The sequence below is a fragment of the Ruminiclostridium hungatei genome (assembly GCF_002051585.1).
Lineage (GTDB): Bacteria > Bacillota > Clostridia > Acetivibrionales > DSM-1351 > Ruminiclostridium > Ruminiclostridium hungatei.
In genome coordinates, this window is sequence record NZ_MZGX01000032.1 from 1 (window position 1) to 57,671 (window position 57,671).

The 57,671-nt window shown below is 43.2% G+C and carries 57 protein-coding genes, 1 tRNA gene and 2 riboswitches (1 of these 60 running past the window's edge); of the genes, 50 read left to right on the forward strand and 8 right to left on the reverse strand.

The annotated features are described in order from the left end of the window. Window positions 1-235: 235 nt before the first annotated feature. Window positions 236-1,003: a response regulator transcription factor gene (locus CLHUN_RS19210; RefSeq protein WP_080066270.1), complete on the reverse strand. Its 768-nt coding sequence runs from the start codon at window positions 1,001-1,003 to the stop codon at window positions 236-238. Between the two features lie 170 nt (window positions 1,004-1,173). On the opposite strand from CLHUN_RS19210, the gene CLHUN_RS19215 reads away from it, so the two are divergent. The 5 genes from CLHUN_RS19215 (at window position 1,174) to CLHUN_RS19235 (ending at window position 4,096) form a co-directional block, all read left to right on the forward strand. Further along, the gene (locus CLHUN_RS19215) at window positions 1,174-1,524 is read left to right on the forward strand and encodes a hypothetical protein (RefSeq protein ID WP_080066272.1); all 351 of its coding nucleotides are present in this window, start codon (window positions 1,174-1,176) and stop codon (window positions 1,522-1,524) included. A 316-nt stretch (window positions 1,525-1,840) separates the two neighbouring features. After that, window positions 1,841-2,392, forward strand: a complete 552-nt coding sequence (locus CLHUN_RS19220; RefSeq protein WP_080066275.1) for a PadR family transcriptional regulator — start codon at window positions 1,841-1,843, stop codon at window positions 2,390-2,392. Between the two features lie 33 nt (window positions 2,393-2,425). Then, window positions 2,426-3,199 (forward strand): MBL fold metallo-hydrolase, encoded by a 774-nt coding sequence (locus tag CLHUN_RS19225; protein ID WP_242656564.1) that lies wholly within the window; start codon window positions 2,426-2,428, stop codon window positions 3,197-3,199. Window positions 3,200-3,303: 104 nt separating this feature from the next. Then, the gene (locus CLHUN_RS19230) at window positions 3,304-3,597 is read left to right on the forward strand and encodes a hypothetical protein (RefSeq protein ID WP_080066277.1); all 294 of its coding nucleotides are present in this window, start codon (window positions 3,304-3,306) and stop codon (window positions 3,595-3,597) included. Beyond that, complete coding sequence (locus CLHUN_RS19235) at window positions 3,584-4,096, forward strand: GAF domain-containing protein (protein ID WP_080066279.1); 513 nt, start codon at window positions 3,584-3,586, stop codon at window positions 4,094-4,096. Before CLHUN_RS19230 ends, CLHUN_RS19235 begins: the two co-directional genes overlap by 14 nt. A 152-nt stretch (window positions 4,097-4,248) precedes the next feature. Here the strand turns inward: CLHUN_RS19235 and CLHUN_RS19240 are convergent, their stop codons facing one another. Next, window positions 4,249-4,461 carry a hypothetical protein gene (locus CLHUN_RS19240; RefSeq protein WP_080066384.1) on the reverse strand — a complete coding sequence of 71 codons (213 nt, stop codon included), beginning with the start codon at window positions 4,459-4,461 and terminating at the stop codon, window positions 4,249-4,251. Between the two features lie 344 nt (window positions 4,462-4,805). Between CLHUN_RS19240 and CLHUN_RS19245 the strand changes: the two genes are divergently transcribed. The 4 genes from CLHUN_RS19245 to CLHUN_RS19255 all read left to right on the forward strand — a co-directional run bounded on the left by CLHUN_RS19245 (window position 4,806) and on the right by CLHUN_RS19255 (window position 8,027). Beyond that, the gene (locus tag CLHUN_RS19245) at window positions 4,806-5,057 is read left to right on the forward strand and encodes a hypothetical protein (protein ID WP_080066281.1); all 252 of its coding nucleotides are present in this window, start codon (window positions 4,806-4,808) and stop codon (window positions 5,055-5,057) included. 415 nt (window positions 5,058-5,472) lie between these two features. Then, window positions 5,473-5,610, forward strand: coding sequence for a hypothetical protein (locus tag CLHUN_RS22180; RefSeq protein WP_165755798.1), 138 nt, complete (start codon window positions 5,473-5,475; stop codon window positions 5,608-5,610). 175 nt (window positions 5,611-5,785) lie between these two features. After that, a complete protein-coding gene (locus CLHUN_RS19250; protein WP_080066282.1) occupies window positions 5,786-6,487 on the forward strand; it encodes an NfeD family protein in 702 nt (233 codons plus the stop codon). A 106-nt stretch (window positions 6,488-6,593) separates the two neighbouring features. Next, a complete protein-coding gene (locus CLHUN_RS19255) occupies window positions 6,594-8,027 on the forward strand; it encodes a flotillin family protein (protein WP_080066285.1) in 1,434 nt (477 codons plus the stop codon). A gap of 147 nt (window positions 8,028-8,174) precedes the next feature. On the opposite strand, the gene CLHUN_RS19260 is transcribed toward CLHUN_RS19255, so the two are convergent. After that, entirely contained in the window at window positions 8,175-8,525 is a 351-nt protein-coding gene (locus tag CLHUN_RS19260; protein WP_080066286.1) for an ArsR/SmtB family transcription factor, read from the reverse strand. Between the two features lies 1 nt (window position 8,526). Beyond that, window positions 8,527-8,769: a hypothetical protein gene (locus CLHUN_RS19265; protein ID WP_080066287.1), complete on the reverse strand. Its 243-nt coding sequence runs from the start codon at window positions 8,767-8,769 to the stop codon at window positions 8,527-8,529. Between the two features lie 220 nt (window positions 8,770-8,989). Here CLHUN_RS19265 and CLHUN_RS19270 point away from each other — a divergent pair, with 220 nt between their 5' ends. Beyond that, window positions 8,990-10,546, forward strand: a complete 1,557-nt coding sequence (locus CLHUN_RS19270) for an ABC-F family ATP-binding cassette domain-containing protein (protein WP_080066289.1) — start codon at window positions 8,990-8,992, stop codon at window positions 10,544-10,546. Between the two features lie 57 nt (window positions 10,547-10,603). Beyond that, window positions 10,604-11,338, forward strand: a complete 735-nt coding sequence (locus CLHUN_RS19275) for a class I SAM-dependent methyltransferase (RefSeq protein ID WP_080066291.1) — start codon at window positions 10,604-10,606, stop codon at window positions 11,336-11,338. Between the two features lie 103 nt (window positions 11,339-11,441). Here the strand turns inward: CLHUN_RS19275 and CLHUN_RS19280 are convergent, their stop codons facing one another. Beyond that, window positions 11,442-11,783 (reverse strand): P-II family nitrogen regulator, encoded by a 342-nt coding sequence (locus CLHUN_RS19280; RefSeq protein WP_080066293.1) that lies wholly within the window; start codon window positions 11,781-11,783, stop codon window positions 11,442-11,444. Window positions 11,784-12,039: 256 nt separating this feature from the next. Between CLHUN_RS19280 and iorA the strand changes: the two genes are divergently transcribed. The 12 genes from iorA (at window position 12,040) to CLHUN_RS19340 (ending at window position 26,427) form a co-directional block, all read left to right on the forward strand. Further along, the gene (iorA, locus tag CLHUN_RS19285) at window positions 12,040-13,827 is read left to right on the forward strand and encodes an indolepyruvate ferredoxin oxidoreductase subunit alpha (RefSeq protein WP_080066295.1); all 1,788 of its coding nucleotides are present in this window, start codon (window positions 12,040-12,042) and stop codon (window positions 13,825-13,827) included. Window positions 13,828-13,945: 118 nt separating this feature from the next. Then, a complete protein-coding gene (locus CLHUN_RS19290) occupies window positions 13,946-14,575 on the forward strand; it encodes an indolepyruvate oxidoreductase subunit beta (RefSeq protein WP_422785070.1) in 630 nt (209 codons plus the stop codon). A 95-nt stretch (window positions 14,576-14,670) separates the two neighbouring features. Continuing rightward, the gene (locus tag CLHUN_RS19295; protein ID WP_080066297.1) at window positions 14,671-15,132 is read left to right on the forward strand and encodes a methylglyoxal synthase; all 462 of its coding nucleotides are present in this window, start codon (window positions 14,671-14,673) and stop codon (window positions 15,130-15,132) included. Window positions 15,133-15,220: 88 nt separating this feature from the next. Continuing rightward, window positions 15,221-16,462: a phenylacetate--CoA ligase family protein gene (locus CLHUN_RS19300; protein WP_080066298.1), complete on the forward strand. Its 1,242-nt coding sequence runs from the start codon at window positions 15,221-15,223 to the stop codon at window positions 16,460-16,462. A gap of 192 nt (window positions 16,463-16,654) precedes the next feature. Beyond that, window positions 16,655-18,592, forward strand: a complete 1,938-nt coding sequence (locus CLHUN_RS19305; protein ID WP_080066300.1) for an efflux RND transporter periplasmic adaptor subunit — start codon at window positions 16,655-16,657, stop codon at window positions 18,590-18,592. A gap of 11 nt (window positions 18,593-18,603) precedes the next feature. Further along, the gene (locus CLHUN_RS19310; RefSeq protein WP_080066302.1) at window positions 18,604-19,281 is read left to right on the forward strand and encodes an ABC transporter ATP-binding protein; all 678 of its coding nucleotides are present in this window, start codon (window positions 18,604-18,606) and stop codon (window positions 19,279-19,281) included. Beyond that, on the forward strand, window positions 19,282-20,460 hold the full coding sequence (locus tag CLHUN_RS19315; protein WP_080066303.1) for an ABC transporter permease: 1,179 nt from the start codon (window positions 19,282-19,284) through the stop codon (window positions 20,458-20,460). Window positions 20,461-20,505: 45 nt separating this feature from the next. Continuing rightward, on the forward strand, window positions 20,506-22,482 hold the full coding sequence (locus tag CLHUN_RS19320; RefSeq protein WP_242656565.1) for an S-layer homology domain-containing protein: 1,977 nt from the start codon (window positions 20,506-20,508) through the stop codon (window positions 22,480-22,482). A gap of 142 nt (window positions 22,483-22,624) precedes the next feature. Continuing rightward, on the forward strand, window positions 22,625-22,876 hold the full coding sequence (locus CLHUN_RS21905; RefSeq protein WP_133051124.1) for a hypothetical protein: 252 nt from the start codon (window positions 22,625-22,627) through the stop codon (window positions 22,874-22,876). A 252-nt stretch (window positions 22,877-23,128) separates the two neighbouring features. Then, window positions 23,129-24,160, forward strand: coding sequence for a DUF1574 family protein (locus tag CLHUN_RS19330; RefSeq protein WP_080066307.1), 1,032 nt, complete (start codon window positions 23,129-23,131; stop codon window positions 24,158-24,160). A 121-nt stretch (window positions 24,161-24,281) separates the two neighbouring features. Beyond that, a riboswitch (THF riboswitch) is annotated at window positions 24,282-24,383 on the forward strand. A 155-nt stretch (window positions 24,384-24,538) separates the two neighbouring features. Beyond that, window positions 24,539-25,057, forward strand: a complete 519-nt coding sequence (locus CLHUN_RS19335; RefSeq protein WP_340148347.1) for a folate family ECF transporter S component — start codon at window positions 24,539-24,541, stop codon at window positions 25,055-25,057. A 431-nt stretch (window positions 25,058-25,488) separates the two neighbouring features. Then, entirely contained in the window at window positions 25,489-26,427 is a 939-nt protein-coding gene (locus CLHUN_RS19340) for a DUF4097 family beta strand repeat-containing protein (RefSeq protein ID WP_080066309.1), read from the forward strand. 140 nt (window positions 26,428-26,567) lie between these two features. Here CLHUN_RS19340 and CLHUN_RS19345 read toward each other — a convergent pair whose 3' ends face one another. Continuing rightward, a complete protein-coding gene (locus tag CLHUN_RS19345; RefSeq protein ID WP_080066310.1) occupies window positions 26,568-27,185 on the reverse strand; it encodes a hypothetical protein in 618 nt (205 codons plus the stop codon). A gap of 267 nt (window positions 27,186-27,452) precedes the next feature. On the opposite strand from CLHUN_RS19345, the gene CLHUN_RS19350 reads away from it, so the two are divergent. The 7 genes from CLHUN_RS19350 to CLHUN_RS19380 all read left to right on the forward strand — a co-directional run bounded on the left by CLHUN_RS19350 (window position 27,453) and on the right by CLHUN_RS19380 (window position 34,992). Beyond that, window positions 27,453-29,435: a DNA gyrase/topoisomerase IV subunit B gene (locus CLHUN_RS19350; RefSeq protein ID WP_080066311.1), complete on the forward strand. Its 1,983-nt coding sequence runs from the start codon at window positions 27,453-27,455 to the stop codon at window positions 29,433-29,435. A gap of 46 nt (window positions 29,436-29,481) precedes the next feature. Beyond that, a complete protein-coding gene (locus tag CLHUN_RS19355; protein ID WP_080066313.1) occupies window positions 29,482-31,671 on the forward strand; it encodes a DNA gyrase/topoisomerase IV subunit A in 2,190 nt (729 codons plus the stop codon). 132 nt (window positions 31,672-31,803) lie between these two features. Further along, window positions 31,804-32,433, forward strand: a complete 630-nt coding sequence (locus CLHUN_RS19360; RefSeq protein WP_080066315.1) for a histidine phosphatase family protein — start codon at window positions 31,804-31,806, stop codon at window positions 32,431-32,433. 181 nt (window positions 32,434-32,614) lie between these two features. After that, window positions 32,615-33,136: a peptidylprolyl isomerase gene (locus CLHUN_RS19365; protein ID WP_080066316.1), complete on the forward strand. Its 522-nt coding sequence runs from the start codon at window positions 32,615-32,617 to the stop codon at window positions 33,134-33,136. A gap of 122 nt (window positions 33,137-33,258) precedes the next feature. After that, window positions 33,259-33,963 carry an AzlC family ABC transporter permease gene (locus CLHUN_RS19370; protein WP_080066318.1) on the forward strand — a complete coding sequence of 235 codons (705 nt, stop codon included), beginning with the start codon at window positions 33,259-33,261 and terminating at the stop codon, window positions 33,961-33,963. Beyond that, complete coding sequence (locus tag CLHUN_RS19375) at window positions 33,960-34,304, forward strand: branched-chain amino acid transporter permease (RefSeq protein ID WP_080066319.1); 345 nt, start codon at window positions 33,960-33,962, stop codon at window positions 34,302-34,304. Before CLHUN_RS19370 ends, CLHUN_RS19375 begins: the two co-directional genes overlap by 4 nt. Before the next feature lie 232 nt (window positions 34,305-34,536). Next, the gene (locus CLHUN_RS19380) at window positions 34,537-34,992 is read left to right on the forward strand and encodes a hypothetical protein (RefSeq protein WP_080066320.1); all 456 of its coding nucleotides are present in this window, start codon (window positions 34,537-34,539) and stop codon (window positions 34,990-34,992) included. 173 nt (window positions 34,993-35,165) lie between these two features. Here the strand turns inward: CLHUN_RS19380 and CLHUN_RS19385 are convergent, their stop codons facing one another. Continuing rightward, on the reverse strand, window positions 35,166-36,551 hold the full coding sequence (locus tag CLHUN_RS19385) for an NAD(P)/FAD-dependent oxidoreductase (protein WP_207559188.1): 1,386 nt from the start codon (window positions 36,549-36,551) through the stop codon (window positions 35,166-35,168). Window positions 36,552-36,950: 399 nt separating this feature from the next. Here CLHUN_RS19385 and CLHUN_RS19390 point away from each other — a divergent pair, with 399 nt between their 5' ends. The 15 genes from CLHUN_RS19390 to CLHUN_RS19460 all read left to right on the forward strand — a co-directional run bounded on the left by CLHUN_RS19390 (window position 36,951) and on the right by CLHUN_RS19460 (window position 52,981). Continuing rightward, window positions 36,951-37,925 carry an MraY family glycosyltransferase gene (locus CLHUN_RS19390; RefSeq protein WP_080066324.1) on the forward strand — a complete coding sequence of 325 codons (975 nt, stop codon included), beginning with the start codon at window positions 36,951-36,953 and terminating at the stop codon, window positions 37,923-37,925. Window positions 37,926-38,249: 324 nt separating this feature from the next. Next, window positions 38,250-38,750 carry a QueT transporter family protein gene (locus tag CLHUN_RS19400; RefSeq protein WP_080066328.1) on the forward strand — a complete coding sequence of 167 codons (501 nt, stop codon included), beginning with the start codon at window positions 38,250-38,252 and terminating at the stop codon, window positions 38,748-38,750. 107 nt (window positions 38,751-38,857) lie between these two features. Next, window positions 38,858-38,959, forward strand: a riboswitch (purine riboswitch). Window positions 38,960-39,111: 152 nt separating this feature from the next. Then, a complete protein-coding gene (locus CLHUN_RS19405; RefSeq protein WP_080066329.1) occupies window positions 39,112-39,681 on the forward strand; it encodes a xanthine phosphoribosyltransferase in 570 nt (189 codons plus the stop codon). Window positions 39,682-39,807: 126 nt separating this feature from the next. Next, on the forward strand, window positions 39,808-40,926 hold the full coding sequence (locus CLHUN_RS19410; RefSeq protein WP_080066331.1) for a BMP family ABC transporter substrate-binding protein: 1,119 nt from the start codon (window positions 39,808-39,810) through the stop codon (window positions 40,924-40,926). A gap of 139 nt (window positions 40,927-41,065) precedes the next feature. Then, complete coding sequence (locus CLHUN_RS19415; RefSeq protein WP_080066333.1) at window positions 41,066-42,595, forward strand: ABC transporter ATP-binding protein; 1,530 nt, start codon at window positions 41,066-41,068, stop codon at window positions 42,593-42,595. Further along, window positions 42,595-43,674 carry an ABC transporter permease gene (locus tag CLHUN_RS19420; RefSeq protein ID WP_080066336.1) on the forward strand — a complete coding sequence of 360 codons (1,080 nt, stop codon included), beginning with the start codon at window positions 42,595-42,597 and terminating at the stop codon, window positions 43,672-43,674. The genes CLHUN_RS19415 and CLHUN_RS19420 overlap by 1 nt, the downstream gene beginning before the upstream one ends. Continuing rightward, window positions 43,674-44,618: an ABC transporter permease gene (locus CLHUN_RS19425; RefSeq protein WP_080066339.1), complete on the forward strand. Its 945-nt coding sequence runs from the start codon at window positions 43,674-43,676 to the stop codon at window positions 44,616-44,618. The genes CLHUN_RS19420 and CLHUN_RS19425 overlap by 1 nt, the downstream gene beginning before the upstream one ends. Window positions 44,619-44,772: 154 nt before the next feature. Further along, a complete protein-coding gene (locus CLHUN_RS22185) occupies window positions 44,773-44,946 on the forward strand; it encodes a hypothetical protein (RefSeq protein WP_165755799.1) in 174 nt (57 codons plus the stop codon). Between the two features lie 161 nt (window positions 44,947-45,107). Next, window positions 45,108-46,118: a tryptophan--tRNA ligase gene (trpS, locus tag CLHUN_RS19430; RefSeq protein WP_080066341.1), complete on the forward strand. Its 1,011-nt coding sequence runs from the start codon at window positions 45,108-45,110 to the stop codon at window positions 46,116-46,118. Window positions 46,119-46,345: 227 nt separating this feature from the next. After that, on the forward strand, window positions 46,346-46,912 hold the full coding sequence (locus tag CLHUN_RS19435; protein WP_080066343.1) for a manganese efflux pump MntP: 567 nt from the start codon (window positions 46,346-46,348) through the stop codon (window positions 46,910-46,912). Between the two features lie 199 nt (window positions 46,913-47,111). Then, window positions 47,112-49,100: an excinuclease ABC subunit UvrB gene (uvrB, locus tag CLHUN_RS19440; protein ID WP_080066345.1), complete on the forward strand. Its 1,989-nt coding sequence runs from the start codon at window positions 47,112-47,114 to the stop codon at window positions 49,098-49,100. Window positions 49,101-49,194: 94 nt separating this feature from the next. Beyond that, window positions 49,195-49,545, forward strand: coding sequence for a CidA/LrgA family protein (locus tag CLHUN_RS19445; RefSeq protein ID WP_080066348.1), 351 nt, complete (start codon window positions 49,195-49,197; stop codon window positions 49,543-49,545). Then, a complete protein-coding gene (locus CLHUN_RS19450) occupies window positions 49,542-50,237 on the forward strand; it encodes an LrgB family protein (RefSeq protein WP_080066351.1) in 696 nt (231 codons plus the stop codon). Before CLHUN_RS19445 ends, CLHUN_RS19450 begins: the two co-directional genes overlap by 4 nt. A 111-nt stretch (window positions 50,238-50,348) precedes the next feature. Further along, window positions 50,349-51,026, forward strand: a complete 678-nt coding sequence (locus CLHUN_RS19455) for a hypothetical protein (protein WP_080066353.1) — start codon at window positions 50,349-50,351, stop codon at window positions 51,024-51,026. A gap of 224 nt (window positions 51,027-51,250) precedes the next feature. Beyond that, the gene (locus CLHUN_RS19460; RefSeq protein WP_080066355.1) at window positions 51,251-52,981 is read left to right on the forward strand and encodes a phospho-sugar mutase; all 1,731 of its coding nucleotides are present in this window, start codon (window positions 51,251-51,253) and stop codon (window positions 52,979-52,981) included. Window positions 52,982-53,424: 443 nt separating this feature from the next. On the opposite strand, the gene CLHUN_RS19465 is transcribed toward CLHUN_RS19460, so the two are convergent. Beyond that, on the reverse strand, window positions 53,425-54,288 hold the full coding sequence (locus CLHUN_RS19465) for a metallophosphoesterase (protein ID WP_080066358.1): 864 nt from the start codon (window positions 54,286-54,288) through the stop codon (window positions 53,425-53,427). Window positions 54,289-54,532: 244 nt separating this feature from the next. On the opposite strand from CLHUN_RS19465, the gene CLHUN_RS19470 reads away from it, so the two are divergent. The 5 genes from CLHUN_RS19470 to CLHUN_RS19490 form a co-directional block, all read left to right on the forward strand. Then, window positions 54,533-55,600, forward strand: a complete 1,068-nt coding sequence (locus tag CLHUN_RS19470; RefSeq protein ID WP_080066360.1) for an HD-GYP domain-containing protein — start codon at window positions 54,533-54,535, stop codon at window positions 55,598-55,600. A gap of 146 nt (window positions 55,601-55,746) precedes the next feature. After that, a tRNA-Leu gene (locus CLHUN_RS19475) sits at window positions 55,747-55,829 on the forward strand. Between the two features lie 495 nt (window positions 55,830-56,324). Further along, window positions 56,325-56,525, forward strand: coding sequence for a helix-turn-helix domain-containing protein (locus CLHUN_RS19480; RefSeq protein ID WP_165755800.1), 201 nt, complete (start codon window positions 56,325-56,327; stop codon window positions 56,523-56,525). A gap of 50 nt (window positions 56,526-56,575) precedes the next feature. Beyond that, window positions 56,576-56,743, forward strand: a complete 168-nt coding sequence (locus CLHUN_RS22190) for a hypothetical protein (RefSeq protein WP_165755801.1) — start codon at window positions 56,576-56,578, stop codon at window positions 56,741-56,743. Between the two features lie 39 nt (window positions 56,744-56,782). Beyond that, window positions 56,783-57,671, forward strand: the start of a protein-coding gene (locus tag CLHUN_RS19490) for an McrB family protein (protein ID WP_080066366.1). 1,196 nt of this gene lie beyond the right edge of the window; the window shows 889 of its 2,085 coding nt (coding positions 1-889); the start codon lies at window positions 56,783-56,785; the stop codon falls past the right edge of the window.

Here is a 57,671-nt window from a genome sequence, read left to right on the forward strand (position 1 = left end):
TCATCGGTCATGTCAGCAAGAAAATGACGGCGGTTATATTCGCTGTACTTAGGGACAACAAAACCTATGAGCCTGTCCTTCAGACAGCAAAATCTGCTTGACAAATACATAGCCGGTCTGCACAGTTCTCGCTCCCATGGTTCACCCTTATATGAAGGGGATGAAGACATGTTCCAGGATGTACCCAAAATATACGCTTCCAGCCCCTGGTAATTGACTTGCCCGGCGGCTTTTTTTACTCAATCAGTGCCAGAATATCCGATAAAACCGCGTTAACAGCCACGTGAGTCCTGTTTTTGCAGGACAGTTTATCAAGTATAACCTTTATATGGGATTTGGTGGTATTCTCAGATATGTGAAGGCATCTGGAGATTTCCTTATTGGAATACCCCAGTTTCATCAGATTTAAAACATTCCTTTCACATTGACTCAGACAGGAAATATTAAAGTCGGGCTGCATGATCTTATATGTAAAATCGGATGCTCCTATTTTGTTCACATACAATTTTAAGTTCATAGCCAGGTATTCGGTAAAAAGTAAGAAATGGTCAAAGGAAACCTTATCCATTCTTGACCCCAGAAAAAAGGCAGAAATATAGCAGTGAGTGCTGCCTGCGGAAACAGGAACGGTACAGTTTGTAAAGCTGCTGAAAACAGGATTTCTTGACTCATGGCAGTACTGTATGCTGACGGCTTTGCTTTTCTGTGCTTTAGAAATGGAGGTTTCTCCAAACCTTTCTTCTCCAAGGCAGGCACCTGTATGGAAGTTAACCCTGCTCAGCATTTTTTCACTGTTTAGGTGCCAGGAGACCAGTCTGAAATCTTCATCCAGCAGCAGGATGAAATTATAAAAAAGTAACGTGTTAAAAAGAAAATCGCAATTTGTTTTTACCAGCAGCTTTAATATGTCCGCCGGAAGACGGTTGGGCGGCATATATGGGTGGATGGCGTTTATGGAACCGCCAGGCCGGGCCTGTAGTGCTTTTGAGTCAATAGTATCCATGATTTGTACCTCTCATATAAAATTTCATTTTACTGTAATTGCAGTTCATAATGATAATGAAAGACTTCAGGACTAAATCATACAAAAGGGTGTGTTAAATTTAACTGTCATACTTTAAAATATAACATAAATTATTATATTTTACAAATTAATACATAATAATCAAAACAATGACAAGAAAAGGAAGAAGTATAAATAGAGCAGAACTTTCGACACTTAATTTTTTCAGGACTTCTGAAGGTGAAATTGATGAAGCCGCCATGGCGCTTAACTGTTTTGAAGTTTCCGTCTACAACATCTTAAAAAACAGCGGCCAATTGTCAAAGGAAAAGGTTATTCCCATGTTCCTGAGAGATATCAACCCCGTACTTTGGTACAACGACGAGACAGGCATATTCAGGATTCATAACCAGAGCCGCAATGTATTCCCTCTGTGGGGGAAATATGTCAGGCTGAACAGAATCGAAACCCATAAGTTTACGGAGCAAGGCTGCTCCTTCTGGAATATTACAAAAAAATAAACGAAGACTTTGAAGCTTATACCAGGCTGCTCCAGAGAGCCATAATACAATGGAGGATTCTGGGCAACATTTTTCTCAGGCATATTTACGCAGGAGGAAGCAGCCTTTCGCCTAAAATGGCGGACACTGTAAGAAAGTTGCTTGCCATTGAAAACCAACTGAATTTTCAGATGAAAGAAATATTTGTCAAGGTGCTGACATGATAATAAGGCTTGTTAACCGACCTGAATTTGCACTGGAGTTCGGAAGTGCTTGACAATATATATCAGGGTGATATAATTTAATATATCACTCTGATATATGTTGGGAGGTGCATATGAAAAATAAAACCATGTATGCAGTACTTGGAGTACTGAGCCTTTTGGGACCAATGTCAGGCTATGATATCAAGAAATTCTGCGACAAAAGCATATCCTACTTTTGGAACGAAAACTTCGGACATCTGTATCCTGTGCTGGCCAGATTGGAGGCTGACGGACTTATAGAAAGGGACACGGAAGCTGAGGACTCAAGGAAAAAAAACTATAAAATAACCCCAAAAGGTGTGGAGGTGCTGAAGGATTGGCTCACGCTGCCTGTGGAATACCAGCCTGAAAGATCCGAGCTGTTATTAAAGCTGTCCTTCGGAACCAAAATGGAGCTTGAAGCCACACTGTCAATGCTGGAGGCTGCCAGAGAGAGAAATGAACTTAAGTATAAACAATTGAGCAGCATACACTCCTATTACCTTGGCAATGAGGAGGCAAAAAGCAAGCCCCAATATCCATATTGGCTGGTAACCCTGAGATACGGGATAAATTCTCTTGAGGCATCACTAAAATGGTTTGGCGAAACAATGGAATTCTTACGGAGCTATGAAAGCAAATAAATCTGAAATAACAGAAAGGGGTGAAGGGCGTTTATGCCCGAATTGATGAAACTGGACGAAGGAATGTCAGTACTTGAACTGGAACCCAATGTTCCGAATGTGGGCGGGAGGATGTATCCTGTATTGCTATGGGATGAAAACGACACAGTGTTGATTGATGCAGGTTTGCCCGGGCAAGCCAAGACTATATGCGGCCTGATTGAAAAGGAAGGAATCCCGTTAGAGGCCTTGACAAAAATATTCATAACCCATCATGATATGGATCACATAGGAGGCCTGGCGCAGTTGACGGCGGCTGCAGAAAGCATTGGGCAAGGACACGGGGGAATCCAGGTGTATGCACACCCGCTTGAAAAACCGTATATTCAGGGAGAATTGCTCCCTATTAAATTCAGCAAGGAAACCCTGGATAAAATAAAAAGGGATCTGGAGCAATTACCTCCGGAAAAAAGAAAAGAATACCAGGAACTGTATACAACAGGCAAACCCAAGGTCACCCATACGGTGGACCACCAACAGGAGGTTTCCTGCTGCGGGGGAATAAAGATACTTCACATGCCGGGACACACGCCGGGGCATATTGGCTTATATCTTGAGAAGTACAGAACCCTCATTGCCGGAGATGCACTTAACATCCATAACGGTGAGCTGGCGGGTCCTGAGCCCAGGCATACCCACGATATTGAAAAAGCAAGAAAATCATTAGCTGTTCTGCTGGATTATGAGATTGACAGGATTGTGTGTTACCACGGGGGAGTATTAAGCGGGGACTTCAGGGAAAGAATCAAAGAACTTGCCAAGGGCTGACGGCTTGAAAAACTTGTATCCTGTTTTAAAATCCACTGTTTACATGGAAAAAATATGTTATAATAGTCCTTATATTGATAACAGATACAGGAGGATTAACATATATGGATTGGGATTTACTTATTCCCATAACGGCCTTGGTTTTAATATTCGGGCCGAAAATGTTCCGCGAGGTAAAGGATTATCTGTTGAAAAAGCAGCAGTTAAAAGCTGAAATTGAGCTGAAGGCTGAGGCGCTCAGGCTTAAGAACAGCCTTGAGCTTGAGAAATTCATAAATTCCGAAAACATTTTCAATGCCCGGAATGACAGTGAACAGGACAGTCAGAAGCAAAGCAGCGATAATGACAACGATGACAGCTTAAATCAAAAAAGGAATTCCAACTATGAAAGATATTAATGTCCAATACTCTGAAGACAGAGTACAAAGCTACAGCCTGCTTCTTTCTCAAATGAAAGCCCTGCTTGAGGGTGAAGGGGATGTAACTGCAAACCTGTCCAACGCATCTGCACTGCTTAAGGAAGCTCTGGACCACATAAACTGGGTTGGCTTTTATCTTATGAAAAACGGCAAATTGCTACTGGGACCTTTTCAGGGAAAGGTGGCATGTGTTCACATTGAAGTCGGGAAAGGGGTTTGCGGGACAGCCGTACTTGAAAACAGAACCCAGCTTGTCACGGATGTTCACCTGTTTCCGGGACATATAGCCTGTGACAGTGCCTCCAGCTCGGAACTTGTAATTCCCTTGAGAAGCAGGGACCGGGTGGTTGGTGTTCTGGACATTGACAGCCCGCTCATTGGAAGATTTGATTCTGTGGATGCTTCGGAAATTGAGAAAATTGCAAGGGTTATAGAGGAGGCATGTGACTGGCAGGGAGAATTACCTGCCGGCAGGTAATTCGGAATGTAATTTAATAATGCTTTAAAAAAATTTGGTGGCTCATCATAGGTGATTTTAACAATCCTGCACAATATTGGCTTTAGTGATACAAAGCTGTCAGGGGCGGAAATCAACAAATGGTGAGCCATTATGGTTTTGGCCGTATAGCTTTATTTCACCTTCCAGGAACCGTCCTCGCAGCATACCGATTGTGTGCCGTCCTCATTGACAATTATGGAACCTACTGCATGTCGCTTGTGGTCATAAACACAAAAGGGCTCCTTGCCTGCGTTTCCCGCGGGCTGCTGTGAAATTGGCCTGACTTCATTCTGCTCACTGATAAGATTTACCGAAATACTGTCCTGCTTTTTATGATTCTGCATTATATCAATCCTTTCAGATGCTTGTATTATTCTTCCGGCGGCCGGTAACATTATAAACTTATAATAGCCGTCGGAAATGTGGATTTAGATGTTACAGACCACTATTATAAATATGCCTAATTTTATTGAAATCATTCAAATTTAAAATTCCATAAATTCTATTATCAGGCTTTGCACCGGATGTCAAAATTTTTCATGGCAAATTGTCCGCAGGATTACCGGTGAGAAGCTGTGAAAAGTAATAAAATCTTCATATTATCTACATAACATATTAATATTTATCAAGTATAATGTTTATGTAGTGTGCTATGTTGGTATTATGTCTTTGAAAGGAGTGTGCGGCTTTGTTGGATTCAAGGAAATGTTTGGAAATATATGAGTTTTGCCAGCAGCAATATAAAAAGCTGGAAAAGAAAAATGGACATTACAGCCCCAAACATGACAAAATTGTCATGGAGCTTGCTGCCAAAGAGTTTCAGATGAGCGATGTTGTAATAAACAAAGCATTTGATTTGGCCGCACAGACACTGAGCAAAAATAGCAGGGCGACCTCTGAGAAAATCATCAGAAACAAGCTGATAGGCAAAATGATATAAAAATTATATATATATTAAAATAGTAAAGGAGCTGCCGTTTTTTGAAATAAATGGCAGCTCCTTTACGTCAGGCAGGCTAAAATCATTTTTTTTAATATAATATCAAAAGAATGCTTCCAGCCTGCCAATAAATCTGGTAAAATAGATATATCAAGTATCAAATATGTCCGGCGCCGGTACGCGGCACTGGCAGTTCCGGAATAACCCGTCACAAAAAATCAAAATCGCTTGAATTTAATTAAATATATTTTTTCTGCTGCTATTATTTAAAGATAGGGTAAAAAGACAGAAACAAATCAAACTAATCCTGAAATTAATGTATTTTCCGCTGTACAGGCTGAAATAAGTCCCAGGAGCCAATATATCCTTTTTGAAGCGCAAGTAAATCCTTTGCAGAAATTACAGAGTTACCGCAGTGGTATTACAGAAGAAAATCAAAGAAGAAACTTCAGAAGAAATTACAGCAGAAATTACAGATGAATTTGATAGGGAGGTGAGGGAAAATCACGACTTTTATGAAAAACGGAGAAAACAGAAGATTGAGAGACATTGAGCGAGATTGGATATTAACTGTGATTTAGAATTCACAAGGTAACTCAAATAGAAGGGTTTTAATCCAAACCCATATATAAGTCTATTTGATAAATATCCGGCGACTAGCTATAATGTATCTATATTCTTCGAAGGAAAATTATTGAAATATATGCTAATAGTTGTGAGGTGAAAACATGTATTCTTTTTATTTGGTAGTTTTTTTCACGGGAGTTTTATACACCCTTGTATCCTTGATTATCAGCGGTATTTCGGGAGGTTTTCATTCGGGAACCGATACCGGAGGGGCTGACGGACATTTTGCCCAGCACGGACATGATTCAGGTCATGTGCATGCTGGATTGGACAATGCCGATGCTGTTCATCCTGGACATGTGCATGTGGGACACCCTGGTGGCGATGTGCAGGGAAATCATACCCAGCAGGGTGATTCGGGAGGACACGGTATTTTTTCCTGGTTAACGATTTTAATAAATCCTCTGGTGGCAGTATCTTTTCTGACAGTATTCGGCGGCCTTGGAATCATGGGGACCAAAATTACTGCCTGGGATTCAATTATTGTGTTTTTCGGGGCATTGGCAGCAGGTATTGCCGTAGCGGCTCTTTTGTATAATTTTGTTGCAAAGCCGATTTACCGGAGCGAGAACAGTTCGGATGTATCCAGGGAAAAGTTGGTGGGCACACCTGCGGAGGTGACCACGGACATTCTGGAAAACGGCTATGGAACCATAAAATATACCGTTAATTCCATAAGGTATACAGCGCCTGCAAAGCACATAGATGAAAGAGCCGTAAAGCAGGGACAGAAAGTAGTTATCTGCAGGATTGAAAATAATACATTTTATGTAAGTGAGTTGTCTGAGATACTAAACACGTAAACTTCTTTTACACCGTTGAAGAGTTTTCCGCTTACCGGTATTGAATTGTACAAAGCGGCTATGTATTGGTGTGGAAGTTGAATATAAAATAAAAAGGAGAGTTAGAATGGAATATTCAGTATATTTTGTACCTGTGGCAATTGTGGCGGTTATAGTTATTTTGCTTTTTATGTTCGTTTCAATGTACAAAAAGGTTCCGCAGGACAAGGCACTCGTAGTTACAGGATTCAGAGGCAGAAGAGTTATTACCGGTGGAGGTGGCGTCGTAATTCCCATGTTGGAAAGAACGGATGTCATTTCACTGGAAAATATGCAGATAGACATCAGAATTGATGGGGCACTGACTTCACAAGGGGTTGGTATTGTTGCAGACGGTGTGGCTGTTGTTAAGGTCAAATCCGATAAGGATTCCATTCTTTCTGCGGCGGAGCAGTTCAATACATCAAAGGGACTGGATTATATGCTGAGCGTTATAGCCAAGACTACTCAGCAGGTGCTTGAAGGAAAGCTGCGTGAAATCGTATCAAGAATGACTGTTGAGGAAATTTACAAGGACAGGGAGACCTTTGCATCCCATGTTCAGGGCGTAGCAGCCACAGAATTGCAGAATATGGGTCTTGAACTAAAGGTTTTGACCATAAAGGACATTTCGGATAAGAACGGCTACCTTGAAGCTCTCGGAAAGCCGAGAATCGCCGAAGTAAAAAGGGATGCGCAGATAGCCGAGGCAAATGCTACAATGGAAACAAAGATAAAGACTGCTGAAGCCAACAGAGAAGGTGAAGCAGCCAGAATCCAGGCAGAAACACAGATTGCCGAGGCAAACAAGGACAAGGAACTGAAGGTTCAGTCCTACAACAAGGACCAGCAGACAGCCAAGGCTGATGCCGACCTGGCATATGATATCAAATCAAATATTGTGAAAAAGGAAGTTGCCGAAACTGCCATGCAGGTTGAAATTGTCAAGAAGCAGAAGGAAATAGAGCTTGCAGAGCAGGAAGCGCTGAGAAGGGAAAAGGAACTTGAAGCAACCGTAAAGAAGCAGGCGGATGCCGAAAACTACCAGGCTGCCAAGGTGGCTGATGCCAGCAAGTACAGAGAGGTGACGGCTGCCGAGGCAAGATCCAAGGCTATTGAGATGGAAGGTGAAGCCAAAGCCAAGGCCAAGAGAGCGGAAGGTATGGCAGAGGTGGAAATCATCAGAGCCAAGGGAGAAGCTGAGGCTGCTGCAATGGCAAAGAAGGCCGAGGCCTTCAAAATGTATAATGATGCTGCCGTTACCCAGATGATAATTGAAAAGTTGCCTGATATTGCACAGGCAATTGCAAGTCCTCTTGCAAAAACAGAGAAGATTGTTATCGTGGACAATGGCAATGGAGGCGAAGCCAAAGGTGCTGCCAAGGTTTCCGGTTACGTTACGGATATAATATCGCAGCTCCCAGAGACCGTTGAAGCATTGACCGGCATGAATGTGCTGGATTTGCTCAAGAAAAATCCTGCAATAGCACAGGAAATCAAACAGACGGACAACAACGCCTGATATACCCAGGGTTTCAATTAACGCTGTTTTTAAAGGCTGTGGAAAAAGCAGGCTGATTCAGTAACTCATATGCTCCCCTTATGCTTAACAGTTTGTATTATAAGACTGTTAAACCTAAGGGGAGCATTTTATTTGAACCGACCTGCCTTATTTCTCATTATCCTGCTTTTCAGTTATACTCTTGGACAGCCTGCACAGTATTTCAGGGGTAATCTGCAAATCAAATTTCAGAATTTCATAATATTTCATAACTTTGCCGTCTGACGATATCTCGTGATTTCCCTTGATAAGCTCTGCCGCTTCCAACTTTCGCAGGTGCATGTAAAGCAGAGGCCTGCTGATGTTGACGGTTCTGGCAAGCTCACTTACGTACTGTCTGTTTTCAAATAAAATTCCCAGGATTTTAAGACGTAAAGGATGGGAAAGAGAGTCAGCCAGCCTGAGCAGATTATCTCCGGTTTTGCAGAAGCCGGTCTCATAATCGTTGATATTTGACATTCTATTCAACTTCCTTAAGTAATCTTTCTATGGCATCCATTTTCATTCTTAACTCTGCAAACTCTTCCTTCACTTCCATATTTGACAATGCCACATTATTGGCAATGGCCTTTATGGTATTTAACTGCTCCAGGTGGTTTTTGGATTTTGACCTTGTAAGCAATACAAATATAACGATTGCTGCAATTATCAGCCCAGCCAGAATTATGGCGGCAAAAAAGAGAATGAATATCAAACTATTCATACAGGTACCTCCTACTAAAATTTTATATGTTAATATGTATCTTACACATGTAATAATTTTATTACATGTGTAATTTATTGTCAATGTAAACCTTGAACAGTATGCACTTTTTCTTTTGACTTCCATACGGCGTTTCGGTTATACTAATTTTCGTCAGTGTATAAAAAAATAAGCTTTTGTTGGGAATAAATCTGTAAAGTGTATTTTGGAGGCAATCAAAATGAGCATATTGACAGTTGAAAATGTAAGCCATGGTTTTGGAGCCAGAAAAATTCTGGAAGATGCCTCATTCAGGCTTTTAAAAGGAGAACATGTTGGTCTGGTGGGAGCAAATGGAGAAGGTAAATCAACCTTTTTAAATATCATAACAGGAAAACTCATGCCTGATGAGGGCAAGGTGGAGTGGTGCAACAGAATAACCACCGGCTATCTGGACCAGCATACGGTGCTGACGCCGGGAAAGACAATACGGGAGGCATTGAGAGAGGCATTTCAATACATGTTTGATCTTGAAAAGGAAATGCTGGAGCTGTATGAAAAAATGGCAGAGGTCTCTGAAAACGAAATTAATGCAATGCTGGAGGATGTGGGAGATATCCAGAATGTGCTTGAACACAATGGCTTCTACATTTTGGATTCCAAGATAGAAGAGGTGGCCAACGGGCTGGGCCTTGGAGACATCGGACTTGAAACGGATGTGGGAAATCTCAGCGGGGGCCAGAGGGCAAAGGTTTTGCTGACAAAGCTTCTATTGCAGAATCCAATGATTCTGATTCTGGACGAGCCTACCAACTTTCTGGATGAAAATCATATCAACTGGCTGAAGAACTATCTGAAGGAATATGAGAACGCATTTATTCTGGTATCCCATGATATCCCTTTCCTCAATGATGTGGTAAATGTAATATATCATGTTGAAAATGCCGTGCTTACCAGGTATTCAGGAAACTATGAGGAATTTCAGAGAATGCACCAGTTGGCCAGGCAGCAGACCATGCAGGCCTATGAAAAACAGCAGAAGGAGATTGAAAAGCTGGAGGATTTCATAGCCAGAAACAAGGCCAGGGTTGCCACCACCAATATGGCAAAGAGCAGGCAGAAGAAGCTTGACAAAATGGATATTATAGAAAAGGTAAAAGTGAAGGTTAAGCCGATTTTCAAATTCAGAGAGGCCAGAGCCCCCGGCCGTTATATTTTTCAGACCCATAATCTTGTCCTAGGCTATGATTCGGCTTTGACAGGTACTTTGAACATAGCGTTGGAGCGCGGTCAAAAGGTTGCAATAAAAGGTGTCAACGGTCTTGGAAAATCCACCCTTCTGAAAACCCTGCTGGGGCTTCAGGAGCCGTTCGGGGGAGAGGTAAAGCTGGATGATTATCTGTATCCCGGCTACTTTGAGCAGGAATCACAGCGTTATAACACCAATACTGCACTGGAAGAGGTGTGGAATGACTATCCCGGCATGTCAAATGCTGAAGTAAGAGGTGCTCTGGCCAAATGCGGCCTTACAACCGAACACATTACCAGTCAGATGATGGTACTCAGTGGCGGTGAAAACGCCAAGGTGAGGCTTTGCAAGCTTATGCTCAAGGATGTGAACTGGCTGATTCTGGATGAACCTACAAATCATCTGGACGTGGAAGCCAAGGAGGAGCTCAGAAGGGCTTTGAAAGAATTCAAGGGGACAATACTGCTGGTATGCCATGAGCCTGAGTTTTACCAGGACTGGGTGACTGAGGTATGGAATGTTGAAAACTGGACTACTAAAATAGTATAATATACCTGATTGATATAAAATCCAAATTGTCCTGAAAACAAAGTCCAGAGGTGAAAAATGCGACAAAACAAGTATGACGAAAGTGTGTTTTTTGAAAAGTACAGCAGCATGAACCGGTCAAAAAAAGGTCTTGAGGGAGCAGGGGAATGGCATGAGCTTGAAAAAATGCTGCCTGATTTCAGGGATAAAAGAGTTCTGGATCTGGGCTGCGGTTTTGGCTGGCATTGCAGGTATGCGGTTGAAAAAGGTGCGAGTTCGGCAGTTGGGATTGACATATCACAAAAAATGCTGGATGAAGCAATAAAAAAGACGAGCTCCTGTAAAGTTAAATATGTTTGTATGCCAATAGAAGACATTGAATTTGAGGAAAACTCCTTTGAGGTGGTAATCAGCTCCCTTGCCCTCCACTACGTGGAGTCCTTTGACCACATAGTGGACAGGATAAGCAGGTGCCTGACCCCCAAAGGTGAACTGGTGTTTTCTGTTGAGCATCCGGTCTTTACGGCCCAGGGACCTCAGGACTGGTATTGTGATAAAAGTGGCAGCAGGCTGCACTGGCCGGTTGACCGCTACTTTTCGGAAGGAGTCCGGGAAGCGGGTTTTCTTGGTGAAAAGGTGGTTAAGTACCATAAAACGCTGACCACCTATATTAACAGTCTTATAAATTCAGGGTTTGAAATAACCGGGTGTGTGGAACCAATGCCTGAAAAAAGCCTGCTGGCGGTCCAACCTGAAATGGCGGATGAATTGCGCAGGCCAATGATGCTCCTTGTATCTGCCAGGAAGAAGTAAATGCCAAAAAGAAATAATAGCAAAAGGGCTGCCAAAGCCGTAAAGGCCGAGGAGCCCTTTGCGGACAGAATAATTCACCTATGCTGCATGAAATGAAGCTCCGTCAGCCGATAGCATCGGAGCCTTCTTCTCCGGTTCTTATCCTGTAGCATTCATCTATGGGAAGGACAAATATTTTTCCATCACCTATATTGCCTGTTCTGGCTGACTTCATTATGGCATCGATTGTAGGTTTTACAAATTCATCATTTACTGAGATTTCAAATTTTACTTTATTCAGCAGGTTAACTTCCGTTACCGTACCGCGGTAGCTTTCGGTATATCCCATCTGCTGCCCGCAGCCCTTGACATGGCTTACGGTCATTTTGTGAATCTGAGCGTCGAATAAGGCCTGCTTGACATCCTCAAAGGCTTCCGGTCTCACAATGGCAACCACCATTTTCATATAAAATCCTCCTAAGTACCCAATATATTTTTTTATGATTATATTATATATAATTTTCCAGATAAACACTAGGGGTACTTGATTTATTCCCACACTTTCTTGTCCACAGGAAGAAAAATTATGTTATAATTTTTATACGTGTAATTTTTATAAGAATAATAGAAAAATCGGGACTGCTGCTGCTAAATAATACATATACGGCCCATTCCCGCATAATTTTATTTCTGGCCAGTTTTTCTGGCCTTTTGGAGGTCAAATGGGAAAAAAATTACTAATGGGTAATGAAGCAATTGCCCTTGGAGCGATACGTGCAGGAGTCAATGTGGTAACCGGCTATCCTGGGACTCCCTCCACAGAAGTGTTGGAAGTCATAGCCCATAATAATCCGGGAGATATATATGTTGAGTGGTCGGTAAATGAGAAAGCTGCCATGGAAATAGCGGCAGGAGCAGCATACAGCGGAGCCAGGACACTGGTTACCATGAAGCAGGTGGGGCTCAATGTTGCGGCCGATCCCCTTATGTGCCTGTCATACATCGGTGTAAAGGGCGGCATGGTGGTATTGGCTGCGGATGATCCGGGTCCGTTTTCTTCTCAGACAGAACAGGATACCAGGCATTTTGCCAGGTTCTCAAATCTGCCGGTGCTGGATCCGGCCACACCTGAAGAAGCCTATGAAATGATCCGTTATGCATTTGAATTATCTGAAACCGTCCAGTTGCCGGTATTTTTAAGGCCGACTACAAGGGTTTGCCATGCCTGCGGGACTGTTGATGTAGATGATAGCAGAGAGGTAAATGAACCGGAGGGTTTTGTAAAAGATCCCAAATGGGTCATATTTCCAAGCCTTGCATATAGAAAACACCTTCATATAGAGCAGCTTCAGCACAGGCTTTCAGAAATTTTTTCACAATCGGACTTAAATACCGTGTCAGGCAGCGGAAAGCTGGGAATAGCTGCGTCCGGTGTTGCCTGTACCTATGTGTTTGAAGCGCTGGAAAAGCTGCAGGCGCAGGTGAAGGTATTCAAGGTCGGAACCCCGTACCCTCTGCCCGGTGCAAAGGCTGAAGAGTTCCTGGACGGGCTGGAGCAGGTTCTGGTTTTTGAGGAACTGGACCCGGTGGTGGAAGAGGAACTTATGCTGCTGTGTTCTTCGAAGGATATAAATGTAAGGATACTGGGCAAAAAAACAGGAAATCTGCCTTTTGCAGGAGAATATACCTTTGAGCTGGTCTGTGAGGCACTTGCCCGCTTTCTGGGGATACAGACGGAAGGCGCTGATAAGACAGCTTTGCCGCAGCTTCCGGTCAGACAGCCTGTTTTGTGTGCCGGCTGCCCGCACAGAGCTTCCTTCTATGCGGTAAAAATGGCTGCCAAAGGTCAGAAGGCCGTTTTTACCGGAGATATAGGCTGTTATACGCTGGGAAACGCCAAGCCTCTGGATATGGTGGATACCTGCCTGTGCATGGGAGCAGGCATAACCGTAGCTCAGGGAATTAAGAGAACCGAACCCGATACAAGCTGTATAGCCTTTATTGGAGATTCCACCTTCTTTCACACAGGAATTCCCGGCATAGCAAATGCAGTTTACAACAATACGGATATAACCATTATCATACTTGACAACAGTACTACCGCCATGACCGGCCATCAGCCACATCCCGGCATAGGCAGGACCATGATGAACAGCATATCTGAAAAAATAGACATATATGGTGTAGTCAAGGCCTGCGGCGTAGGACATATAGTGAAGGGCAATCCCCTGGATTTCAAAAACTCAGTGGAGCTGGTAAAGAAGGCAGTTGCTTACAAGGGGCCGTCGGTAGTCATCTTTGAAGCTCCGTGCATAGCATTGTTCAAACCTGAAGTTAAAAATACCGTCAGTGAGAAGTGCAAAAAATGCAGGAAGTGTATTACGGAAATAGGATGTCCTGCAATATCCGTGGATGACGGAAGGGTTGTAATCGAGCCGTCTCTTTGCTATGGCTGCGGCTTATGTGTAAACGTATGTCCCTTTAATGCCATTGAAAAGGCAGAAGTATGACGGATGTGTCAGGATGGAGGTCAAAGGTTGAAAGAAATTTTGAAGAAGATAAAAATGTGGCACCGATTCCATGCCGTGACTTTCATGGAGTTTTGTGCGAGTAGGGGGCATGGAAATAATGATGAATAATCAGGAAATAAAGGACAAAAAATACGATATTTTGATAGCAGGAGTTGGAGGACAGGGGACTGTACTTGCGTCACGCCTGCTTGCGGCAGCGGCTATCAGCCAGGGGAGTTTTGCAAGAACCTCCGAAACCATTGGGATGTCTCAGAGGGGCGGATGTGTTGTGAGTCATGTGAGGATCAACAGTGAGAAAAGCAGTTCCATAATTCCCATGGCTGGTGCGGATATGCTCATAGCCTTTGAACTTTCAGAGGCGGCGAGAAGTCTGCCAAGGCTTAAAAGTGGCGGCTGCTGTATTGTAAATACTCAGATTATCAAGCCGGTTTCGGCCTCTTTGGGGACGTCCCGGTACGATATCAGGGAAATTACTGATTTCATAGACAAAAATTCCTCGCAGCTTTATTATATTGACGGTTACCGCATTGCCAACAAGGCAGGCAGTATCAAGGCAGTCAACGTAGTACTTCTGGGGGCTGCTGCCGCCGCGGGACAAATGCCTTTCAGCAGGGAGATAATTGAACAGGCCATAATTGAAAACGTTCCCCGGAAATACAGTGAGATGAATCAAAAAGCTTTCAGGCTTGGCTATGATTTTATCCTTGAGAAAAAGGCCAAAGGTTGATTCAGCCTTATTTTACCAAAGTCAATTACGGTTCAAAGCATTATATTCATACAATAATCCTATAAAAAATTAACAGCAGGAAACGGAGATCAAACATGAGCGGAAACAGATTGGGAAAGCAGAAGCACATAGCACTTGTAGCACACGACAACAGGAAACAGGATTTGATTAATTGGGTAAAAAGCAAGTCGGATATTTTAGGCAGGCAATTCCTATGCGGAACAGGAACAACCGCTCAATTGATTTCCGAGAATACGGGACTGCCTGTAAAACGCTTTAAGAGCGGCCCTCTTGGAGGAGATCAGCAGATAGGCGCTTGTATTGCAAACGGCGAGGTGGACTTTATGATATTCTTTTGGGACCCTCTGACCTCCCAGCCTCACGACCCGGATGTAAAGGCGTTGCTGAGAATAGCAGTACTGTATGACATACCGGTTGCCATGAACCAGTCAACAGCAGATTTCCTCCTGTCATCCGCTTTGATGGAAAGTGAATATGAGAGAAATGTTGTTGACTATTACAGCAGGATACGGAAAGAGCATTTCGGCGGCTATTAAGCGGCAGCCGGAGTAGGTTTCAGATGCTACAGACCACTGGAAAGTGTGGAAAGTTATAGAAAATTATAGAAAGAAGAGATGAGTCAGGATGAGTTCAGGTCAGTTTGATATTTTTAAGGAGCTGCTTTTAAAAATAAGCAGCAACAGCCCTTTTTACAAGGAGAAATTCCTGAAAGCAAAAGTTGACGTAAATGAAATCACTTCAATGGAAATGATAAGTCAACTTCCTTTTACAACAAAGGAGGAATTGAGGGAAGCATATCCGCTTGGACTGCAGGCGGTTCCGGAAGAGAAGGTCGTAAGGATTCACTCCTCCTCGGGAACTACGGGAAAGCCTGTCATAATTCCTTACACTGCCCGGGATGTAAGCGACTGGGCTGAAATGATGGCCAGAAGCTTTGAAATGGCAGGTATTACACCTATGGACCGTATACAGATAACTCCCGGCTATGGGCTGTGGACTGCAGGAATAGGCTTCCAGGCAGGCTGCGAAAGGCTTGGGGCCATGGCGGTGCCCATGGGACCCGGGAATACGGACAAGCAGCTTCAAATGATGATGGACCTGAAATCCACTGTAATTATCGGAACTTCTTCCTATGCTCTGGTTTTAGCCGAGGAAGTTGAAAAGCGAGGACTTAAATCCGAAATAAGGCTCAAAAAGGGCGTTATCGGCTCGGAGCGCTGGGGAGAAAAAATGAGACAGCGCATAAAAGCTGAGCTGGGCATTGAAATATATGATATCTATGGGCTTACTGAGATATACGGGCCGGGTATTGCCATAGATTGCGGCTGCCATGACGGAATGCACTATTATGATGATTATCTGTATTTTGAAATAATAGATTCTGCCACTGGAAAGGTGCTTCCGGAAGGAGAAACCGGTGAGCTGGTAATAACCACCTTGAGAAAGGAAGGGGCTCCTTTGCTCAGATACAGGACCAGGGACCTTACCAGAATAATTCCCGGCAAGTGTGCATGCGGCCGTTCCTATCCGCGTATTGACAGGATAATCGGACGAACTGACGACATGGTGAAGGTTAAAGGAGTAAACATCTATCCCGGACAAATCGATGAGATTCTCAGAGATGTGGAGGGTGTCAGCAGTGAGTATCAGATTATCATAGACCATATTAACGGTAAGGATGTAATGACCTTAAAGGCCGAATACAATTCAGACGGAGACACCTCAAGGGAAGATATGGAGTACAACATAGTTGACCTGTTCAAAAAGAGGATAGGAATCCATATTATTGCGGAAGTGAGCGGATTGGGAAGTCTGCCTCGAAGCGAAAAGAAGAGTAAAAGGATTATAGATTATAGACAAAACTAATATAAGGAATGCTGTTATCAGGGAACCTGCGGTTATGGAAGCAGGTTCCCTTTTTGTCCCATACATGGCTGTAACTTAACATTTTGTTCACAATTCAAACACAGGTTTTACATATTAGTTTAATACTATTGTTATAAAAACAAAGGTACTTTTACCCATTCATAAACAATAATCAATTGAAGAGGTGGAACCATGCAAAAAGGCATAAAGCATATAAAGTGGAATAAGAAAAGATTTTTTATACTTTCCATAGTGGCTTTAGTTATTATTTCAGCAGCAATAGGAATCATTCTGGTGACGAACAACAGGGCGGCCAGCAATTCTTCAGCCTCTGCCAAGAGGCAGACCCCGACAGTGAAAGGCAATATTGAAGTGGCTCTGTCCGGGTCGGGAACTGTCACATCTGCAAACACATCAGATGTAATGTCAAATGTTCAAGGAAAAATAACAAAGGCATATTTCAAGGAAGGGGACAAGGTAAAAAAGGGAGATTTGCTTTTTGAAATCGACGATACCGATGCAAAACTCAGCATCCAGAAGATCGAGAATCAAATAAGCCAGGCTCAATTAAGTGTCAGCAGCAATCAGAAGAACTTCTCAAATTTGACAGTCACAGCACCTTTTGACGGCAAGGTTACCGGGATAAGTGCCAAAGAGGGAGAAAGTGCCGGCAACAACACGGCGCTGTTTACAATAACCGAGACCTCCAGGCTGAAGCTGTCGGTTCCTGTCAGCACTGCATATATCAAGGGTCTTAAGCTGGGACAAAAGGCACAGGTGCATTTGCAGGAGATAATGGACACTGTGGAGGGCGTTGTTACCGCAATTGATGACAATACATACACACCAGCCGAAGGGGGCCTGGTCAGGGATGTTGAAATAACTGTGAGCAATCCGGGAAGACTTGATGATTCAATGACGGCCAGCGTTAATATAAACACTGCGGAGGGTGTGGAAATAACAAGCCAGGCATATCCCCTGTCCTATGCAAACAAGCAGTCGGTTAAAGCTGCCACCAGCGGTACTTTTGCTTTGGTAAATATAAAGGAAAATCAATATGTAAAAAAAGGCGAAGTGCTGATAAGAATAGAAAACGACGATCTTGAGATAACCTCCCAGACCAATGACCTGAAGGTGCAGGACCTTCAAAACCAGCTTGATGCCGCTAAAAAGCAACTGGAGGACTACAAGATATATTCTGCCATAGCAGGAACGGCTACCGGTGAGGCTGCGGTTGCCGGTGACAGCGTCAAATCAGGACAGGTGCTTATAAGTATAAGAGATTTTGATCAGATGCAGTTTACCATTTCGGTGGATGAACTTGATATTTCAAAGGTAAAGGTTGGACAGGAGGTTGCTATTACCATCGACGCCCTTGAAGAGACTACCAGGAATCCGCTTACGGGAGAAGTAATATATAAGGCAATGGAAGGTTCGGCTTCAAACGGTGTGGCCACCTATGACGTGAAAATAAAAATCAATGAAACCGAAAATCTTCTGGCGGGAATGAACGCCAATGCCAATATAATATTGAGCAAGGCAGAAAATGTTCTTATGGTGCCGCTGGAAGCCATAACAAAGATGGGAGACCGGGCATTTGTGAGAGTGGCCGGAGAGGCCTCTGGCAATTCACAGACAGACGGCAGGAGGGCAGCCGGCAGTTGGGGACAGAATGGCAATTCAGGCACAGCAGACAGAAGTACCCAGGGTGGTACGCAAGGTCAGGGAGGAGCAGGAGCTGCCACAGGAGACGACCGGGCAAGTCAGCGCAGCGGTCAGAGCGGCAGCGGTTCTGCAAACAGAAGACAGATGTCGGGAGCTCTTGCTGCCAACCAGGAATATTATGCCGGAACCGTCATGAAGGAAGTTGAGCTTGGCGTAAATAACGACCAATATGTTGAAATAAAGAGCGGTTTGACAGAAGGGCAGATAGTAGTCCTTCCACCTCTGGTAACAAATTCCTCCACAAGCAACACCAACAGTCAGGCAGGCTTCAGCCTGGGCGGCTTTGGCGGCGGCTTCGGAGGAGCCACCAGGATGCCTTCAGGAGGCATGCAGCAGGGGACACAGTACAACAGGAGCAGCGGGAGTGCGGCAAACAGGCAGACTAACTCTCAGACACAGAGGTAATGGAGGTCGATATGATACAAATATCAAATATGTGTAAGGTTTATGAGATGGGAGAAAACTCCATATATGCACTTAACAATGTCTCATTGCACATTGCAAAACATGAATTTGTAGCAATTGTGGGGCCGTCAGGTTCGGGCAAATCAACGCTTATGAATATGCTGGGCTGCCTGGATGTACCTACATCGGGGAGCTATTACCTGGACGGCCACGAGGTCAGCAGGCTGAATGACAACCAGTTGGCTGAAATCAGGAACTTTAAGATAGGCTTTATATTTCAGGGCTTCAACTTGCTGAAGAAGCTTACAGCAGTTGAAAATGTTGAACTGCCTCTCATATACCAGGGGGCAGGCCATAAGGAGAGAATAAGAAAGAGCATTGAGGCGCTGGAAATGGTGGGCCTTGGTGACAGAATACACCACACCCCCAACGAATTGTCAGGAGGACAGCAGCAGAGAGTTGCGATTGCCAGAGCGCTTGTGAGCAACCCCCCGCTTATACTGGCCGACGAACCTACCGGAAATCTGGATACAAAATCCGGCGCAGACGTAATGAAAACTCTTCACCAGTTGCATAAAAACGGAAATACCATCGTGCTTATAACCCACGATAACAATGTTGCAGCACAGGCCGGAAGAATAATAAGAATCCAGGATGGAATGATCATGGAAGACAGGGAGGCGGTGTAGATGAGTTTTCTTCAAGCCTTCAAGATGGCATTGAAAAGCATTGCAAACAACAAGATACGCTCGTTCCTTACCATGCTGGGTGTTATTATTGGAGTGGGTTCGGTAATAACGGCGGTGGCATTTGCCCAGGGAAGTACCAAAAGTATTACTGATTCCATAGAGGGCCTTGGAAGCAATCTGGTAACAATAAGCATAACCGGACGGGGCAGCAACAGAAATATCACCTATGAGGAACTTAAGACTTTTTCAGAGGAAAACAGCAGTGATATCAGCATGATTGCTCCAATTATAAATAGCAGCATGACTCTCAAGGCAGGAAGCAAAACCAGAGACACAGCCGTAATCGGGACAAACGAGGATTATGAGTTTATAAGAAGCAGGCACGTTCAGTCGGGGCGTTTTATTTTGTCTTTTGATAATGATTATAAGCTGAAGACCGCAGTAATAGGAAGTGCAGTGGCCAATGACCTGTTTGCCGGGCAAGATCCCATCGGGCAGCAGATAAAAATCAACGGGCAGATTTTTAAGGTGGTGGGGCTGCTTCAGGAAATTTCCGACGGGCAGGATTCCTCTGACGACGACCAGGTCATTATACCGGTGACGGTGGCCCAGCGTCTTGGAAGGAATACGAGAATATCCAATTTTACGGTTCAGGCGGCAGAGGCAGGGACGGTTGAAACTGCCATGGCAAAACTGAATACATATCTTACTGAAAAATTTGGAAGTTCTGATGCATTCTCTGTCAGAAATCAGGCTCAGATGCTTTCCACACTTAACTCCATTACGGATACGCTCATGATAGTACTGGGAGGTATTGCCGCCATCTCCCTGATAGTGGGAGGTATAGGTATCATGAACATAATGCTGGTTTCCGTAACAGAAAGAACGCGGGAAATCGGTATACGAAAAGCCATAGGGGCAAAACGCAAAAACATAATGGTACAGTTTTTGATTGAAGCAATAATGATTACCGGCATCGGCGGAATAATCGGCATATTGATGGGCATCTCCTGTATACGGTTTATTATTGGAGGACTAAAAATAACCACACCGGTGTATTCGCCGTTTTGGATGACGCTGTCCTTTGGAATTTCTTTGGGTGTGGGCATTGTTTTCGGGCTATTCCCGGCATATAAGGCTGCCCGGCTGAATCCCATAGAAGCTCTGAGGTTTGAATAAATAATTTATTTGTTTGTGTGCAAAGCGCGCAGATAGGAGGTTATAATGCACAAAATAAGAAAGATGCCGGTAAGGCTTGTAACACTGGCTATGATTTTCATAATTATCCTTTCTTCTACGGTTTCATATGCTGCTGTAACACAGGGGCAGCAGGACTATGACAATGCGGTTGAAAAGCTGGAAGCCTGGGGTGTAATAAATGCTTCAGACCTGAATGTCAACGGCAAAATGACAAGAGAATTATTTTCAAAAATAATAATCAACTCTACCGGGAATTATGAGCTGGCACAATCTTTGACAGGTTCCACAACCTTCCCGGATGTGTCAGCCAAGTCCCAATACTGCGGCTACATAAATGCCGCCGCCAAGCTGGGCTATCTGTCGGCATATTCCGACGGCAAATTCAAGCCCGGGACTCCCATAACATTTGCTCAGCTCTGCACGGCTATGATCAAGGCTCTGGGATATACTCCGGCTGATGTTGTCGGAGCATGGCCGAATGGGTACCTGGACAAGGCGAAAGGCCTTGGGCTGACAACCGGCTACAGCTACACAAGCGGAGGCTCCGTAGCTTCTGAGGCAGCAATAATAATGATCAGCAGAATGCTGAATACCAATATCAAGAAAACAGGCACCCAGGCGGCAGACCAAACTCTTCTGGAAGCATCCGGACTGCAGGATGATCAGAATAACTGGATATATGGCAAGCCGGAGATCGCCATGAATTTCAAGCCGGAAACCCTGAAACTGGGCAGTATAACCTTTAAGTCCGGAGTACCGGTTTTAAGGGATACTGTGAATAACGCCGTTTCTCCGGCGGTGAAGGTAACTGGTGAAACCATTTCTCTCAATGACATAAAGGACAAGGATGTTGTCTATGAAGTATACAACAAGCTAAATGTCCTGATGTATTATCTTGTGGTGGATAACAGGATTGACGGTGAAATCACAAGCATCCTTCCAAGCAAGTACTCTCCCAAGAAAGTGCAGATCAGCGGTGTGGATTATGACCTGGGAGAATACGCAAAGCTGAATAAGTTCAATTCCTCTGCCGGAGCTTTTAATGTAGGAGATACTGTCAGTGCAATACTTGGCCATGACGGAAAGCTTATAGATGTATACTATGCCGAAAATTCAACGGTAGAAGATTATGCATTTGTTGTAAACACTGCAACAGAGGTTTCAAAGAAGGCAGCCGACTACGGTAAAATATATTACACAGTCAGTCTTATGCACGTGGATGGAACCACAAAGACCTACAAGGTAAGTGAGGACCCCGGTCAGTACAAGTGGAGGCTGGTTAAATATTCTGCACTGCCCGACGACTTTGTGGCTCTGCTGGCGGTAAGCAATAATATGTCCAATGAGCTGACCATAGACAGGTACGAGAAAAAGGCGGGTCAGAGCTATATAACAGACAATATTAAAATATTCAACTACACCGATTCCACTGTAAATATTTTAAAATGGACAGATATTCCCAATGGAACCCTTCCTGCGGGAAAGGTACAGTATATTGGAACAACCGGAGAGTTCGGAGATGTGAACCTGCTGCTTACCAGTGACGTACTGAATCAACAGTATAAGAACTACGTGGTTCAGAAAATAACAGTGCCGGATGGCAAGAAGACTACCACCTATACCTATAGTCTTGTATCAGGTTCCGATTCATATACCTATACCTCAAAATCCGAGTTGCCGGGAGCTATTGTGGGCTCGGTGGTGAGTATGAAAATGTTCAACAACAAGGTAAACTCTTATGACAAGCTTGTGGACACCAGCGCGCAGGGCTGGTATGTGCAGGCAATTGACAGCAAACGTATAAAGATGAGCGAGTGGGTTTATATGTTTAGCTCAGATGTGACCTTTTACGTAAAAGATTATTCAGACAATCTGACGGCTAAAAAGATTACGGACATTGTTGTGGGAACGGAGTCCGGTTATGCCAATGTCAAGCTATACTGCGACAGGCCGTTGAATAATGGCGGAAAAGTACAGTATGTGATTATTAATTTAAAATAAACCTGTTTTCCGCTGCGGCAGATACAAAAAGCCGTGGCGGATTTTTTTTGTGGCAAAACTGTATAAATTTAGTTAATTAACTAATAATATGAATAAATTCGTTTCTATGCAAACAAGGATAAAGGAGGAAATTTCAGAGGAAATGAAAAGAATATTTGCAATACTTTTAATAGCTGCCTTTACTCTCAGTCTTGGCGCTTGTGCTAAAAACGAGGAACCGGGTGCCGGAACGTCCACAGTGACAGCCACCCCTTCAACTGCTTCCCCTTCACCGGGAATGACCACAACTTCTCCGGGGACTGCGACTACCTCACCTGCTACGTCTACAGCCTCTCCGGGAACATCCACGGCCTCTCCGGGCGGAGCAACTGCAACGGCCACAGCCACTAAATAAGCTGCAAAATACCGTACTATGTGAATGGCATGAAACGAAAGCACTCAGAACCGGTAAAATATGAAACAGCCAGCGGAGCAATTTACGTAAATGGAAGGTCTCATCAAAGACATTGTATTTACGTAGGTTGTTCCCAGTTGCAATTTTCCGGTGTACATAAGTTCACCAGTTGACATATAAAGGCCGCAATAGTAGAATTATGAAGTATTGGCCGGTAATGGTAAAATTGTATTTAAGGCGCTGGTGGATTAAATGAGAGCAAAGCTTCCTTTACGTGCTTCCTTTATACTAAAAATCATTGTTTTCCTGATTATCTTTAAAATTATAGATATGTCTGTGGGCGGGGCCTTATACTATTATAAGTATTTTGACAAGCCCGATATGCATGAGTTGATGTGGAGGGATTTTTATTCCCATGAGAACAATTCCATAGATGTGATGTTCCTGGGGTCTTCCCATGCACGGTTTGCATTTGATTCAGGCTACTTTGACAGGGAACTCAATACAAAAACCTTTAATCTGTCCAGTTCGGGGCAGACCCCGCTTGTGGGATATTATGCCTTGAAGGAGGCATTGAAATATCAGAAGCCAAAGGTGCTGGTCTATGAAGTTTACTGGAGAATGCTGGGCGCTACGGACAATGTTACACCTGCTTATTTCGTATTTGATTACATAAAAGGCTGTGCTACAAAAGTTGAAATGCTTGCGGCTCTCAGTGGGGAAAAGACATTTTCTTCATTTTTTATGGAAACTGCCATAAAAACTTACAAGAACAGGGACGGCCTAATTCCGGCAGTAAAAAAGGTTCTGAACGGGGAGTTGATAAACAGTGATGTGGAAGTCGGCAATAATATTGAATATACCGATTTTACATATTATAAGAACGGGTATTTCGGCAGTGAAAAAATAGCAACCCCCTATAAATTATCTGTAGCAAACCCGTTTAAAAAGGCAGGCTTAAACTTCAAGTGGAATCAAAGACAGCTTGAATATATGAAAAAAACCCTGATCCTGTGCAAGGAAAACAATGTAAAGGTAATAATGGTAGCTGCGCCTGTGCCAAGACCCACTATGGACTTTTTAAAGGACTATGATGAGGCATACGGGCATATTAAGTCAATAGCCGACAGTTTTAAAATTGATTTTATGGATTATAACCTTATAAACCGGCAGACTGGAATGTTTACCAATGACATGTTTTACGACAGCAATCATTTAAATGTAAAGGGAACAGGGGTTCTGGACAGGCATTTTGCACCGGTTATAAAAAAGTACTTGTATTAATTTGCACCGGGGCACTTATATATAAAATTTATAATTATGCATATTGATATTTGCTAGATTTTAATATAGAATAAAAAAGTCAAAGACACATGACGTAAGTTGTTGTTTTGATATAAAAATTGGCAGAGTAGATTTTTGCGCGTTAAGTGCCAAGAGGACGGGAAGTTGCCTTTTGGACGAAAAACACCCAGTGTTTGCGGTGCAGATTTCGCATTCCGCTGCCACAAAAAGAGATACCTCTTTTATGTGGCTTTTTACAGTGCATTCTTTGTTGTACTGTACCCGGATGGGACACAAAAATGAGGCATTTTTTATTTCTGCATGTAAAAATATGCAAAATGAAAGATGCACTCGAAAAAATTAAAGGAGGTAGTGCCCATGATGCACAATAAACTCAGAGACATTCTGTTGTTAGGGCTTTTTGTCGCCCTTGAAGTAATCTTGACCAGATTCCTGTCTGTAGAAAATTCAATTGTAAGAATTTCCTTTCAATTTCTCCCCATAGCTGTTTCAGCTATTTTGTTCGGGCCTGTTATGGCGGGCATTGGTGCGGCTGTTGCCGACGTATTGGGAATGATGATATTCCCGAAAGGAGCCTACTTCCCGGGCTTTACTTTCAGCGCGTTTGTATCCGGTTTTCTTTATGGAGTTTTTCTCTATAAGAAGAAAATAACCATGCTGAGAACCTTTGCAGCAGTATTGACAGTAATAGTTACCTGCAGTTTGGTACTCAACACAATATGGCTTATCATTCTTACACAGAAAGGCGCATATGCCATAATATCCGCAAGGTTGGTCACAAATGCCATTTTTCTGCCGGTGCATACTTTTGTGATTTATTTTGTATGGAAATATGTTGGAAGTATGTTCACCCGGCCGCTGACTCACCAAAATTGATACTAGTGGTCTGTAACACCTAAAAGTCACATATTGCCGACGGTTAAATTCCCGCAGAATTTCGTTGTCGTTCTTGCCAATACATACAGTATTGCCTTCGGCCTCCGCCTTATCCTACAGAAATTTTCCTCGCCGGCAATATCCGTTTCAGATGTTACAGACCACTAGTACAACATTCGGTAAATCCTGGCACATAATTTGGGTATATTTTTTTGAACTACATCGTTGTCGAAAAGAATAACATAGTTATTCTTGATTGGAATAAAGCAATTATTCCGCACTCCTCCGCCTTGTATTTCAAAAAAAATCTCCTCCAACTTATGCACCCTATTTGCCGAATGTTGTACTAGGAAAATAAATTCCCAATTTTTAAGACATTTTTATAAATAAGCCGTATCCTATGTATATATTAAGAATGGGAGTTGAAGATTTTGAAAAAGAAATATTTTTCGTTTATTGCCTTGATTCTGGTATTTGTTATGTTTCTTATTGCTGCGGGCTGCGGAGTAAGGATTAATGGCAAGGAATATGAATTTTATAAATCTAATCAAAGTGAAAAGAAGAACAGCAGCATATTTGACGGCATAGGCCAGGAAACCGCAGATAAGCAGGAATTTACCCAGGACAAGGTTGAGGGTGAGGAACTGAAAGTCAAGACAAATGCCGGAAATGTGGAGATCAGGAAAAATGACGGCTCCGGAATAGCCATAAATGCCGACAAAAAGGTCAGAGGAACTTCAGCCGAGGCAAAGAAGACAATCCTTGAAAACATGATTATTTCACTGGAGCAGAGCGGAGATAAGCTTGAAGTGGTTGTGAAGACCAAGGATGGTGAGGATTTCTGGGATTGGCAGAAAGAAAACTACAAGACCTATCAGATTACAATAAACTACACCATTAAGGTGCCCGAAGGTATAAAGAGCCTGAACATCAGTACCGGCGCCGGAAATGTCAATATGGAGAGCCTGGCTGAAAAAGTAAAAACCAGCACAGGTGCAGGAAATATTGATATAAACGAAATGAATGCCCAGTTTGACCTGAGTACCGGAGCAGGTAACATAGACATAGATAATTCTTCTGCAAAAGGGGATTGCAAACTGAGTATAGGTGCAGGTAATGTAGACTTTGAGGGCAATATTGATGCAGTAGATGAATTTGATGCTTCTACTGGAATGGGAAACCTTGACTTTAATGTGCCGGAAGAAACAAAGATGACCCTTGAGGCCAGCACAGGCGTGGGCATTTTAAGCGGCAGCTTTGTAAAGACCAATGAAGACAGTAAATTCCGCTTCAAGGGAGATATTAACGGAGGCGGCCCCACTGTGAAGCTTAGCACAGGTGTTGGAAACGTGGTTGTAGATAAAAATTAAACGTGAGAAATTGAAGAAGGAATGCTGTAAAACCTGTATCAGCAGGTTTTACAGCATTCCTTATGTAATTCTTAATGTATTCGAATGGTTTTAATAGGCGGGTGCCGGAACCGGGGCCTGTATCAGGCTGAGTGCACACACTACAAGGTAGCTTTGACGGATTCCCAAAGTATATCGCAGAGCTCTATCTCCTTATTGTTCTGGTCATAGGATGTGGAACCTGAAATATTGTTTTTTCCCATTTCAAGGACATAATCCCCAATTGCTGCGGACAGGTAGAAATCACCTTCGCCGAAATTTTTTCTCTCAAGTATGTCAACCATCTGACCTATATCCAATAAAGGCAGGCAGTCTTGTTTAATGTAGGCTTCGGGACGTTGGAATTCAAAGTTGAAATCCTCGTCAAAGCTGAACTCTTCCTCCGGTTCTTCTTCCGAAGAGTCACCAGAAGCTTCAGCAGCGTCTGTGCCTTCAATCCTGTCAGCTTCTATACCGCCTGAAAAGCTGTCGTCATCTTCCTTGATTTTAACGGTCTCATCCGCCATAAACTTTAAATCGTATAAAAGCATGTCATTGTGCTTCAGCAGCTTTATGCCCCCAATAACATATATGATTTGCTCATACTTTTCTTCGGCAGCATCCACGCATACATTGGCTACAACAGTATCGTAGATATGAGGAATCCAAAGATCACAGAGATTCTGTCTCTGTTCCAGGGTCAATTCCTCCAGTTCCTTACGGGTAATTCTTAGTTTCATGAGGCTGTCCTCCCAAAAAAAATTCAAACTGAAAGCATTCCTCTCCAGTATCATTTATAATTATAATATAATTATGCCATATTGTCATATATTTTCCTTTGCGGAGGTATTTAATAAAAGTTCAGAACTGGGAAATTACAGATTTTTCAGACCATTATAAGTTATCCCGCATAAATGATGGACAGGACCGTATGTAAAATAGCTTGACAGAGAACATTAGTTTGATAAATAATGTTAAGGAACACATCACACGTGGAGGAGTTACAAATGACAAAAGAAACCAGAAAGACTGAATACGGTAATGAGAGTATATCATCCTTAAAAGGTGCAGACAGGGTAAGGCTGCGTCCGGGCGTTATATTTGGCTCTGATGGTCTGGATGGTTGTCAGCATTCCTTTTTTGAAATTCTGTCCAATTCTATTGACGAAGCCCGTGAGGGGCATGGAAATGTAATAGAGGTGACCAGATTTGCGGACCGTTCCATAATGGTGCAGGACTGGGGACGAGGGCTGCCTGTTGATTACAACACCAAGGAGGAGCGCTTTAACTGGGAGCTGGTATACTGCGAATTATATGCAGGGGGCAAATACCAAAACAACTCCGGTGAGAATTATGAGTACAGCCTCGGCTTGAACGGGTTGGGTGCATGCGCCACCCAGTACAGCTCCGAATATTTTGATGTGACCGTATTCAGAGACGGGCACAAATACCAGCTTCACTTTGAAAAAGGCGAAAATATCGGCGGACTCAGCAAGGAGAAATGCAGGTACGAACAAACCTCCACAATACAAAAATGGAAGCCTGATATTCAGGTTTTTACCGATATAAGCATACCCCTGGAATATTTTCAGACAGTCCTTAAAAAACAGGCGGTTGTCAATGCCGGGCTGCGTTTTATACTTAAGGACGAGGAATCCGGAGAAACCTTTGTGTACTGCTATGAAAACGGTATTGTAGATTACATAAGGGAAATAACCAGGGAGGACGGTTTTACGGAGATTCAATTCTATGAAACCTCCACAAGAGGCCGTGACAGGGAAGACAAGCCGGAGTACAAGGTTAAAATGCAGATAGCCTTCTGCTTCAACAATATGACAAATCTGCTGGAGTACTACCATAACTCAAGTTTCCTTGAATATGGCGGTGCACCGGACAAGGCGGTTAAAAATGCCCTGGTTTACGAAATAGATAAATGTCTCAAGGCCAGAGGCAAGTACAATAAGGACGAAGCAAAAATAACTTTTGCCGATATTGAAGACAGCTTGATTCTTGTGGTCAATTCCTTCTCCACGGTCACAAGCTACGAGAACCAGACCAAGAAATCCATAACCAACAAATTTATTCACGAGACAATGACGGAATTCCTGAAACAGCAGTTGGAAGTGTATTTCATTGAAAACAAGGTGGAAAGTGACAAAATCATAGAACAGATACTGGTTAACAAGCGAAGCAGGGAAACTGCCGAGAAGACCAGGATTAACATAAAGAAAAAGTTAAGCGGCAGCGTGGACATTTCAAACAGGGTTAAAAAGTTCGTGGACTGCAGGACAAAGGACTTGTCAAAGCGGGAGATATATATAGTGGAGGGTGACTCGGCCCTGGGTGCCTGCAAGCTTGGACGGGATGCTGAGTTCCAGGCCATAATGCCGGTAAGGGGTAAAATACTGAACTGTCTGAAAGCTGAATATGACAGCATATTTAAAAATGAAATCATTGTTGACCTGCTAAAAGTATTGGGCTGCGGAGTTGAAATCAAATCCAAGCACAATAAGGAACTCAATACCTTTGATCTGGATAATCTGAGATGGAACAAGGTGATAATCTGCACTGATGCCGACGTAGACGGCTTCCAGATCAGAACGCTGATACTTACCATGCTCTACAGGCTTGTTCCCACACTGCTTCTGGAGGGCAGGGTTTTCATTGCAGAGTCTCCCCTGTTTGAAATCAATTGCAAGGGAAAAAGCTATTTTGCCTATTCAGAAAAGGAAAAGGCCGATATTCTATCCAGGCTGGAAGGCAAGAAGTATACAATTCAGAGGTCAAAAGGTCTTGGAGAAAATGAACCCGACATGATGTGGCTTACCACCATGAACCCTGAAACACGCAGGCTCATAAAAGTCATGCCTGCGGACGTGGAATTTACGGCACAGATGTTTGATGTGCTGCTGGGGGACAATCTGCCGGGAAGAAAGCTGTTTATAGAGGAAAACGGCAGCAAGTACCTGGATATGATAGATGTAAGCTAAAACATGGAGTTTATTGTAATTCAACTAAACGGAAAAGAGGATATGCATGTCTACTCATAAAAATATGGTTGAACAGGATATTGTGTCAACCCTTGAAAACAACTATATGCCGTACGCCATGAGTGTTATCGTATCAAGGGCCATACCTGAAATAGACGGCTTTAAGCCTTCACACAGAAAGCTGCTGTATACCATGTATAAGATGGGGCTTCTCACCGCTGCCAAGACCAAATCATCAAACATTGTGGGGCAGACCATGAAGCTCAATCCTCATGGTGATATGGCCATCTATGAAACCATGGTCAGACTGACCAGGGGAAATAACGCTCTGCTGCATCCTTTTGTTGACTCCAAGGGAAATTTCGGAAAGCAGTATTCAAGGGATATGAAGTTTGCCGCACCCCGTTATACCGAGGCAAAGCTGGACAAGCTTTGTGAAGAGATATTCAGGGATATTGATAAAAATACTGTGGATTTTTCGGACAACTATGACGGAACCATGAAGGAGCCTGTGCTTTTGCCCACCACCTACCCCAATATTCTGGTGAATGCCAACCAGGGAATTGCCGTAGGTATGGCAAGCAATATCTGCAGCTTCAACCTCCAGGAAATATGTGAAGCGACCTCTGCGCTGATTGACAATCCGGAGACTGCGTTGGAGGAGCATCTGAAGGCACCGGATTTTTCCTCCGGGGGACAGCTTATTTATTCCGAGAAGGAAATAAGAGATATATACACCAATGGAAGAGGCAGCTTCAAGGTCAGGGCCAAATACAGGTATGACAAGGAAAACAACTGCGTCGAAATACTTGAGATTCCGTATACCACAACTGTTGAAGCCATTATGGACCAGATTATCGAGCTGATAAAGGGCGGTAAGATTAAAGAAATTACCGATGTGAGGGATGAGACAGACCTGAGTGGTCTGAAACTCACTCTGGACATACGAAAAAGCACAGACCCCGACGCATTGATGAACAAGCTCTATAAACTGACTCCCCTGCAGGACAGCTTCAACTGCAATTTCAATATTCTCATAAGCGGGAAGCCAAGGGTTATGGGAGTACGAACCATATTGGGCGAATGGCTGGCTTTCCGGGTTGAATGCATAAAGCGTCAGACCTTGTACGATATAGAAAAAAAGAGTGACAAGCTGCATCTTCTCATGGGTCTTAAAAAAATACTCATGGATATTGACAAGGCAATTGCCATCATCAGAGGCACCGAGCAGGAAGCGCAGGTCTTACCCAATTTGATGAGCGGTTTCCAGATAGATCAGGTTCAGGCGGAATACATAGCTGAAATAAAGCTCAGAAACCTGAACAAGGAATATATACTGAACAGGGTAAGTGAAGCCGACGAGCTGATAAAGGAAATTGCAGAGCTTAAGGACATATACGGCAGTGAAAGCAAGGTTAAAAAGATCATTCAGAAGCAGCTCAGGGAGGTTTCCAAAAAATTCGGACAGCCAAGGCGCACTGAGATAATACATGAACAGCATATAGAGGAAATAACTACGGAGCACCTGATAGAGGACTACAATCTCAAGCTTTTCCTCACTGAACAGAATTATCTTAAGAAGATAGCGCTGGTATCCTTGAGAGCAAATCCCGAGCACAAGCTGAAGGATGACGATGCCATCGTCCAGGAAATCGACACACATAACAAGGCTGACTTGCTGCTGTTTTCAAACAGGTTTAACGTATACAAGACAAAGATATATGATGTGCCTGATTGCAAGGCAAGCAGTCTTGGCGAGTACCTGACCAACCTGCTGGGACTTGAGAATGACGAAAAGATAATATATATTACGGCCACTGACAACTATGAAGGCCATATGCTTTTCTTTTATGAGAATGGAAAGGGTTCAAAGATAGAGCTGTCCAGCTATGCCACAAAAACCAACAGGAAGAAACTGGCCAACGCCTATTACGACGGCGTTCCGCTTGTGAGGATGATGTTTGTGAACGGGGACATTGACCTGGCGGCAGCCAGCAGCATAAAAAAAGTACTGGTTTTCAATACTGAAAATATCAGCCCCAAGTCCACCAGGGCTTCCCAGGGCGTTCAGGTGCTCACCTCCAAAAAGGGCAGCACTCTCGTATACATCAAGACCTTGGAGGAGATGCAGTTGACGGATGTAGATTACTACAGGACGAAGAATATTCCTGCAATCGGATGCTATATGAAGGACGAGGATAAAAAAGAAACACAACTGACGCTTGAACTGGAATAACAAATATATAATTGAAGGCCTCCAGGGGTGTTTTTGAAACCGGAGGCCTTTAAAATTGGAGGTGCAAGGTTGAAAGAAAACCACTTTCAACCCTTTGAATTTATGTCCGCAGAGCGGACGGGGGGATAAAATATGCTTAAACTGTATATAACAAGACATGGGGAAACCGAATGGAATGTTCAGGGAAGGATGCAGGGCTGGAAAAATTCAAATTTGACTCCCAAGGGCATTAAAAATGCCGAAGCTTTGGGGAAGCGCCTTGAAAGTGTTGCTTTTAAAGTAATTTATTCCAGCTCCAGCCAAAGGGCCATACATACTTCAGAGCTCATCAGGGGGGACCGGAAAATTGAAATCATAACCGATGAAAATCTGAGGGAAATAAATCTGGGACAGTGGGAAGGAAAAGCAAAAGATGAGTTCAGCGAGGCGGACAAGGACAGCCTGGAAGCTTTCTGGAACAGGCCGCACCAGTACGAGGCGCAGTCCGGCGAGGATTTCCATCAGGTAAGAATACGGATTGAAGCTGTGCTGAAAAGAATTATCAGTGAAAATGGGAACTGTAATGTGATGATAGTCACCCATGCAGTAATAGTAAAAACCATAATGGCGATATTTAAGGGCATTCCCATTGAAAAGCTGTGGGAGCAGCCTTTTATTCACGGTACAAGCCTTAGCATCGTGGAAATTGACAATTTAAGGCCGGATGGACGGTTTGAAGCCAGGGTATTGACCGAGGGGGACATGTCACACGCTCAGGGCTGATGCTGATGTGAGGACAGGTTTTTTAAGCCGGCTTGCCTTTTGTAAAACTCTTCATGAGGGTATATGGTAAAATCAATGAATACACTTGACATCCCGGTCGAAAACTATAAAATAGTACTGACAAATAATTTATGGATAAAGCTTCCGGCATCTTTGCGGCGGCTTCGAAAGGAATGAAAATATGAGTAAAAACCCAGAAGTTACAATCGAAATGGAAAATGGAAATATAATAAAGGCTGAACTATATCCGGAGATAGCACCAAATACGGTTAATAATTTTATTTCTCTTATACGCAAGGGCTTTTATGACGGAGTAATATTTCACAGGGTAATTCCCGGTTTTATGATACAGGGCGGTGACCCGGAGGGAACCGGCATGGGCGGTCCTGATTACAGCATAAAGGGAGAGTTCTCCGCAAACGGATTTAAAAATGAACTTAAGCACGACAAGGGCATATTGTCAATGGCCAGAACCATGGCTCCCAACTCGGGAGGCTCACAGTTTTTTGTAATGGTTGCCAAGGCACCTCATCTTGACGGGCAATACGCTGCCTTTGGGAAAGTTACTGAAGGTATTGAAGAGGCCGACAGGATTGTAAGTACCAAGAGGGATTACAATGACAGGCCGAAGGAAGACCAGAAAATGAAGAAAGTAACTGTGGACACCTTTGGAGTGGAATATCCTGAACCTGAAAAGGTATAACACGAAGGAACGGTATGCTTCAAGACCTGACTGTCAGGTTTTGAAGCATTTTTTTCTGATTTGACATTTTCCCCATCTCATCTTAAAATATATTATTAAAATACATTTTCCGGAGCAACAAAATGAAGACGAAAACTAAAGCACTAAGGGCTCTGAAAGCGGCGTTCCCGCATACCCTGCCGGTATTGGCCGGATTTCTGTTTCTGGGAATAGCCTATGGTATCTTGATGAAGTCCATAGGTTATGGAGCAGGCTGGACCTTTCTGATGAGCTTTCTTGTATTCGCAGGTTCCATGCAGTATGTGGGAATAACACTGTTATCGGCAGCATTTAATCCTCTGTACGCACTTTTTATTACTTTGATGGTTAATGCAAGGCATGTTTTTTATGGCATTTCAATGCTGGAAAGGCTGAAGCTTTCTGGTAAATTCAAGCCGTACCTGATATTCGCCATGTGTGATGAGACCTTTTCGATCCTGTGTTCCGCCACGCCCGAAAAGGAGGTTGACGACGGCTGGTTCATGTTCTTTGTAGCCTTTCTGAACAGATGGTATTGGATAGCAGGCTCTGTGCTGGGGGCTTTCATGGGGGATTACATAAAGTTTGACACAAAGGGACTGGATTTTGCCTTGACGGCCTTATTTGTGGTAATATTCATAAATCAATGGCGTGAGCAGAAAAGGCACTATCCTGCCGTCATAGGGGTTATAAGTTCGGTTATCTGCCTGGTGGTGTTCGGACGGAACAATTTTATTATACCTTCAATGCTTCTGATTCTGCTGGTACTTACTTTTGCCGGTAAAAAAATGAAAGGGGAAAGCCTGTGACTTTAAATCCTATTCAAAGCCTTACAATAATTTTGATTCTTATGCTGGGTACCATGTGCACCAGGTTTCTGCCCTTCATATTCTTCAGAGCGCACAAATCCACCCCGGCATATATACAGAAGATTGGCAGTGTGCTGCCCTATGCTGTTATCGGGCTGCTGGTGGTGTACTGCCTCAAGGGAGTTTCGTTTACCGGAGGCTCATACGGCCTGCCCGAGCTCGCTGCAATACTCATAATCATTGCACTGCATCTGTGGAAGAAGAACACCCTGCTCAGCATATTTGCAGGTACGGCGGTGTACATGCTGCTGGTGCAGTATGTTTTTACATCCTGGAGATGAAATGGAAATGTCAAGCCGCTTACAATGGCGTACAGTACCGGAATTACTACCGGAACCCATGGTGTGTTCGGCGGTGCCACAAAACAAGTGCCATATATTGGAACAAGTACAAAGGTTTATGATATAATATGAGGCATGGAAACTTGTTAGTGAGAATTTTGGGTATTATAGAAAATCAGTTTAAAAACTGAGATTCTATTTGTTAAATTTCAGGAATTCGGGGTGAATTTATATGTTTAAAGATTTATTTAAAAAGAAAGAAGTCGTAGATAATAATATTAATTTTGATGTACTGGTTGAAAAGGTAAAAAAGATGCCATTTAAAGAAGGTCAAAATTTTCTTTGGAAAGAAACCTTTAGTTTGGATAAATGGAATTTCATAACCAAACCGGTAATGGATATTAATGACCCCAGACCTTTTATAGGGGAAGTCGAAGGAAAAGGATGGATGTACGTATTTACGGATGGGCCTCATGCGCGTAAGTTTGGAGAGGCACAGAGGCTGGTAAATGCCGACGGTTCAATTAATACTATTGCCATGGAACCTGCAAAGGCAGTTGAATGGTTGTGTAAATGGGAAGAATCGGGCGTTTATGGGATAATGTTTAATGCAGGAGAATTTTGTTGGTTTGCACCGATTGCAAATCTTAAGCCGATTATGGAGTATTTAAACGGGGGCAACGCTTAAGACTTCCTTTTAGTGTATAAGAGCGGATATAAGGCATGTATATGAAAATCAGCCTGGAAGGGTTGGTGATTTAAAAGCACCAACCCTTCCAGGCTGATTTCTGTATTTGTGCTGCTGTTATGGACAGCAGGTAAAAAACAGATACATATAATTTGCCTATGGAATTGCAATTATTAAGCTTTGCTTATCCTGTCCGAGATGGTTCTGGCAACATGAACACCGCTGGCACTTGCCTGGGACAGTCCTCTGGTTACGCCTGCGCCGTCACCTATGGCAAACATGTTGGGCAGCTTGGTCTCAAGTTCCTTTGTCAGTTCAAGCCTTGAGCTGTAGAACTTGACTTCGACTCCGTAAAGCAGGGTATCGTAGTTGGCGGTACCCGGAGCTATCTTGTCCAGGGCATAAATCATTTCAATTATATTATCCAGATGCCTCTTTGTAAGAACAAGGCTGAGATCACCGGGAGTCGCATTCAGAGTAGGGTGTGTGAAACTCTGCCCCAGCCTGTGGGCATTTGTCCTGGCTCCCTTGATAAGGTCGCCGAACCTCTGAACCAAAACGCCTCCGCCCAGCATATTTGAAAGGGAGGCTATCCTCTTTCCGTACTGGTAGGGCTCATTGAAGGGATGAGTAAATCTGTTGCTCACCAGGAGAGCAAAGTTTGTGTTCCCGCTTCTGAGACTTGGATCGGTGTAGCTGTGTCCGTTTACGGTAACAATACCGTCAACATTTTCAGAAACAACGTGGCCGTAAGGGTTCATACAGAAGGTACGCACCAGGTCCCCATACTGCTTTGTCCTGTAGACCAGCTTTGATTCATATACAACATCCGTTATATGTTCAAATACCTTTGCAGGAAGCTCAACCCTTACTCCGATATCAACCTGATTGTTTATCATATTGAGCTTGAGCTGCTTGCACTGCTGTGAAAACCACTCCGCTCCGGACCTTCCGGGAGCGACAATAAGGTATTTGCACTCTATGGTTTTTCCATCCTTCAGTTCCACGGCATAACCTTCGCCGTTGGGAGTTATGTTTAATACCTGGGTGTTGCAGAGCATTTCAAGGCGCTCCAGCAAATATTTATAAAGACGCTTCAGTATTTCCAGGTTGTTTTCCGTGCCCAGATGCTTTACTGCCGCCTGCAGCAGGTGGAGATCATTTTCAAGGGCACGTTTTTCTATGGCCTTGGCCTCGGGAGTATAGGTGGAGTACATCTCCTCAGTGGCTCCAAATTCAACATTGACACTGTCAACATAATTAATGAGCTCCATAACATCTTTATCCTCAAGGTAGTCATTCAGCCAGCCGCCGAATTCAGTTGTAAAGTTGAACTTGCCGTCGGAAAACGCGCCGGCGCCGCCGAAGCCCCGCATAATATCACAGGTTTTACAACGGATGCAGTCTTTTATCTTGTTGGCTATAATAGGACAGTTTCTTCCAAAAATATCATTGCCCTGCTCTATCATTACAACTTTCAAAGCAGGATTTTTTTTAGTCAGCTCATAGCCTGCAAATATTCCGGAAATACCACAACCAATTATTGCTACGTCATACATAGTTTTTACCTCCATAATCCACTGTATCAATGTTGCTGTCAGTAGGGCAATTTAAAACAGATGATTTAAAATTGTACAAATAAAGAAACATTGTCTTCCCAAATAAAATATTATACATGACTTTCTATATTTAGTAAATGGTAAAACGGTTTATTACAAAAAACAATATTATTCGGCACCGGTTATGTGCCGCTGCAGACCACTGAGGCAAATTATTAATAAAATCTTAAATTTTTGTTAAATCATTGAAAAAACACGGCGTGTAGTATATTTTATAAGTAGCATAAAGTGAAAAAAACAGTAAATGAAGCAGTATCAGAGGAAAGAACCTCCCGCAGAGAGCCTGCTGAAAGTACGATAATTAATTTACACCAATGATGAAAGAAGAGAAAGCTGCCCATGTCAAATTACTTTTTGCCCTTTTTACTTTCGCTTGGAATAATGCTGTATGTTACTCCAAAGCTGACAAAACTGGCGCACAAAATAAACTATACCGAGAAGCCCAATAAAGACAGCCAGAGAAAGATTCATACTGAGAGCAAGGCATATCTTGCGGCTGTAGGAATACTTTTTACCTTCTGGAGCTGCTATTTCCTGTTCACACGGGATTTCAGCACCAAGGCGCTTGCCGTCTTCGGAAGCTCATTTTTAATATGGGGCATCGGAATGGCGGATGATTGGTTCAAAATCAACGGCAGGGATTTAAAGGCCTTGCCAAAGTTTGTTTTTCAGCTTTTAGCCTGCATTATGGCAGTATACTTTACAAATATAAAATTTGCAGGCATAACCAATCCGTTTAATGATGCATATATTATGTTTCCCTTGTGGTTTCAGTATGTTTTGTCTGTTCTGTGGCTGTTCGGGGTTACCACCGTCATAAATTTTTCGGACGGTCTGGACGGCCTGGCAGGTGGGATTTCCTGCATTTCGGCAGGGACCTTGTTTATTGTCTCTATTGTAAAAGGCAACCATTTGCTTGGAATCATGTCAATAGCCCTGGTTGGAGTGTGCCTGGGATATCTCAGGTACAACAGGTATCCCGCAAAGATTCTGATGGGTGATGCGGGTGCAACCTTTTTAGGTTTCATGCTTGCTGTCATATCCTTGGACGGGGCCTTCAAGCAGGCAACGGCAGTTTCCATATTCATACCCATTCTGGCACTGGGACTGCCTATATTTGACAACATCTTTGTAGTTTTGAAAAGGCTGAGGGAAGGCAAAAAGGTATATGTGGGGGATGCTTCCCAGATACACTACAGACTGCTGGCCAAGGGGCTTACGCAAAAGCAGGCGGTTTATTTCCTGTACCTTGTATGCATATGCCTCAATCTCAGCGCCATAATATTGCTTTTGCTGGGGGCGGGCAGATATTAGGCGGATTTTTGCCGGTTTCCGGTTGTTGTCCGGGGGCTTCTGTTTATGTAGATAGTTAATAATTGCATTAAGCAATAAACAATAAATAATTGTATTAAATAATAATTAATGATATAATTTGAAAAAATAAATATAAAGACAGTTCGTGACCATCCTGTCTGAAGCCTGTTATTAACGACTGAACAGAAGCTTCCAATAAAACTACGGCGACACTGCCTGCATATGCAGGGCAGTATTTTGTTTTGTATCCGGCCTTTGCCCATTTGCAGGACATAGCTCCTGGTTTTATCCGCCGGTGGTCACGGCCGACGAGAGGGGTTATCCATGAAAAACAAGAAAGTTCTCAGGCTGACGGTTTCAGCCATGATAGCGGCAGTATACCTGGCACTGACCATGCTTTTTTTTGCAATCAGCTTCAGCCCGATGCAAAGCAGGCTGGCTGAAGCACTTACCGTACTTCCATATTTTACGCCGCTTGCCATTCCCGGACTGTTTGTGGGCTGCCTGATCTCAAATATCCTTGGGGGGAACGGGATTTGGGACATTGTAATAGGAAGCCTTGCAACACTGTTGTCTGCCTTTCTTACTTATAAGCTGACCTTTGACAGACCCCGCAGAAAGTGGCTGGCACCTCTGCCGCCGGTTATTATAAATGCGGTTGTTATCGGGGCCATGCTCAGTGTACTCTATGAACTGCCGTTGTTTGTCACCATGTTCGAGGTGGGCGTGGGTCAGGTTATAGCGTGCTATGTGGCGGGATTTCCATTAATGTTATTATTTGAAAGAAGCAAAAAAATTGGTGAACTTTTTAAGCGCTTTTCTTAAAAATGTTCATTTTTAAGCTTGATTTTTTCTAATGACTAATATACAATTACCTTGTTGACGAAAAGTATTATATTCATAATTAAATAATGATGTTTTTTAATAGGCCTTGTGTATATTAAAAAATATCCCGTATATTCTCGGTGATATGGTCCGAAAGTTTCTACGAAGCCGCCGTAAATGGCTTTGCTACGGGTGTTCATCTTTGACATTTAATTTATTGTCGTAAGAAATTAGAGCTCCCAATCCATGATTGGGAGCTTTTTAATTAACTGGCGCGGGTTTTTTGTGCTGTTAGTGATTTTATTATGACTTGGGATATTATGTTTTATGCATATTATTTCATATTTTCCGGAGGATTAAGATGGAGCTCTTAAAGCAAAGAATTTTAAAGGACGGGCAAGTAATAGGCAATGATATCCTGAAGGTGGATTCCTTTTTGAACCATCAGATGGATGTTCAGCTCTTCAATGAAATGGGCAAGGAGTTTTACAGGCTATTTGCCCATAAAAAGGTTACCAAAATATTGACAATTGAATCCTCCGGCATTGGTATTGCCTGCATAGCGGCACAATACTTCAATGTTCCGGTAGTTTTTGCAAAAAAAACAGAAGCAAGAAATCTCGACGCCGATACCTATCTGGCAGAAGTGTACTCTTTCACAAAGGGCAAGACCTATAATGTGAGAGTTTCCAAAAAGTATATAAATTCAAGGGATGTTGTCCTGATAATAGATGATTTTCTTGCCAACGGCAAAGCTGCGCTTGGTCTTGCAGACATAGCAGAGCAGGCCGGGGCAGAGGTTGCAGGAATTGGAATAGCAATAGAGAAAGGCTTCCAGAACGGCGGAAGGCTGTTAAGAGAAAGAGGGCTGGAGGTTCAATCCCTGGCAATTGTTGAAGGAATGCAGGATGGAGTAATTACCTTCAGATAGTGGACCTTGACGTTGTTGCGTAATGTTTTTGAGGTTTTATGTAAACAATTTTTGATTAAATGCTCCGTCATGGAAGCATTATAATATATCATTAATTTATTTATTTAGAATTAGGGGGATTACAAAATGAAAAAGTTATTAGCATTAATGCTTGCTGTTGCTATGATTAGCGCAGCGCTTTTGTCCGGCTGTGGAGCAGGCTCATCCGGAGACGACTCTGCTGCTTCTACCGGTGCAAAAGCTGTAAAAGCAGGTTTCATTTACATCGGACCAATCGGTGACGGCGGATATACCTATGCTCACGACCAGGGACGCTTGTTCCTTGAAAAGGAGCTGGGAGCTAAAGGCGTAACCACAACCTTCCTTGAAAATGTTGCTGAGGACGCATCCAGTGAAAAGGCCATGAAGGACCTTATAGACCAGGGCTGCAATGTCATATTTGCAACCAGCTTCGGTTATATGGAATATGTGGACAGGGTTGCAAAGGAATATCCCGATGTGAAGTTCTTCCACTGCTCAGGCTATCTTTCAAATGACACTAACTTTGTAAACTACTTCGGAAGAATAGAACAGACCAGATATCTCTCCGGAATAGCCGCAGCACTTAAGTCAAAGTCGGGAAAAATCGGTTATGTTGCCGCAAAACAGATTCCTGAGGTTATAAGAGGTATAAATTCATTTACTTTAGGTGTTCAGTCGGTTAGTCCAACAGCAACTGTAAATGTAAAATGGACTGATACCTGGTATGACCCTACCCTGGAAAAGAATGCCGCAACTGCGCTTCTTAACGACGGCTGTGACGTAATCGCCCAGCACCAGGATACTACAGGACCTCAGATTGCCGCAGAAGAAAAAAATGCTTTTGCCATCGGCTACAATTCCGACAGCAGCAAGGCAGCTCCAAAGGCTTATATAACAGCTCCTATCTGGAACTGGGGTGTATACTATGTGGACCAGGTGCAGAAGATACTGGATGGAACCTGGAAGGCAGAAAACTACTGGGGAGGACTTAAGGAGGGAGTTGTAGACCTCGCTCCGATCACTGAAAACGCTGCGCCCGGAACAAAGGAAACAGTTGAAGCTATCAAGGCAAAAATTCTTGACGGCTCCTTCAATGTTTTTGCAGGTCCTATAAAGGATCAGACAGGCGCAGTCAGGGTTGCTGAAGGCGCTGTAATGAGCGACGAGGACCAATTGAGCTGCAAATGGTTTGTTCAGGGAGTAAACGGTAAAATAGACAAATAATATGTTTGCCCACGGATAAGCATAATTTGACAGTTTTTTTATTAGCAGTAGTTTGAAACCCGGGTATGGTTTTGACTACTGCTAATAAAGTTTATAGCGAGGCAATAATGGAAAATAATTTTTAATAAAAGGTGACGCCGTGAATAATGAAGTCTATATCAAAATTGAAAATCTGACCAAGACCTTTGGCCCTGTAGTTGCAAACAACAACGTTTCGCTGGAGGTAAGAAAAGGCGAGATCCATGCCTTGCTTGGAGAGAATGGCTCAGGCAAAAGCACGCTTATGAACATGCTTTCCGGAATATATACCCCGGACAGCGGCGCCATATATATCAAAGGGAAAAAGGTTTCCTTCAGGAATCCAAAGGATTCCATGGCACTTGGAATTGGTATGATCCATCAGCATTTCAAGCTGGTGGAAGTGCTGACGGCAAAAGAAAATATCATTGCAGGTCAGAAGGGTACTTTTTTTATAGGCAGCAGGAAGTTGTCCCAAAAAATACGTGATATATCCGATCGGTACGGTTTGGCAGTAGATCCTGATAAAAAGGTTTATAACATGTCGGTTGGAGAAAAGCAGACTGTAGAAATACTGAAGGTACTGTACAGGGGGGCGGAGATTCTCATACTGGACGAGCCCACCGCTGTTTTGACTCCCCAGGAAACCCAGAGCCTGTTTAATATCCTGAGAAAAATGAGACAGGCAGGCTGTTCAATAATCATAATTACTCATAAATTAAATGAGGTCATGGAAATATCAGACAGAATAACTGTTCTCAGAAAAGGGGAAACCTTCGGAACAGTAAACAAGACAGATACAAGTGCAAATGAGCTTACCAATCTTATGGTTGGCAGAGCTGTTGATCTTTCTATTAATAGGGTAGAGAAAAAGAACGATAGTACTATATTGAAAGTAAAGGAACTGACAGTTACTGATGAAGAGAATGTCAAGGCACTGAACACCGTGAGCTTTACTCTGGATTCGGGAGAGATACTGGGAGTGGCAGGTGTTGCCGGAAGCGGGCAGAAGGAACTTTGTGAGACTATTGCAGGCTTGTATCCTGTAGCTTCCGGGGTAATCGAATATAATGACGAAAATATCGTAGGTAAAAATCCACGTGACATAATCAAAATGGGTATCAGCATGAGCTTTATACCCGAGGACAGGTTGGGAATGGGTCTGATAGCTTCCATGGGTATGGTGGACAACATGATTCTCAAGGAGTACCAGAACCAGAAGGGCCTGTTCATTGAAAAGAAAACTGCTAAAAACCTTTCACAAAAGCTGGTTGAAAAATTGGACATCAATACGCCCGGCATATATCATCCCGTCAGGCAATTGTCCGGCGGAAATATTCAGAAGGTGCTGCTGGGCCGCGAGATAGAGTCCAATCCACATTTGCTCATCACCGCCTATCCGGTGAGAGGTCTCGACATCAATGCTTCCTATACCATATATGACCTGCTGAACGAGCAGAAGGAAAAGGGAGTGGGAATACTCTTTATCGGTGAGGACCTGGATGTGCTGATGGAGCTTTGTGACAGGATCATGGTCTTGTGCAATGGAGAGGTTACGGGAATTGTGGATGCAGCTAATGTGACAAAGGAACAACTGGGTCTGATGATGGCCGGAGAAAAATGGGAAGATGTTATAGGGAGGGGCGCCTGATGTTCAGAGTAGTAAAACGTACCGATTTAACCCGGAGGAAGTCTGCAACCTTCAGATTACTGGCTATTTTGGCCGCCCTTGTTACCTCCGGTGTATTCTTGATGCTTCTGGGCTTCAATCCTCTGAAGGTTTATGTCTCCATGCTGGACGGTTCCTTCGGTTCGGCATACCGGTTCAAGGAAGCTATAATTAAAACCGTACCTCTGGTGGTCACTTCACTGGGCATAGCGGTGGCCTTCCGGATGAAGTTCTGGAACATAGGAGCAGAGGGACAGATTATTATGGGAGCTTTTGGAGCCACATACTTTGCACTGTTCTTCAACCAACTGCCCGCAGTAGTCCTGATACCTTTAATGATGCTGGCGGCAATTGTGGCTGGTGGTTTATGGGCCTTTATTCCGGCTTTTTTCAAGGCTCATTTCGGAACCAACGAAACCTTGTTTACCCTTATGATGAATTATATAGCTTTAAAATGGATCAATTATCTGCAGTATGGCCCCTGGAAGGACCCCAAAGCCCTTGGCTTCGGAAAGATAGCAATGTTCAAGGACAATGCCCTTATGCCGAAGCTTTTCGGAATTCATATGGGCTGGGTTCTGGCAGTAATTCTGGTAGTGATAATGTACATCTTTATAAATAAGACCAAAAGAGGCTATGAGATACAGGTTATAGGTGAAAGTGAGAACACTGCCAGGTATGCAGGCATGAATGTGAAAAAGATCATTTTATCCTCTTTATTCCTCAGTGGTGCCATATGCGGACTGGTAGGAATGTTCCAGGTATCAGGCGTTAACGGAACCCTTACCTATCAGGTGGCCGGGGGAGTAGGATACACTGCCATAATCACCACCTGGCTTGCGGGTCTGAGTGCTCCCGTCATAGTTATAGTTTGCTTCCTGTTTGCGGTTCTTCAGCAGGGAGGTACGTTCATACAGACCGCCTTTCAGATTCCTGCCTCGGCGGCACAGCTAATCCAGGGACTGATATTGTTCTTTGTACTGGGAAGCGAGTTTTTTGTACAATACAGATTGATTATAAGAGATGGGAAAAATCCGGAAAAAGTGAAGGAGGCGGCATAATGGAGGCATTTTTAAGCGTATTGACATTTGTTCTGATTGACGCCATAAAGGCGGGAACACCTTTGCTTTTTGCAACTCTGGGTGAAATATTTGCAGAAAAGGTAGGAAACCTGAATCTGGGTGTGGAAGGTATGATGCTCATGGGTGCGGTTATGGGTTTCAGTGTGGGTTTATCCACAGGAAGCCCCCTGTTGGGCGTGCTGGCGGCACTTGCGGCGGGAGCCTGCGGTGCATTGGTTTTTGCCTTCCTTACCATAACACTGAGGGCAAACCAGATAGTGTCGGGACTTTCCCTTACCATATTCGGAACAGGGTTTTCCAGCTTCGTAGGTCAGAAGCTGGTTGGAGAAGCACTGCCCGAATCAATAAAGTCAGTGTTCAAGGCCATAAAAATTCCGGCTTTAAGTGAGATACCCGTTATAGGCCCCGCCCTGTTCAACCAGGATATTCTGGTCTATGCAGGCTATATTGTTGCTGTGGTTTCAGGTATATACCTTTACAGGACCAGAACCGGTCTGAATCTGAGAACAGTGGGTGAAAATCCGGGAGCTGCGGATACTGCGGGTATTAATATCACCTTGTATAAGTATATTCATATATTGCTGGGAGGAGCGTTTGCCGGCCTGGGCGGCGGTTATCTGTCACTGGTGGCTGTTCCGTCCTGGCAGGATGCGGTAACCGGAGGAAGAGGCTGGATTGCGGTGGCACTGGTTATTTTCGTAACCTGGAATCCCTACAAGTCCATGCTGGGAGCATATTTCTTCGGGGGCCTCAGCATTTTGGGACTGTACCTGCAAAGCCATTCGCCCATTCCCCAGAGTATTTTTGATATGCTGCCTTACCTGGCAACAATATTTGTCCTGGTTATGATATCTCTGAAGAAATCAAAGGAGAACTGTGCTCCCAAGGCGCTGGGCGAGCCGTATTTCAGGGAGGACAGATAGGTACGGAATAGGAATATATGGGACTGCTGCAAAACTTTTAACTTAACCTGGGTTATGTTTGCAGCAGTCTCTTTTATTTTTAAATTTTAAAATTGCCGGCGTTAGTGATATAATATGAAGGATGACAAACAGCGGAAAGGGCTGAAGGGATTTTATGAACAAAATTATCAGGCTGGGAAGCCTGCTCTTTACATTTATGCTTCTGGGTTTTTCGGCTTTGAAATACTCCGCCGGCAGCAACAGGTCAGCCATATATTTTCTGACAGCCGCAGCAGGTTTTTTGCTGGTATACATATCTTACCGGAAGAAGGACAGGCCGGAAAAGTGAAAATGGGTGAAAATGTACATAAATATGGATAAAACACCTTGTTATAACTTATACTTTAATGATAAAATCAATAATGGTGTTTTTTAACATGCAGTTTGTGTCGATTAACATATTTCTGAAATATAACATTTTAATAATATTAGGTTAAGGATGTGTTTGCAATGGAAAAGGCGGAGCAAAAGAAAAGGATTTTCAGCGGAGTCCAGCCGTCAGGTAATCTTACCATAGGAAATTATCTGGGAGCTATCAAAAACTGGATTCCCATGCAGGATGAATTTGAATGCCTGTACTGTGTGGTTGATTTACACACGCTTACAGTGAGACAGGTTCCTGCAGAATTGAGACAGCGCAGTCTGAACCTGCTGGCCCTGTATATGGCCTGCGGTCTGGATCCCCAAAAGAGCATACTTTATTTGCAATCCCATGTAAGTGCTCATGCTGAGCTTGCATGGATTTTAAACTGCTATACCTACATGGGCGAGCTCAACAGAATGACCCAGTTCAAGGACAAATCCGCCAAGCATGCCGACAATATAAATGCAGGCTTATTTGCGTATCCGGTGCTTATGGCAGCAGATATCCTGTTGTATCAGACAGAGCTGGTTCCCATAGGTCAGGATCAGAAGCAGCACCTTGAAATAACCAGGGATATTGCTGAAAGATTCAACAATGCATATGGCGAAACTTTTACCATTCCAGAGCCATATATCCCTAAAATCGGAGCAAAGATAATGAGCCTCCAGGAGCCTGAAAAGAAGATGTCAAAATCCGATGAAAATGAAAATGCGTATGTTTTCATACTTGATTCCGAAGATGCCATAATCCGTAAATTCAAAAGAGCTGTTACCGACTCTGAGCGTGAAATACGGTATGATGAAGAAAACAAGCCCGGAGTCAGCAATCTGATAAGCATATATTCTGCCGTAACCGGAAAAGGCTTCTCCGACATAGAAAAGGAGTTTTCAGGAAGCTCCTACGGTGACTTGAAGGAAGTGGTGGGACAATCTGTAGCCCAGATGCTTAAACCAATACAACAGAAATACAATGAGTTGACTGCAAATAAGGACTACCTGAATTCAATATTAAAGGATAACTCCGAAAAAGCGGCATATATGGCAAGGAAAACTCTTTCAAAGGTTCAAAGAAAGATTGGACTGTTACCAAGAAGTTAAGGGAATGAACAGGGATCATTTCATGAGTGATGTCGCTCTGAATTGGAATGGTGCCTGTTTTTTTGAAATTTGCGCAAATTACGCACCCTATTTATCAAATTTTGTACTAGTGCCGGAATATAAATATTGTATATGAGAAATACAACTGATAATTTTCGATACAGATTTAACTGAAGCGCTTGCTAAAAATTCAACTGAAAAATTTATCGTATTGCTAGGAGACTAAAATGGCAACCACTGAATTGATACTATTAGCGTTGGGACTGTCAATGGACGCATCGGCTGTGTCCATTTCCAACTCGTTGTGCATAAATAAAATAAGGCTCAGGCACATTTTGCAAATGGCTTTTGTGTTCGCCTTTTTTCAGGGACTCATGCCCATAATAGGGTTTTTTGCTGCAAGCAGATTTGAGGCGGCAATAAGCCGCTTTGACCATTGGATAGCATTTATACTGCTTGTCATTATTGGAGGAAAGATGCTGCATGAGGCTGTAAAGGCCGAGATAAATCAGGAATGCTCACTGTTTTCGCTTACCTTCAAGCTTTTGCTGGTCCAGGGCATTGCCACAAGCATTGATGCTCTGGCTGTAGGTGTCAGCCTGTCCGCACTTAATGTAAACATATACTATTCCATAGCTATTATCAGTACGGTAACTTTTATATGCTGTACCCTTGCAATACTGGTTGCCAAAAGATTCGGAAATCTTCTGGGGAAAAGGGCGGGAATTGCAGGCGGAATTATCTTGATTGCTATCGGCCTGAAAATTTTTCTTGAGCACATGTTTTTCCAATAGAGTGTTAAATGTGGGCAGGGTATGGTTTACGGAATATTGCCAGGAATTGTGAAGACGCAAAAACAAACGTATGTTTGATTTTGCGCTTTTTTGTGTTATAATTTGATGTAACTGTTAAATTAAATTATTCTTTTGCAGGTCGTCAAATATAAAAGTTAAGATTTGAAGTAAGCTTTGTGTTGTATAACTGGGAGGTCGTATGAACAGATTTGAAGTGGTTTCGGAATATATACCAAAGGGTGATCAGCCTAAAGCCATAGAAAGTTTAAGCAAAGGTATCCGGGAGGGACTGAAGCATCAGACCCTGCTGGGCGTTACCGGTTCGGGAAAGACATACACTGTGGCGAAGGTCATAGAGCAGGTTCAGAAGCCCACGCTGGTCATTGCCCACAATAAGACCCTGGCTGCCCAGCTTTGCAGCGAGTTCAAGGAGTTTTTTCCAAACAATGTGGTGGAGTACTTTGTAAGCTACTACGATTATTATCAGCCGGAGGCGTATATTCCGTCCACAGACACCTATATAGAAAAGGATTCCTCTGTAAACGAAGAAATAGACAAGCTTCGCCATTCGGCAACCGCTGCGCTTTTTGAAAGACGGGATGTAATAATTGTCGCCAGTGTCTCCTGTATATACGGCTTGGGTGACCCTGAGGATTACACCGATCTTATGCTTTCCCTGAGAGTGGGAATGCAGAAGGACAGGGATGAAATAATCCGGAAACTGGTGGATATTCAATATGAGAGAAATGAGATAGATTTCAGAAGAGGAAAATTCAGAGCCAGAGGGGACGTGCTGGAAATCTTTCCTGCCAACAGCTCTGAGATGGCGCTTAGAGTTGAGTTTTTCGGTGACGAGATTGAAAGGATCACCGAGGTGGATTACCTTACAGGAGAGATTAAAGGAACCAGAAGCCATATAGCAGTTTTCCCCGCTTCCCACTATGCAACTACCCGTCCTAAAATGGAAAAGGCAATGGTCACCATAGAAAAGGAGCTGGAGGAAAGGCTGGAACAGCTTAAAATGGAAGGGAAACTGCTTGAGGCCCAGAGGCTTGAACAGAGAACCAGATATGACCTTGAGATGATGTCTGAAATTGGTTTCTGCCAGGGTATTGAAAACTATTCAAGACATATCAGCGGAAGAGAAGCCGGCAGTTCTCCCTTTACGCTTATGGACTACTTTCCCGACGACTATCTTCTTGTAATAGACGAATCCCATGTCACTGTTTCCCAGGTAGGCGCAATGTACAACGGAGACAGGTCAAGAAAGGAATCGCTGGTGGAATACGGCTTCAGGCTGCCTTCAGCCTTTGACAACAGGCCGCTTAAGTTTAATGAGTTTGAAGAACGCGTCAACCAGGCGGTCTATGTCAGTGCCACACCTGCAGCATATGAAAGGGAGCATTCAACCCGGATAGTCGAGCAGATTATCAGGCCCACAGGACTTATTGATCCTGAGATAATAATAAGACCTGTAAAGGGACAGATAGACGATCTGATAGGTGAAATCAACCTGAGAGCCGAAAAAGGGCAAAGAGTGCTGGTGACAACCCTGACCAAAAAGATGTCGGAGGATTTGACCGACTATATGAAGGAGCTGGATATCAAGGTCAAGTATCTGCATTCGGATGTTGCAACTTTTGAGAGAATGGAGATAATCAGAGATTTGCGTCTGGGAGTATTTGACGTACTTGTGGGTATAAATCTGCTGAGGGAGGGACTGGATATTCCCGAGGTATCTCTGGTTGCCATACTGGATGCCGACAAGGAAGGCTTCCTGAGATCTGAAACCTCGCTGATACAGACTATCGGCCGTGCTGCCAGAAATTCCGAGGGAAAGGTAATCATGTATGCTGACAAGATAACGGGTTCCATGCAGAGGGCTATGAGTGAAACAAACAGAAGAAGACAACTGCAGATGGACTTCAACAAGGCTCATGGCATTGTGCCCACAACCATTAAAAAGTCAGTCAGAGACCTAATCGAGGCTACAAAGGTTGCAGAGGAAGGCGAAAAATATTATACTGGTAAGGAAAAACCAAATCTTATGTCTGTTGAGGAGCTGGAGAATTTGATTGCAAAGCTGCAGAAAGAGATGAAGCAGGCAGCAGTGGATTTACAGTTTGAAAGGGCTGCGGAGCTGAGGGACAAGATAGAAGAGCTCAAGCAGGGGGCAGAGGGGAAATAGGTTTTTTATTATTTATATTTATTTGGCGCATACCTGTATTTATTTGCTTATATAAGCATGTACGTATAAATGTATGTGGGTGTCGGGAGTCTTAATGAAATTACTGAGGCAGTTTTTAATAATACTGATTATTTGTGCGGTGGGGGAAGTGCTGAATAAAGCGGTTCACATTCCTCTGCCCGGCAGCATCATCGGTATGCTGCTGCTGTTTGTTTGTTTGATATCAGGTTTGATTAAACTTGAAATGATTGAGGATATAAGCAGATTTTTACTGGATCACCTGGCTTTCTTCTTTATTCCTTCCGGAGTGGGACTATTGGCGTATGTGGGCATACTTAAAAGAAATTTTGTTCCGCTGATTGTCATATGCTTTGTCTCAACTATTCTTGTAATGGTTGTTACAGGTTTTACGGTACAACTGATCAAAGGGAGGAAGACAAAGTGAAGGAAATATTTACCACACCGGTTTTTGCACTGTTAATATCCCTGCTGGCCTTTGAAATTGGCATTTTCATAAACAGAAAGACCAGACTGGCGCTTTTTAATCCGCTTATGCTGGCTATTTTAATAGTTATAGGAATTCTTCTTATTTTTAAAATACCGTTGGAGGATTATAAAAAAGGAGGGGACTTCATATCTATGTTCTTAACTCCTGCGACAGTGATACTGGCTGTTCCGCTGTATAAAAACATAAATTCCCTTAAAAAGGATTATGCTGCAATAATTGGCGGGGTACTGGCCGGAAGTATTACAGCCATTTTAAGTGTCTGGCTGCTGGGAAAGGCCTTTGGCCTGTCACCCCAATTGCTGGCTTCACTTATTCCCAAGTCAATAACCACTCCTCTGGGAGTCGAGCTTTCAAAGCAACTGGGAGGGATTCCGTCAGTTACAGTGGCTGCCATCGTAATAACCGGAATAGTGGGAGCTGTTCTGGTTCAGTCTCTGTTGAAGCTGCTGGGGATAGATGATAAAACTGCAAAAGGTATTGCAATCGGTACATCCGCCCATGCGCTGGGAACAACAAAAGCAGTTGAACTGGGTGAGACGGAAGGTGCCATGAGCGGTCTGGCTATCGGCCTTGCAGGGCTGGTTACGGTAATCGCTGCCACCATTTTGTCAAAGCTTGGGATTTTTTAATGAAAATCATACATTTCAGAGTAGTGACCGTATATATGAGCAGTGAAAGCACTGCAGCCTCCCTGGGGGAGGTGTACCGTATGACATACTAATTCTTGATGGAGGAATGTTGTGAAGAATATATACGTGATATTGTCTGCAACTCCTACAGTTATGGGGAAGTTCATAAGAGTTTTCACCAGAAGTTCCTTTAATCATTCGTCCATAAGCCTGACAGAGGGCTGGGAAGAAATGTATTCCTTCGCGCGCTACAGAGCGGCCAATCCTCTTGTAGGAGGGTTTGTAAAGGAGTTTCCCAGCAGGCTGTCACATGGACGAGAGCAAGAGGATGTTTATATAAAGGTATACAAAATTCCTGTAAGCAACAGGCAATTTGAACAGATTAAAAGGTTTATCTACGGTATCCGGGATGATCACGAAAAGAATATCTACAATACACTTGCGGCCATAGGCATATTTCTGGGACACCGGTTTAACACCTATAAGGCCTATACCTGTTCCGACTTTGTGGCTCAGTCCCTTTCAAGAGGCCAGATCATATCAGAAAACTGCGTGAGAAAAAACATAGTACCCGATGAAATGCAGAAGTTTCTGGATAAATATACGGTATTCTGCGGTTGCATGAAAAATTATAAGCCTGTAATAAATTCATGCTGTGAATCGGAAGAATTTTATATCAGGCTGGGCTTTATCAGGGAGGTGGCAAATACCTTCTATCATTTTTACAGCCTTATCAAGCGGAATAATATGGACGGAATCCCCTTTTTGCAGCACAAGTCCAATATGTAACTCAAAGCACCTTGCCGCATTTCGCCGCCTTGCGGCTCATGCCGGACGATGTCATTATCCTCAAAAGTTAAAAACTTTTTGCGGTAATAACGGCTAAGGAAGATAATAGAGCCGCACTTCACCGCCTTGCGGCTTGTGCCGGGCTATGCTATACTTATACCAAACTAAACCATTAAATGGTTATTATCGTTATTTTAATGAATTTTAGGAGGTTAAGCTGTAAGATGGATAGCATGGCAAAACTTAATTTGTGGCTGGAAAGCGATTATTTTGATCAAGATACCAAAAATGAACTTATATCCATAAAGAATGATACCAAAGAGGTGGAGGATCGTTTTTATAAAAGTCTTGAATTCGGAACAGGCGGGCTCAGAGGTATTATCGGCGCCGGCACCAACAGAATTAATATTTATACCGTCAGAGTTGCTTCCCAGGGTCTGGCAGACTATATAAACAAACTGGGAAAACAGGACAAGGGAATTGTTATTGCGTACGATTCCAGGTTCATGTCACCTGAATTTTCACTTGAGGCTGCCAAGGTATTTTGTGCCAACGGCATCAAGTCCTATCTTTTTGATGAACTTCGCCCCACACCTCAATTGTCCTTTGCGGTAAGATATCTGAAGGCCGCTGCGGGGATTGTTGTCACAGCAAGTCACAATCCAAAGCAGTACAACGGCTACAAGGTGTATGGCGAGGATGGTGGACAGTTGTCCATTGATGGCTCCAATGCCGTAATCGATGAAATAAATAAGATATCAGATATTACAAAAGTCAGCACCATGTCCAAGGAAGCCGCCTTGGAAAAAGGACTCCTTGAAATAATAGGAAGCAAGGTGGATGACGCATACATAGGAATGCTCAAAACCTTGCAGGTTAACAAGGATGCTGTGGCACAGGTTGCGGATTCCTTCAAGATAGTATTTACGCCCTTGCATGGTGCGGGAAACAAGCCTGTAAGAAGGATTCTTTCTGAAAACGGTTTTAAGAATGTTCTGGTGGTAAAGGAGCAGGAGCTGCCGGATTCACAGTTTTCTACCGTAAAGTCGCCAAATCCTGAGGAAAGGTCAGCTTTTGAGCTTGCCATAAAGCTTGCTTCAGAAAATAATGTGGACCTTATTATCGGCACTGACCCTGACAGTGACAGAGTTGGTGTGGTTGTGAGAAAGGACGACGGGGAATACGCCGTCCTGACCGGTAACCAGACCGGGTGTCTGCTGTTGGAATATATACTCACAGCCATGGATGAAGCAGGAAAGCTTCCCAAAAACGGATTTGCGGTTAAGACTATTGTAACAACCGAGCTTTCCAGAGAAATTGCTGAATTCTACAATATTGAGCTTGTTGAAGTTCTCACAGGCTTTAAGTTTATCGGCGAGCAAATAATGCTAAGGGATGAGCAGGGAGACCAGAAGTACCTCTTCGGCTTTGAAGAGAGCTACGGCTATCTTGCAGGTACAGACGTACGCGACAAGGATGCGGTGGTTGCCTCCATGCTGGTGGCAGAAATGGCTGCCTACTACAAAACCAAGAATATGTCTTTGAATGACGCGCTTATAAAGCTGTTTGAAAAGTACGGCTATTTCATTGAAGGTGTTAATTCCTTTACTCTCGAAGGCAAGGACGGCCTGATGAAAATCAAGTCTGCCATGGCTGAAATGCGCACCGCCAGGTATACAGGTTTTGGAGACCTTAGAGTAAAGGCCATAAGGGACTATCAGAATTCGGAAAGATATGTGATAGCAAGTGGTTCAACTGAAAAAATTACGCTTCCTCAATCGGATGTGCTTTATTTTGAAATGGAAGATGGCTCCTGGTTCTGTGTGAGACCATCGGGAACCGAGCCCAAGATAAAGATATACTACGGAGTATCGGACAAAACCCTGGAATTGGCACAGCAAAGGCTGGAAAACCTGAAAAACAGTGTACTTGACGTAATAAAACCGCTTCTGTAAGCAGAAACTGAAAAACTGAAATCCCTGGCTGGAAGGCCGGGGATTTAGTGCTATTTAGGGTTTAAACATGTATTCGATAGCTTAAACGATTATTCAATACGGTATTCCATACTTAAACCTGTAGTGCCAGTTAATAGAGTCATTAAGAGACGAGTTGCAAGTCACGTGAGGACGACTTTAAAGAAATGCGCAGTATGATTAAAAGCTTTTGCTGAAATTGTAGGCTTACAGCATGCTGCTTTGGCAGTTAAATTGACAGGATGTCAATTTAAGCAGCCCTGGGAGACCTGGATGGTCGAGTTGCTGCGACGACTAAAAAAGCAGGCTGAAAGGTATACAATTTCGCCAAAAGCGTTATATACAAGCATTTATTTGAAGCTCGTCCGGGAGTGAGTGGCATTTTCTGACTGTTACCACATTTTTAATTAGCACTACAGGTTAAATTAATTCCCATACATTATTCCGCCGGTGCTTTCGTCAGTGTTTCCAGGACTTGCAGGGAGCTGAATTACCGCTACCTCGGGAATAGAAAAGAACCGGAAGGGAAATATGACATTTCCCAGGCCTCTGTTAATGTACATATTAATGCCGTTTATTTTGTGAAGTCCTCTGAAACATTTCATTTTACAAAGCTTTTCACTTCTCATGATCTTGAATTCAAGATTAAAAGGCATCCAGATCTGACCGCCGTGAAAATGACCGCAAAGCAAGTAATCCGTTTTGTTGTGGGGAAGCTGAAAAACAATATCCGGATTGTGGGAGACTGCGATATTTATGCAGCCGGTTTCAAATGAAGATTTTATGTCTTTAAAGGCCCTGGCTATATCCGGTTTCCCGCTTCTCAGGTCGTCAATACCAATAAGATTATAGGTGTACCGGTCCTTGTGGATTTTTACACTGGAGTTGATGAGAACCTCTCCACCTGCTGCTTTAAGCTGTTTGACAAAATCAGCGATTCTTTCCGTATTGAAGTGCAGAGCTTTATGATCGTGGTTTCCCAGGGTGAGATAAACCTTGCAGTTCCCTGTCAGAGGTTTGAGAAAGCTGATGAATTTGGGAATATCCCGGGGGGCTTCTATATAGTCGCCGCTTATAATAATTATATCCGGGTCGGCCTGTCCTATGAAGGTTAACAGCCTGGAAACAGGTATAAAGATTTTATTAATGTGTATGTCTGATAAGTGCACAATTCTAAGGCCCTTGGAGCTTGTACTGAAATTGATTCTGCTCTTGGCCAGAAAGGTTGTCTCAATTCTCATATAGATAAGGGTTACAGCTATTGTAACAAGTATTATAATATATACCATTTTTTATGATTCTCTCCCGGAAAACAGCAGACTTATTGGTCAAAATAAGTATATAGAAAAAAATTGATTTTGTAAAATATGCTTTGTTAAATTCCACTAAAGTAAAAAATTGTTGCTAGTTTTTGGAACAGTCAGTATAATTATGTTATTAAACTGCATAAATATCATTAATTTGGGTTATATTAATTGGGGTTATAATTATTCGTTATTGTGCGGTTTATAACTAACATTTTAAGAGGACGAAATGAGAAAGATAAGGATATCAAATTGTGAGCCGGGGATGTTGCTTGGAAGGGCAATATACAACGGAAGCGTAATACTACTGGAGTCAGGCGCCGTTTTGAGCAGGCAGTATATAGATCGTCTTAAGGAGCTTGGAGTTTCTGAGGTTTACATTGAAGATGATATCTCTGATGACCTGAAAATAAATGATGCCGTAAATGAGGCTACCAGGCGGGAAGCTGTGGCCTTCATAAAAGAATCCATGGAAAATTACACTTCCATGCAGTTATTAAACTCTGCCGAAGCAATTGAAATTGTAAATAGGATAATTGAGGAGATATTGTCCTCTGATGATATTATTGTTAATCTGATGGATATCAAGACCTGCGACACATACACCTATTCCCATTGTGTCAATGTATGCATACTGTCCATTATTACGGGAATAAAGCTCAATCTCGGCACTGTTCAGCTTAAAGAGCTGGGGGTGGGGGCTCTTTTGCACGATATTGGAAAGCTGATGATTCCTACGGATATATTAATGAAAAAAGCGGCACTGTCCAGTGAAGAATACGACATTATCAAGGAGCATTCCCAGCATGGCTATAATATTTTAAACAGGCTGCCCCTCATAAGTGAGACTTCAGCCCGGGTGGCGCTTGAGCATCATGAGAGATTTGACGGCAAGGGCTATCCCAACGGTCTGCGAAAAGACGAAATACATTTGTTTTCAAGAATAGTTGCAGTTACCGATATTTTTGATGCACTCACCTCAAACAGGATTTACAGAGAAAAAATCAGTACGAATCAGGCAATAGAATATCTTACTTTTATGGCGGCACCAACACTGGATGCCAGTGTTTTGAGCTGCTTTGTCCAAATTATCCCTCCATTTCCCATAGGTACGGGAGTTATACTCAACAACGGTGAAAAGGGAGTTGTTATAACCATAAACAGGAATTACCCCACCAGGCCGGTTGTCAGGCTGGTTTTTAATGCAGACGGCAGCCAGAAGGAATTTTACGAGGAAATAAATCTTGCCGAAACAAGCAATTATACAATTATAAATAATGCGGAGCTTATAAGATAGCAGGAGAGGGAGCTGGGAGAGGTTATAAAGTGCTTTTAGGAGAAATTAGGGATGTTAGTGTCCCGGTTGTCCTCCAAAGGTAGGTTTAATCAAGTAATTTGTTGTTGACAAACATCTGGTTTGTCATTATAATAAAACATGCTCGTGCGGATGTGGCGGAATTGGCAGACGCGCTGGATTTAGGTTCCAGTGGGCGACCGTGGGAGTTCAAGTCTCTTCATCCGCACCAAATCATGATAATCCGAACCTTGTCCCCGTTGGGGATGGGTTCGGATTATTGCTTTATATTGACTATGATTTTTTCCCCAACGGCGTGAAGCGCGGCCCGGAATCCAAGCCGATAGGCCCACGAAAGAAGAAAGCTGAATAAACATAATAAAGGGCGGCGGTATCGTAAATCTACAATACCGCCGCCCTTTATTATGTTTCGAGAAGCATCAAACCGTGCACCCCCTTGAATAAACGTACACGACTCCTCTTTCAGCCAGTCAAGTATCTCTTATGGCTTTTCCCTCGTTTCTTTTGTGTTTGGTCGACCATGTTTATATTTTGTAGTAAAAAAGCGCAATCCCCGTTTTTCTGCGGGAATTGCATTTTAAGTAAGGTTTACACTTTGAAATTGCACCCTTGCAATTATCGTGGTAGAATATAGTAATAAGAGGGTGTTCCTATTTATCTGCCCGGCGCTATCAATGAGCGCATCGGTGACTTGCAGACAAGCAAGGTGTTACAGCAAAAGGAATTGGCTGAATTGGGTGGGATATCTCCTTCACAGATTAGCGGCATCGAAACCGGAGAATCGAAGAATATTACAGCCGATACGATTGCAAAATTGGCAAAAGCTTTGAATGTCTCCACCGATTACATATTAGGGATTACCACCGTCAGCGTTCCGAAAAGCTATGGGATAACAGCGGCGAATTAATAGGTGATACTGCGCCATTACATGATATGTTGCGGAAAATTCAAGCGAACATGCAATACAGCACGAGCGGGGTCGCTACCAAGGACGCCGCCGCTTCGATTCTTACACAGCAGTTAGCACAGATGGGCATCTTTGATGAAGAAACAATGGCGGCATTCAAAAATATAGCGCAATCCGCTTTTGAACGATTAAGCAGCAGCGAAGATACCTCTGATTGACATATGACCTGCGATAATAATATATGGATGGTGAAAGAAATGGCAATTCCTAAGAATCTTACAAAGCAAAGTGTTTTCGATGCTATTCAATATATTGAGCAGAACGGCATTCCTCATCATAATCAAAGTACGAAATATGACTTAATAGCTGACTCAGGGAAAAAATACCCGCCTAAATATGTAATTGCAGTAGCGAGTCACCTCGCTAACAACACAGACATTTCCGTTGACGGTTATAATGCTGTAGAAGCTAAAAACTTGTTAGAGGGGCTTGGATTTGTGATTAACACAAAACAAGAAAAGTATGAGCTTTTAATAACGGCCGATAACATTACATCAAGTGACGATCAATTTACTATTGACAACCTTGGACTTGGTGATAACTATAAGCCTTTAGATGCTTATTTTAGAAATTTCGATGGTGTAGTTATTCGCCGTAAATATAATAAAGGTGAGAGAAGAAACTCTAATCAAACAATGCCGCGATTGGCATTTCAGCTTTTCGAGCAGTCTATCGCTGCCCTATCAGTGGAAGAAAAAGAGGATTTCCCGATTTGCCAGTATACGCCAAGTTCAGAAATGATTCGCGGCATATTTCCAAGTGTTGAAGCCCTTAAAAAGCGAAGAAATTCAATAGAATATTTGACTTACAGCTATGCCGGTGACAGGCTGTTTGTTATTTATTGTTGGAATATTTTTTCAACCATTTTGTTTGTCCAAGAGTGCTTAAAGCGTTTTGGCAAAAAAAGCGATGAATTTGTCCTTACGTATCGTGAAAAGGATAAAAAAGAAGCTGCTCAGCCAGAAAATGAAGAAGTTTTGGTTGAAGAACAGATTATGGAGTTTAATGGCTATGCAAACCCTTATTCTAACAATTTAGTTGAATCGAAGAATGTGATTTTCCGTGGAGCCCCCGGAACTGGAAAAA

Coding starts and splice junctions, on each gene's coding strand:
- CLHUN_RS19210 (WP_080066270.1), bottom strand. CDS start 1,003: ATGGATACTATTGACTCAAAAGCACTACAGGCCCGGCCTGGCGGTTCC.
- CLHUN_RS19215 (WP_080066272.1), top strand. CDS start 1,174: ATGACAAGAAAAGGAAGAAGTATAAATAGAGCAGAACTTTCGACACTT.
- CLHUN_RS19220 (WP_080066275.1), top strand. CDS start 1,841: ATGAAAAATAAAACCATGTATGCAGTACTTGGAGTACTGAGCCTTTTG.
- CLHUN_RS19225 (WP_242656564.1), top strand. CDS start 2,426: ATGCCCGAATTGATGAAACTGGACGAAGGAATGTCAGTACTTGAACTG.
- CLHUN_RS19230 (WP_080066277.1), top strand. CDS start 3,304: ATGGATTGGGATTTACTTATTCCCATAACGGCCTTGGTTTTAATATTC.
- CLHUN_RS19235 (WP_080066279.1), top strand. CDS start 3,584: ATGAAAGATATTAATGTCCAATACTCTGAAGACAGAGTACAAAGCTAC.
- CLHUN_RS19240 (WP_080066384.1), bottom strand. CDS start 4,461: ATGCAGAATCATAAAAAGCAGGACAGTATTTCGGTAAATCTTATCAGT.
- CLHUN_RS19250 (WP_080066282.1), top strand. CDS start 5,786: ATGTATTCTTTTTATTTGGTAGTTTTTTTCACGGGAGTTTTATACACC.
- CLHUN_RS19255 (WP_080066285.1), top strand. CDS start 6,594: ATGGAATATTCAGTATATTTTGTACCTGTGGCAATTGTGGCGGTTATA.
- CLHUN_RS19260 (WP_080066286.1), bottom strand. CDS start 8,525: ATGTCAAATATCAACGATTATGAGACCGGCTTCTGCAAAACCGGAGAT.
- CLHUN_RS19265 (WP_080066287.1), bottom strand. CDS start 8,769: ATGAATAGTTTGATATTCATTCTCTTTTTTGCCGCCATAATTCTGGCT.
- CLHUN_RS19270 (WP_080066289.1), top strand. CDS start 8,990: ATGAGCATATTGACAGTTGAAAATGTAAGCCATGGTTTTGGAGCCAGA.
- CLHUN_RS19275 (WP_080066291.1), top strand. CDS start 10,604: ATGCGACAAAACAAGTATGACGAAAGTGTGTTTTTTGAAAAGTACAGC.
- CLHUN_RS19280 (WP_080066293.1), bottom strand. CDS start 11,783: ATGAAAATGGTGGTTGCCATTGTGAGACCGGAAGCCTTTGAGGATGTC.
- iorA (WP_080066295.1), top strand. CDS start 12,040: ATGGGAAAAAAATTACTAATGGGTAATGAAGCAATTGCCCTTGGAGCG.
- CLHUN_RS19290 (WP_422785070.1), top strand. CDS start 13,946: ATGATGAATAATCAGGAAATAAAGGACAAAAAATACGATATTTTGATA.
- CLHUN_RS19295 (WP_080066297.1), top strand. CDS start 14,671: ATGAGCGGAAACAGATTGGGAAAGCAGAAGCACATAGCACTTGTAGCA.
- CLHUN_RS19300 (WP_080066298.1), top strand. CDS start 15,221: ATGAGTTCAGGTCAGTTTGATATTTTTAAGGAGCTGCTTTTAAAAATA.
- CLHUN_RS19305 (WP_080066300.1), top strand. CDS start 16,655: ATGCAAAAAGGCATAAAGCATATAAAGTGGAATAAGAAAAGATTTTTT.
- CLHUN_RS19310 (WP_080066302.1), top strand. CDS start 18,604: ATGATACAAATATCAAATATGTGTAAGGTTTATGAGATGGGAGAAAAC.
- CLHUN_RS19315 (WP_080066303.1), top strand. CDS start 19,282: ATGAGTTTTCTTCAAGCCTTCAAGATGGCATTGAAAAGCATTGCAAAC.
- CLHUN_RS19320 (WP_242656565.1), top strand. CDS start 20,506: ATGCACAAAATAAGAAAGATGCCGGTAAGGCTTGTAACACTGGCTATG.
- CLHUN_RS21905 (WP_133051124.1), top strand. CDS start 22,625: ATGAAAAGAATATTTGCAATACTTTTAATAGCTGCCTTTACTCTCAGT.
- CLHUN_RS19330 (WP_080066307.1), top strand. CDS start 23,129: ATGAGAGCAAAGCTTCCTTTACGTGCTTCCTTTATACTAAAAATCATT.
- CLHUN_RS19335 (WP_340148347.1), top strand. CDS start 24,539: ATGATGCACAATAAACTCAGAGACATTCTGTTGTTAGGGCTTTTTGTC.
- CLHUN_RS19345 (WP_080066310.1), bottom strand. CDS start 27,185: ATGAAACTAAGAATTACCCGTAAGGAACTGGAGGAATTGACCCTGGAA.
- CLHUN_RS19350 (WP_080066311.1), top strand. CDS start 27,453: ATGACAAAAGAAACCAGAAAGACTGAATACGGTAATGAGAGTATATCA.
- CLHUN_RS19355 (WP_080066313.1), top strand. CDS start 29,482: ATGTCTACTCATAAAAATATGGTTGAACAGGATATTGTGTCAACCCTT.
- CLHUN_RS19360 (WP_080066315.1), top strand. CDS start 31,804: ATGCTTAAACTGTATATAACAAGACATGGGGAAACCGAATGGAATGTT.
- CLHUN_RS19365 (WP_080066316.1), top strand. CDS start 32,615: ATGAGTAAAAACCCAGAAGTTACAATCGAAATGGAAAATGGAAATATA.
- CLHUN_RS19370 (WP_080066318.1), top strand. CDS start 33,259: ATGAAGACGAAAACTAAAGCACTAAGGGCTCTGAAAGCGGCGTTCCCG.
- CLHUN_RS19380 (WP_080066320.1), top strand. CDS start 34,537: ATGTTTAAAGATTTATTTAAAAAGAAAGAAGTCGTAGATAATAATATT.
- CLHUN_RS19385 (WP_207559188.1), bottom strand. CDS start 36,551: ATGTATGACGTAGCAATAATTGGTTGTGGTATTTCCGGAATATTTGCA.
- CLHUN_RS19390 (WP_080066324.1), top strand. CDS start 36,951: ATGTCAAATTACTTTTTGCCCTTTTTACTTTCGCTTGGAATAATGCTG.
- CLHUN_RS19400 (WP_080066328.1), top strand. CDS start 38,250: ATGAAAAACAAGAAAGTTCTCAGGCTGACGGTTTCAGCCATGATAGCG.
- CLHUN_RS19405 (WP_080066329.1), top strand. CDS start 39,112: ATGGAGCTCTTAAAGCAAAGAATTTTAAAGGACGGGCAAGTAATAGGC.
- CLHUN_RS19410 (WP_080066331.1), top strand. CDS start 39,808: ATGAAAAAGTTATTAGCATTAATGCTTGCTGTTGCTATGATTAGCGCA.
- CLHUN_RS19420 (WP_080066336.1), top strand. CDS start 42,595: ATGTTCAGAGTAGTAAAACGTACCGATTTAACCCGGAGGAAGTCTGCA.
- CLHUN_RS19425 (WP_080066339.1), top strand. CDS start 43,674: ATGGAGGCATTTTTAAGCGTATTGACATTTGTTCTGATTGACGCCATA.
- CLHUN_RS22185 (WP_165755799.1), top strand. CDS start 44,773: ATGAACAAAATTATCAGGCTGGGAAGCCTGCTCTTTACATTTATGCTT.
- trpS (WP_080066341.1), top strand. CDS start 45,108: ATGGAAAAGGCGGAGCAAAAGAAAAGGATTTTCAGCGGAGTCCAGCCG.
- CLHUN_RS19435 (WP_080066343.1), top strand. CDS start 46,346: ATGGCAACCACTGAATTGATACTATTAGCGTTGGGACTGTCAATGGAC.
- uvrB (WP_080066345.1), top strand. CDS start 47,112: ATGAACAGATTTGAAGTGGTTTCGGAATATATACCAAAGGGTGATCAG.
- CLHUN_RS19445 (WP_080066348.1), top strand. CDS start 49,195: ATGAAATTACTGAGGCAGTTTTTAATAATACTGATTATTTGTGCGGTG.
- CLHUN_RS19460 (WP_080066355.1), top strand. CDS start 51,251: ATGGATAGCATGGCAAAACTTAATTTGTGGCTGGAAAGCGATTATTTT.
- CLHUN_RS19465 (WP_080066358.1), bottom strand. CDS start 54,288: ATGGTATATATTATAATACTTGTTACAATAGCTGTAACCCTTATCTAT.
- CLHUN_RS19470 (WP_080066360.1), top strand. CDS start 54,533: ATGAGAAAGATAAGGATATCAAATTGTGAGCCGGGGATGTTGCTTGGA.
- CLHUN_RS22190 (WP_165755801.1), top strand. CDS start 56,576: ATGCAATACAGCACGAGCGGGGTCGCTACCAAGGACGCCGCCGCTTCG.